Source organism: Dyella sp. EPa41 (assembly GCF_016586165.1).
In the GTDB taxonomy this organism is placed as follows: domain Bacteria; phylum Pseudomonadota; class Gammaproteobacteria; order Xanthomonadales; family Rhodanobacteraceae; genus Dyella.
This window is the reverse complement of record NZ_BCPR01000029.1, coordinates 1-55,773: the sequence shown is the minus strand read 5'-3', so window position 1 is coordinate 55,773 and position 55,773 is coordinate 1. Positions and strand designations below refer to the sequence as shown.

Annotated in this window: 47 protein-coding genes; 12 read left to right on the top strand and 35 right to left on the bottom strand. The window is 66.4% G+C overall.

The features are described from left to right. The 4 genes from JMF82_RS11325 to potE form a co-directional block, all read right to left on the bottom strand. The coding region (locus JMF82_RS11325; RefSeq protein ID WP_201314682.1) for an efflux RND transporter permease subunit at positions 1 to 2,729 on the bottom strand (2,729 nt) is incomplete at its 3' end. Further along, complete coding sequence (locus tag JMF82_RS11320) at positions 2,726 to 3,895, bottom strand: efflux RND transporter periplasmic adaptor subunit (RefSeq protein WP_201314681.1); 1,170 nt, start codon at positions 3,893 to 3,895, stop codon at positions 2,726 to 2,728. The genes JMF82_RS11320 and JMF82_RS11325, both read right to left, overlap by 4 nt. 164 nt (positions 3,896 to 4,059) lie before the next feature. After that, positions 4,060 to 4,974, bottom strand: coding sequence for an amino acid ABC transporter substrate-binding protein (locus tag JMF82_RS11315; RefSeq protein WP_201314680.1), 915 nt, complete (start codon positions 4,972 to 4,974; stop codon positions 4,060 to 4,062). A gap of 61 nt (positions 4,975 to 5,035) precedes the next feature. Then, entirely contained in the window at positions 5,036 to 6,307 is a 1,272-nt protein-coding gene (gene potE / locus JMF82_RS11310) for a putrescine-ornithine antiporter (protein WP_236585421.1), read from the bottom strand. Between potE and JMF82_RS22005 the strand changes: the two genes are divergently transcribed. Beyond that, a complete protein-coding gene (locus JMF82_RS22005) occupies positions 6,216 to 6,536 on the top strand; it encodes a hypothetical protein (protein WP_236585422.1) in 321 nt (106 codons plus the stop codon). The genes potE and JMF82_RS22005 overlap by 92 nt on opposite strands. Before the next feature lie 284 nt (positions 6,537 to 6,820). Here JMF82_RS22005 and JMF82_RS11300 read toward each other — a convergent pair whose 3' ends face one another. The 7 genes from JMF82_RS11300 to JMF82_RS11270 all read right to left on the bottom strand — a co-directional run bounded on the left by JMF82_RS11300 (position 6,821) and on the right by JMF82_RS11270 (position 15,928). Further along, the gene (locus JMF82_RS11300; RefSeq protein WP_201314677.1) at positions 6,821 to 7,258 is read right to left on the bottom strand and encodes a universal stress protein; all 438 of its coding nucleotides are present in this window, start codon (positions 7,256 to 7,258) and stop codon (positions 6,821 to 6,823) included. 294 nt (positions 7,259 to 7,552) lie between these two features. Beyond that, complete coding sequence (locus JMF82_RS11295) at positions 7,553 to 10,636, bottom strand: error-prone DNA polymerase (protein ID WP_201314676.1); 3,084 nt, start codon at positions 10,634 to 10,636, stop codon at positions 7,553 to 7,555. After that, on the bottom strand, positions 10,633 to 12,045 hold the full coding sequence (locus tag JMF82_RS11290) for a DNA polymerase Y family protein (RefSeq protein WP_201314675.1): 1,413 nt from the start codon (positions 12,043 to 12,045) through the stop codon (positions 10,633 to 10,635). Before JMF82_RS11290 ends, JMF82_RS11295 begins: the two co-directional genes overlap by 4 nt. A gap of 12 nt (positions 12,046 to 12,057) precedes the next feature. After that, on the bottom strand, positions 12,058 to 12,681 hold the full coding sequence (imuA, locus tag JMF82_RS11285; RefSeq protein WP_201314674.1) for a translesion DNA synthesis-associated protein ImuA: 624 nt from the start codon (positions 12,679 to 12,681) through the stop codon (positions 12,058 to 12,060). Between the two features lie 7 nt (positions 12,682 to 12,688). Next, entirely contained in the window at positions 12,689 to 13,258 is a 570-nt protein-coding gene (locus JMF82_RS11280) for a S24 family peptidase (RefSeq protein WP_236585420.1), read from the bottom strand. Between the two features lie 120 nt (positions 13,259 to 13,378). Beyond that, positions 13,379 to 14,311 (bottom strand): peptidoglycan-binding protein, encoded by a 933-nt coding sequence (locus JMF82_RS11275; RefSeq protein WP_201314673.1) that lies wholly within the window; start codon positions 14,309 to 14,311, stop codon positions 13,379 to 13,381. A gap of 48 nt (positions 14,312 to 14,359) precedes the next feature. Further along, the gene (locus JMF82_RS11270; protein ID WP_201314672.1) at positions 14,360 to 15,928 is read right to left on the bottom strand and encodes a hypothetical protein; all 1,569 of its coding nucleotides are present in this window, start codon (positions 15,926 to 15,928) and stop codon (positions 14,360 to 14,362) included. Positions 15,929 to 16,090: 162 nt separating this feature from the next. Here JMF82_RS11270 and JMF82_RS11265 point away from each other — a divergent pair, with 162 nt between their 5' ends. Further along, positions 16,091 to 16,795: an aspartate/glutamate racemase family protein gene (locus tag JMF82_RS11265; RefSeq protein ID WP_201314671.1), complete on the top strand. Its 705-nt coding sequence runs from the start codon at positions 16,091 to 16,093 to the stop codon at positions 16,793 to 16,795. Positions 16,796 to 17,023: 228 nt separating this feature from the next. Continuing rightward, positions 17,024 to 18,049 carry an aldo/keto reductase gene (locus tag JMF82_RS11260; RefSeq protein ID WP_201314670.1) on the top strand — a complete coding sequence of 342 codons (1,026 nt, stop codon included), beginning with the start codon at positions 17,024 to 17,026 and terminating at the stop codon, positions 18,047 to 18,049. Positions 18,050 to 18,170: 121 nt separating this feature from the next. Here the strand turns inward: JMF82_RS11260 and pgm are convergent, their stop codons facing one another. From pgm to JMF82_RS11245, 3 genes are all read right to left on the bottom strand, one after another. Further along, positions 18,171 to 19,823 carry a phosphoglucomutase (alpha-D-glucose-1,6-bisphosphate-dependent) gene (gene pgm / locus JMF82_RS11255; protein WP_201314669.1) on the bottom strand — a complete coding sequence of 551 codons (1,653 nt, stop codon included), beginning with the start codon at positions 19,821 to 19,823 and terminating at the stop codon, positions 18,171 to 18,173. A 126-nt stretch (positions 19,824 to 19,949) separates the two neighbouring features. Beyond that, positions 19,950 to 20,216 carry a DksA/TraR family C4-type zinc finger protein gene (locus JMF82_RS11250; RefSeq protein WP_201314668.1) on the bottom strand — a complete coding sequence of 89 codons (267 nt, stop codon included), beginning with the start codon at positions 20,214 to 20,216 and terminating at the stop codon, positions 19,950 to 19,952. Between the two features lie 164 nt (positions 20,217 to 20,380). After that, positions 20,381 to 21,862, bottom strand: a complete 1,482-nt coding sequence (locus JMF82_RS11245; RefSeq protein WP_201314667.1) for an efflux transporter outer membrane subunit — start codon at positions 21,860 to 21,862, stop codon at positions 20,381 to 20,383. A gap of 296 nt (positions 21,863 to 22,158) precedes the next feature. Between JMF82_RS11245 and JMF82_RS11240 the strand changes: the two genes are divergently transcribed. Both JMF82_RS11240 and JMF82_RS11235 read left to right on the top strand, forming a co-directional pair. After that, positions 22,159 to 22,575 (top strand): OsmC family protein, encoded by a 417-nt coding sequence (locus JMF82_RS11240; RefSeq protein ID WP_201314666.1) that lies wholly within the window; start codon positions 22,159 to 22,161, stop codon positions 22,573 to 22,575. A gap of 313 nt (positions 22,576 to 22,888) precedes the next feature. Further along, positions 22,889 to 24,535 carry an MASE1 domain-containing protein gene (locus JMF82_RS11235; RefSeq protein WP_201314665.1) on the top strand — a complete coding sequence of 549 codons (1,647 nt, stop codon included), beginning with the start codon at positions 22,889 to 22,891 and terminating at the stop codon, positions 24,533 to 24,535. A gap of 27 nt (positions 24,536 to 24,562) precedes the next feature. On the opposite strand, the gene JMF82_RS11230 is transcribed toward JMF82_RS11235, so the two are convergent. Then, positions 24,563 to 25,027, bottom strand: a complete 465-nt coding sequence (locus tag JMF82_RS11230) for a hypothetical protein (RefSeq protein WP_236585419.1) — start codon at positions 25,025 to 25,027, stop codon at positions 24,563 to 24,565. Between the two features lie 359 nt (positions 25,028 to 25,386). Further along, entirely contained in the window at positions 25,387 to 25,713 is a 327-nt protein-coding gene (locus tag JMF82_RS11225) for a hypothetical protein (RefSeq protein ID WP_201314664.1), read from the bottom strand. A 193-nt stretch (positions 25,714 to 25,906) separates the two neighbouring features. On the opposite strand from JMF82_RS11225, the gene JMF82_RS11220 reads away from it, so the two are divergent. Then, on the top strand, positions 25,907 to 26,914 hold the full coding sequence (locus tag JMF82_RS11220) for an NAD(P)H-quinone oxidoreductase (RefSeq protein WP_201314663.1): 1,008 nt from the start codon (positions 25,907 to 25,909) through the stop codon (positions 26,912 to 26,914). Here the strand turns inward: JMF82_RS11220 and JMF82_RS11215 are convergent. Then, the gene (locus tag JMF82_RS11215) at positions 26,911 to 27,141 is read right to left on the bottom strand and encodes a hypothetical protein (protein ID WP_201314662.1); all 231 of its coding nucleotides are present in this window, start codon (positions 27,139 to 27,141) and stop codon (positions 26,911 to 26,913) included. The two genes, JMF82_RS11220 and JMF82_RS11215, sit on opposite strands and share 4 nt — an antisense overlap. Positions 27,142 to 27,263: 122 nt before the next feature. Between JMF82_RS11215 and JMF82_RS11210 the strand changes: the two genes are divergently transcribed. Further along, a complete protein-coding gene (locus JMF82_RS11210; RefSeq protein ID WP_201314661.1) occupies positions 27,264 to 27,491 on the top strand; it encodes a hypothetical protein in 228 nt (75 codons plus the stop codon). A 61-nt stretch (positions 27,492 to 27,552) separates the two neighbouring features. Here the strand turns inward: JMF82_RS11210 and JMF82_RS11205 are convergent, their stop codons facing one another. Then, complete coding sequence (locus tag JMF82_RS11205; protein ID WP_201314660.1) at positions 27,553 to 27,987, bottom strand: universal stress protein; 435 nt, start codon at positions 27,985 to 27,987, stop codon at positions 27,553 to 27,555. A gap of 231 nt (positions 27,988 to 28,218) precedes the next feature. Between JMF82_RS11205 and JMF82_RS11200 the strand changes: the two genes are divergently transcribed. The 4 genes from JMF82_RS11200 to JMF82_RS11185 all read left to right on the top strand — a co-directional run bounded on the left by JMF82_RS11200 (position 28,219) and on the right by JMF82_RS11185 (position 31,664). Beyond that, positions 28,219 to 28,656: a universal stress protein gene (locus JMF82_RS11200; protein ID WP_201314659.1), complete on the top strand. Its 438-nt coding sequence runs from the start codon at positions 28,219 to 28,221 to the stop codon at positions 28,654 to 28,656. 90 nt (positions 28,657 to 28,746) lie between these two features. Beyond that, on the top strand, positions 28,747 to 29,343 hold the full coding sequence (locus JMF82_RS11195) for a GNAT family N-acetyltransferase (protein ID WP_236585418.1): 597 nt from the start codon (positions 28,747 to 28,749) through the stop codon (positions 29,341 to 29,343). Beyond that, the gene (locus JMF82_RS11190) at positions 29,340 to 30,188 is read left to right on the top strand and encodes a universal stress protein (protein ID WP_236585417.1); all 849 of its coding nucleotides are present in this window, start codon (positions 29,340 to 29,342) and stop codon (positions 30,186 to 30,188) included. Before JMF82_RS11195 ends, JMF82_RS11190 begins: the two co-directional genes overlap by 4 nt. Before the next feature lie 72 nt (positions 30,189 to 30,260). Further along, a complete protein-coding gene (locus JMF82_RS11185) occupies positions 30,261 to 31,664 on the top strand; it encodes an MBL fold metallo-hydrolase (RefSeq protein WP_236585416.1) in 1,404 nt (467 codons plus the stop codon). 75 nt (positions 31,665 to 31,739) lie between these two features. Here the strand turns inward: JMF82_RS11185 and JMF82_RS11180 are convergent, their stop codons facing one another. The 7 genes from JMF82_RS11180 to JMF82_RS11150 all read right to left on the bottom strand — a co-directional run bounded on the left by JMF82_RS11180 (position 31,740) and on the right by JMF82_RS11150 (position 44,809). After that, entirely contained in the window at positions 31,740 to 34,031 is a 2,292-nt protein-coding gene (locus JMF82_RS11180) for a TonB-dependent receptor (RefSeq protein ID WP_201314658.1), read from the bottom strand. A gap of 182 nt (positions 34,032 to 34,213) precedes the next feature. Then, complete coding sequence (locus JMF82_RS11175; protein WP_255560018.1) at positions 34,214 to 34,582, bottom strand: DUF2946 domain-containing protein; 369 nt, start codon at positions 34,580 to 34,582, stop codon at positions 34,214 to 34,216. Positions 34,583 to 34,701: 119 nt separating this feature from the next. Next, positions 34,702 to 36,282, bottom strand: a complete 1,581-nt coding sequence (locus JMF82_RS11170; protein WP_201314656.1) for a DUF6519 domain-containing protein — start codon at positions 36,280 to 36,282, stop codon at positions 34,702 to 34,704. A gap of 10 nt (positions 36,283 to 36,292) precedes the next feature. After that, positions 36,293 to 38,542, bottom strand: a complete 2,250-nt coding sequence (locus tag JMF82_RS11165; RefSeq protein WP_201314655.1) for a hypothetical protein — start codon at positions 38,540 to 38,542, stop codon at positions 36,293 to 36,295. Next, the gene (locus tag JMF82_RS11160) at positions 38,539 to 41,655 is read right to left on the bottom strand and encodes a baseplate J/gp47 family protein (RefSeq protein WP_201314654.1); all 3,117 of its coding nucleotides are present in this window, start codon (positions 41,653 to 41,655) and stop codon (positions 38,539 to 38,541) included. The genes JMF82_RS11165 and JMF82_RS11160 overlap by 4 nt, the downstream gene beginning before the upstream one ends. Next, positions 41,652 to 44,441 carry a putative baseplate assembly protein gene (locus JMF82_RS11155; protein ID WP_201314653.1) on the bottom strand — a complete coding sequence of 930 codons (2,790 nt, stop codon included), beginning with the start codon at positions 44,439 to 44,441 and terminating at the stop codon, positions 41,652 to 41,654. Before JMF82_RS11155 ends, JMF82_RS11160 begins: the two co-directional genes overlap by 4 nt. After that, positions 44,438 to 44,809 carry a GPW/gp25 family protein gene (locus tag JMF82_RS11150; RefSeq protein ID WP_236585415.1) on the bottom strand — a complete coding sequence of 124 codons (372 nt, stop codon included), beginning with the start codon at positions 44,807 to 44,809 and terminating at the stop codon, positions 44,438 to 44,440. Before JMF82_RS11150 ends, JMF82_RS11155 begins: the two co-directional genes overlap by 4 nt. 11 nt (positions 44,810 to 44,820) lie before the next feature. On the opposite strand from JMF82_RS11150, the gene JMF82_RS11145 reads away from it, so the two are divergent. After that, positions 44,821 to 45,123 carry a hypothetical protein gene (locus JMF82_RS11145; protein ID WP_201314652.1) on the top strand — a complete coding sequence of 101 codons (303 nt, stop codon included), beginning with the start codon at positions 44,821 to 44,823 and terminating at the stop codon, positions 45,121 to 45,123. A 28-nt stretch (positions 45,124 to 45,151) separates the two neighbouring features. On the opposite strand, the gene JMF82_RS11140 is transcribed toward JMF82_RS11145, so the two are convergent. The 10 genes from JMF82_RS11140 to JMF82_RS11095 all read right to left on the bottom strand — a co-directional run. Continuing rightward, the gene (locus JMF82_RS11140) at positions 45,152 to 45,658 is read right to left on the bottom strand and encodes a phage baseplate assembly protein V (protein WP_111982632.1); all 507 of its coding nucleotides are present in this window, start codon (positions 45,656 to 45,658) and stop codon (positions 45,152 to 45,154) included. Further along, on the bottom strand, positions 45,655 to 46,791 hold the full coding sequence (locus tag JMF82_RS11135) for a hypothetical protein (RefSeq protein WP_201314651.1): 1,137 nt from the start codon (positions 46,789 to 46,791) through the stop codon (positions 45,655 to 45,657). The genes JMF82_RS11140 and JMF82_RS11135 overlap by 4 nt, the downstream gene beginning before the upstream one ends. Then, positions 46,784 to 47,104 carry a LysM domain-containing protein gene (locus JMF82_RS11130; RefSeq protein ID WP_201314650.1) on the bottom strand — a complete coding sequence of 107 codons (321 nt, stop codon included), beginning with the start codon at positions 47,102 to 47,104 and terminating at the stop codon, positions 46,784 to 46,786. The genes JMF82_RS11135 and JMF82_RS11130 overlap by 8 nt, the downstream gene beginning before the upstream one ends. Further along, on the bottom strand, positions 47,104 to 47,760 hold the full coding sequence (locus tag JMF82_RS11125; RefSeq protein ID WP_201314649.1) for a hypothetical protein: 657 nt from the start codon (positions 47,758 to 47,760) through the stop codon (positions 47,104 to 47,106). Before JMF82_RS11125 ends, JMF82_RS11130 begins: the two co-directional genes overlap by 1 nt. Further along, a complete protein-coding gene (locus JMF82_RS11120; RefSeq protein WP_201314648.1) occupies positions 47,757 to 48,683 on the bottom strand; it encodes a hypothetical protein in 927 nt (308 codons plus the stop codon). Before JMF82_RS11120 ends, JMF82_RS11125 begins: the two co-directional genes overlap by 4 nt. 64 nt (positions 48,684 to 48,747) lie before the next feature. Then, a complete protein-coding gene (locus JMF82_RS11115; protein ID WP_201314647.1) occupies positions 48,748 to 50,865 on the bottom strand; it encodes a DUF4157 domain-containing protein in 2,118 nt (705 codons plus the stop codon). Between the two features lie 29 nt (positions 50,866 to 50,894). Then, on the bottom strand, positions 50,895 to 52,364 hold the full coding sequence (locus tag JMF82_RS11110; protein WP_201314646.1) for a DUF4157 domain-containing protein: 1,470 nt from the start codon (positions 52,362 to 52,364) through the stop codon (positions 50,895 to 50,897). After that, complete coding sequence (locus JMF82_RS11105; protein WP_201314645.1) at positions 52,357 to 52,665, bottom strand: hypothetical protein; 309 nt, start codon at positions 52,663 to 52,665, stop codon at positions 52,357 to 52,359. Before JMF82_RS11105 ends, JMF82_RS11110 begins: the two co-directional genes overlap by 8 nt. Continuing rightward, positions 52,662 to 54,845 carry an AAA family ATPase gene (locus tag JMF82_RS11100; protein ID WP_201314644.1) on the bottom strand — a complete coding sequence of 728 codons (2,184 nt, stop codon included), beginning with the start codon at positions 54,843 to 54,845 and terminating at the stop codon, positions 52,662 to 52,664. Before JMF82_RS11100 ends, JMF82_RS11105 begins: the two co-directional genes overlap by 4 nt. Further along, positions 54,842 to 55,773: DUF4255 domain-containing protein (locus JMF82_RS11095; RefSeq protein WP_201314643.1), on the bottom strand; the 932-nt coding region annotated here is incomplete at its 5' end. The genes JMF82_RS11100 and JMF82_RS11095, both read right to left, overlap by 4 nt.

Below are 55,773 nucleotides of genomic sequence, written 5' to 3'. Positions count from 1 at the left end.
CCGAACAAGGCAAACGGCACGGCCATGATCACGCCCACCGGCAGCGACCACTTCTCGTACTGCGCCGCCAGGATCAGGAACACCATGAGGATGGCGAAGCCGAACACCGCGGCGGCCGTCGAGCCGGCGGTCTTTTCCTCATACGCCTGGCCGCTCCAGCCGTAGCTGTAGCCCGAGCCCAGCACCTCCTGCGCGGTTTCCTCCATCGCGGCGAGCGCCTGGCCCGAGCTGTAGCCCTCGGCGGCATCGCCCGTGATCTTGGCGGCAGGAAAATTGTTGAAGCGGGTGACGATATCGGCGCCCGGCACGTAACGCGTGGTGATCATGGACTTGATGGGTACCATGTCACCCGCCTTGTTGCGCACGTACAGGTCCAGCAGGTCGTCGGGCTTCATGCGATTGGCCGGCTCGGCCTGCAGGATCACCTGGAACAGGCGGCTGCTCTTGGGGAACTGGCTGACATACAGCGAGCCGAACATCGTCTGCATTGCCGTATAGACGTCCTGCACGGCGACGCCCTGCGTTTCCGCGCGCTCCCGGTCCACCTCCACCAGCAACTGGCGCGATCGCGTGTTGATGGTGGTGTTGACGCCACGCAGCTCGGGGCGTTGCCGAGCCTTCGCCAAAAACTCGCGCACCTTGCCTTCCAGCTGCTGGTAGCTCGCGTTGCCCGTGCTCTGCAGCCAGAACTCGAAGCCGCCGGTGGTGCCCAGGCCCGGAATCGACGGCGGATTGATCGGCACCACCACGCCATCGGTATAGCCCCTGAAAGCGTTGCTGCCCTCGCGTATCAGGTCGGCGGCGGTCTGCCCCTTGCCGCGATCGGCGAAGCCCTTCAGCGTGACGAACAGCGTGCCGGCGTTGGTCTTGTTCTGGGAGTCGATGAGGCTATAGCCGACCGGCGCCGCCACCGACTTCACGCCCGGCTGCTTGAGGAACCAGTCTTCGGCGCGCTTGGACAGCACGCCGGTGCGATCCAGGCTCGCGGAGTCGGGCAGCACCACCGCGCCAAACAGGTAGCCCTGGTCTTCCACCGGAAGGAACGACGTGGGTATGGCCCTGAACAGCCCGATGGTGATCACGATCATGCCGAGTATCAACAGCAGCGATGCGGTCACCCGCTTGATCGTCAACTGGACGCCGCGCCCGTAGCCGTTGGTCAGCGCATCGAACTTGGTGTTGAACCAGGTGAAGAAGCGGTTCTTCTTGTGGCTACCGGGCTTCAGGATGATCGCGGCGAGCGCCGGCGACAGCGTCAGCGCCACGATGCCCGACAGCACCACCGAAATCGCGATGGTCACGGCAAACTGCTTGTACAGCTGGCCGGTGATGCCCGACAGGAAGGCCACGGGGATGAACACGGCGAGCAGCACCAGCACGATGGCCACCACCGGCCCGCTGACTTCGTCCATCGCCCGCTTGGCCGCCTCTTTCGGTGGCAGCCCGAACTCGGTCATGTTTCGCTCGACGTTCTCGATCACCACGATCGCGTCGTCCACCACGATGCCGATCGCGAGCACCATGCCGAACAGCGTGAGCATGTTGATGGAAAAACCGAACGCGCTCATGCCGATGAAGGCGCCGATGATGGAGACCGGCACGGCCAGCAAGGGCACCAGGGTCGCGCGCATGCTCTGCAGGAAGATGTACACCACGACGATGACGAGGACGACCGCCTCCAGCAGCGTATGCACGACTTCGTTGATCGACTCGTGCACGAACTCGGTCGTATCCAGCGCCACTTCGTATTCCAGCCCGGGCGGAAAGCTCTTCTTGAGCTCGGCAAGCGTCTTGTTCACCTGCGTCGCCACGTCCAGCGCATTGGCGCCGGGCTGCTGGTACACGGCCATGAGGGTGGCGGTCTTGCCGTTGAAGCGGCCGCGCAACGCATATTCCTTGGAGCCCAGCTCGGCGCGACCGACATCCTTGACGCGCACGAGGGCCGCCGCGTCGTTGGTGCCGCCGCGCAGGATGATGTTCTCGAACTCCGAAGGCTCGGTCATCCGGCCTTTCGTGGCGATCGGAAAGGTCTGCTGCACCGGCCCCGGCGTCGGCGCCGCGCCGATGCGGCCGGCGGAAAACTGCTGGTTCTGGCTGGCCACGGCCTGCTTGACGTCCTCCACGGTGATGCCGAGCTTGGCCATGCGGTCGGGCTTGAGCCAGATGCGCATCGCATAGTCCGCCGAGCCGAAGATGGACGCCTGGTTCGCGCCGGGAATGCGCTTGATCGCGTCGAGCACGTAGACGTTGGCGTAGTTCGCCACATAGGCCGGATCGAGCGAGTTGTCGGGCGAGTAGATGGCGATCACCATCATGAAAGCCGACGATCGTTTTTGCACCGACACGCCTTGCGACGTCACTTCGCTGGGCAGGAAAGGCAAGGCCAGGTTGACGCGGTTCTGCACGTCCACCTGGGCCAGCGACGGGTCCGTGCCGATGTTGAAGTACACGGTGAGCGTCATGTTGCCGGTCGACGAACTCGTCGAGTTCATGTACATCATGTTGTCCGCGCCGTTCACCTGCTGCTCGATGGGCGCGGCGACGTTCTGCGCGATGATGTCCGAACTGGCGCCCGGGTAAGTCGCCGACACCGTGATCTGCGGCGGCGCGATTTCCGGAAACTGGGCAATGGGCAGGTTCAACATCGCCACCCCGCCGGCCACGGTGATGATGATGGAGATGACCGAGGCGAAGATGGGACGGTCAATGAAGAACCGTGACATGCTCATTGCGCGCCTCCGTTGGCCGCCTTGGCGGGCGCAGCGGTGGGCGTGAATGGGTGTGGGTTCACCGGCATGTCCGGTGCCAGCTTGACGATGTTCTCCACGATGACGCGGTCACCGGGCCGCAGGCCCGAATTGATCACCCACTCGTTGCCATTCCAGCCGCCGGTTTCCACGGCGCGCTGCTTGGCCTTGCCTTGTTCGTCGACGGTCCACACGAAGGCGCCGCGATCGCCCTGCTGCACCGCGTCCTGCGGCACGGCCAGCGTGCTCGACAAGCTGGCGCCGCGCACCTTGACACGCACGAACTGACCCGGGCGCAGCACATCGTCGGGGTTGGCGAATTCGGCACGGACGAGGTAGGTGCCCGTCTCGTTGTTGAGCGCCGCATCCGAGAACGAGATGCGGCCGTGCTTGCCGTACTGGCTTCCATCGGCCAGCACGATGTCGATCTCCAGCCCGCCTTCCTTGGGCATCTTCAACTGGCCGGACTGCGACTGCGCGCGAAAATGCAGGAACTCGTTTTCCGACAGGCTGAAGTTCACCCACATCGGGTCCAGCTTCGCCACGTAGGTGAGCAGGCTGTTGCTGGCGTCGATGTACGAGCCATCCTGCTTCTTGGCGAAGCTGGAGAGGCCATCCACGGGGGAGGTGATCGTGGTGTAGCTGAGATTGAGTTCCGCGGTGGTCACGTCGGCACGCGCCTGCTCCACGGCGGCCGCCGCGGCCTGTTGCTGGCCCGTGGCGTCATCGAGGTCCTTCTGGCTCAACGCATTCTTGGCCGCCAGCGGCTTCACGCGATTCAAGTTGGACTGCGCCGTGTCCAGCCGGGCCTTCTGTTGACGATATTCGGCCTGCGCCGCATCCAGCGCCGCCTTGAAAGGCTTGGCGTCCATGCGGAACAACACGTCGCCCGCATGCACCATCGCGCCTTCCCGGTATACCCGGTGTTCGAGGAAGCCATTGACGCGCGCGCGGATCTCGACCTCCTGCGAACTCTGCGTCTGGCCCACGAACTCGAACACCACCGGCACGTCCGCCTTGCTGACGGTGATGACACCCACCGGCAACGCCGTTGCCGCGGCGGGCGCCGCCTTGTCGCCCTTGCACGCCGCCAGCACGCCCAGCGCCAGGACACAGCTGAAGCCAACACCCAAGTATCCCGCCTTCACGCTGCCCTCCTCCCATGCCGGGTTGGCTTGACAGTCGCGCTTGGGGTCCACGCTGCTCGCCGCATCGGTGGAAATGACTGCCCACCTGGCGTCGCGCCCCTTGCGCCATTGGAGGCGGGAAGCCCCGCCCCGCCGTTTGCACACGCAGCGCGCGCCCGGCTCCCCTACTGGGGCACGGCCGTCCTGCGGAACCAGTCCTGCGCCGCCTTGTCCGGCTTGCCGAGATACTGCTCGTAGATCGCGTTGACCTTGCCCGAGCGATACAGCTGGCTCAGGGTGCGATCGACCACTAGGCGAAAATCCGAGTCGTCGCGACTCAGCGCCAGCGCCAGCGGCTCGTAGTCGAAGACCCTATTGAGCACGACGAGGTTGCCGGACGTGTCGCGCTTGGCGAGATCGAGCAGCACGCTGCGCTCGGCGACGAACGCATCGGACTTGCCGTCCTGCAATTGCTTGAGGCCCGTGGCGAGGTCCGGCACCAGCGAGATCACGCTGTTGACGTTGAGCTCCTCGCGCCGGTTCTTGAGCAGCTGCTCCTGCAGCGAACCCGAAATCACCGAGAACGTGCGCTGCTGCAACGCGGTCAGCATCGGCGAGCCGCGCCAGATCGGATGGCCCGCCGTTTGCCCGGTTTCCAGCAATTCGCGAAAAGCGACCGGCGCATCCCTTCGCACCATCACGCCGGTGCCGCTGCCGAGGATGGGAATGGAAAAGCTCACCTCCGCGCGATTGCTCAAGGTGGGAACGGACGGCCCGCAAAGCAGGTCGATGCGGCCGTCCTTGACGGCATCGAAGCGCTCCGACGCATCGACGGCGACGAACTGCGTCGAAAGGTTCTGCAGCTTCAGCTCCTCCTGTATGGCGCTGGCGATGGCGCGGCACAGCGCGATCGCGTAGCCATCCGGGGTTCCCGACGATCCCTGGTAGGTGAACGGCTGCGCTTCGTTGTAGTAGCCCAGCGTCATCTTCCCGTTCGTGCGTATGCGATCGAGCGTGCCCGTCTGCGCTTGCGCCAGCGCGGCGGGCACGGACACGAGGAGCAACGCCAGGATCACCCAGCGAAGGAGGTGGTTTCGCATTGCGACATCCTTCATGCGTGACATGTCTTCTCTCCTGAGGCCAAGGCTTCGCCCGGGTGGTCTAACTGCGTACCGGCTGGGTAGCAACCACCGGCGAAGGGAACCGCGGAGCCAGGAAACCGTAGATCAGGATGGTGAGCGCCAGGACGATGGTGCCGCCCAGCACGGCCTCCATGCCCGAGGCGTAGATGGCGTAGGTGCTGTAGAGCATCGCCACCGTCGCCACGAACGTGTTGAGCTTGTAGGTGCCGTCGGGGACGCCTGCCCTGCGCATCATCACCATCAAGGCGGAGAGCGCGATGATGTAGGGGATGACATTGGTGACCACCGCAAGATTGACCAGCACCGCGAACTGTTCGCCCAGGCTAGGCGATGCCGTGGAAAACGCCAGCAGGGTCTGCACCACGCCCATGACGATCATGCCCACCACCGGCGCGGTCATCTTGTTGACCTTGGCGAAGAAGCGCGGGAACAGGTGGTCCTCGGCCGCTGTCTTCGCGGTCTGCGCGATGGTGAACTGCCATCCGAGCAATGAACCCAGGCAGGCCAGGATGGCCAGCGCGCGGATCACCGAGCCCACGGCGGGGTTGAACATCTGCGAGTAGGCCAAGGCAAACGGCCCGGTGGACTCGGCCAGCTCCTTGTTTGGCACGATGCCCTGGATCACGGTGGTGGACAGCACGTAGATCACCGCCGCGCCGAGCGTGCCGAGCATGCAGGCCATGGGCACATCGCGCTTGGGGTTTTCCACGGCGTCGGAGTTCTGCGCCGCCGACTCCATGCCAAGAAACGCCCACAAGGTGAGCGCAATGCTCGAATCCATGCCCTTCATCAGGCTCAAGCCCTGGGGATTCCAGGCTTCCGCGAAGGTGGAACTCTTGAACCAGAACCAGCCGATGAGCGACAGGCCAGCCACCGGAACGATCACGCCCCAGACGGTAATGGCGCCGATGCGGCCGGTGATGCGGGGACCGCCGAAGTTCGCCGCCGTAGTGAGCCAGATGAGCAGGATCACGCCGACGCATGTCGCCATCGGCGAGGACGACAGCCAGGGGAAAAACGCCGCGAGATAACCCACCGCCGAAATCGCGATGGCGACATTGCCGATCGCCAGCGACAGGAAATACAGGAAGAACGTGAGGAAGTAACCGCCCTTTCCGTACGCATCCTCGGCGTAGGCCGCCATGCCGCCGGTTCGCTGGTTGAGCAGGCCAGCCTGCGCGAACCCGTAGGCGATCGCCATGGAACCAAGCGCCGTCACGATCCATGAAAGGAGCGATATCGCGCCGACCTTTGCCATGTTCGCCGGCAGCATAATGATGCCCGACCCCATCATGTTGACCGCCACCAGCACGGTCAGCTGCATCATGCTCATCTTCTTCGTGCCGTCCATCAGTGCCTCCAGTGCATTGATCCGGAGCCTGAGCGGATGGCGGCGCGTGCATGCGCAACCAGCCGACCAAACGACTGACACTCATCATCAAGAAAAAGCTTTCGCCCCAACCCCAACGGGTATTGCACCCGAGGCAAAGAATGGTCGCGCCATGATCAAAGCGGCGTGAATCGTTTTTTGCGAAAAACACCGTAAATTTACGGTGTTTAGTGCACGCAACGAGCAGCCTTCCGAGTCGTTTCCGGCCCTTCTTTCCAGGGCTTTTCGCTCGAACTTTTAAAGGATTACCGGCGAGAAAAATACTTAAGTAATTTCACGGTAGACAGAACGAAGAAAGTCTTTCCGTTGCGCCGACGACCCATCAGGCGCCGCCTTGGCGAAGGCGCGTTTAGACGCCCATTTGACATGAGCGACGGGCGCGACGCGCCGCCTCGAGGCGGAGACGGCGAGCGCTCAGCGACAGATGAGCACGGGGACATCCGTGCTCACCAGCAGCTTGCTTGCCTGGCTTCCCAGTCGAAGCCTGTCCAGGCCGGTTCGCCCGTGCGACCCCATGACGATGAGATCGCATTGCTGCTTGCGGGCGGCGGCAACGATGGCCATGTAAGGCCGCAGGTCGAATTCGTAGGCGCTATGGCATTCCACCCGGGCTGCCTCGGCGCGCTGGCGCACCTCATCGAGATAGGAGGTGGCCTTGCGCGTGATCTTCAGGGTGCGCTCGTCTTCCGGAAGCACGAGCATGTCCGAAAGATGCTGCACGCCCGGAGGCGGCTTGATCACGTGGAGCGCAAACACGCTGGCGCCATGCCTGACGGCAATGCCGATTCCCATGTCCACGGCCCGCAGGGAGAGTTCGGAGCCGTCCGTAGGCAGCAGGATATGCTTGAACATGTCGCTCACCATAGGTCAGCAAGACATCGGTCCCCGGAAACCCGCCTGCCCGTCAAGGAAAGCCGAACCGCCGCGTGAACGGTCGCCAGGCAGCGGGTTGCGATCGCGGCTTCGTACGAATCGATCCGCCCCACTCCGCAGAATCGAACGTTCATGGCGCGCCGCACGCAGGATCATGCCAGTCCATTTGCGAAGATCATGCATGCAGCCAGGCATCGGCAATGATGTTTCAGGGTTGGCACACCGGCGGGCAACCCGCTGCCGGGACGGCCTGCCATCGGCAGGCCGCGCCATTCAGTGGAAGTCGCGGGAACGGCTGTCCAGCGAGCCAAGGAAGGGACTGAAGTCGATCAGGCGATGTGCAATGAGATGGCTGACGCCGTCCACCTGCTCCCAACGTCCATCCACGCCCATCAGGCGCGCCTCAAGATAGATCCGGCGCTGGCGCGCGGCCACATGGCTCCACACCACCACATTGATCGGTCCAAATTCGTCTTCGAGCGTGATGAAGGTGACGCCGCTGGCCGTCTGTGGGCGCTGGCGTTGCGTGACCAGGCCGGCTGCACGCACGCGACTGGCGTGCGGCCGGTTCTGCAGCGTGCGCGAATCCACGCAGCGTGCGGCGCTCAGCCGGGCGCGTATCTGCCGCATGGGATGCGGACCCAGGCTCAGCCCGGTGCGGGCATAGTCGGCCAGCGTGTTCTGCGCCTGGGTCGGCGGCGGCAGCGCGACGGCCTCTTCTTCGGGGCTGGCGTGGCCGAACAGCGGAAGTTGCGGCTCGACGCCGGCCATCGCCCAACGCGCGCGATGACGATGGCCCGCAAGGCCACGCAAGGCGCCCGCCTCGGCCAGCGCCTCCTGATGGCGCGAATCCAGTCCGGCACGCGCGCACAGGTCGGCCACATCGGCAAATGGCATCCGCTCGCGTGCCGACGCCAGGCGGAGAGCCACGTCTTCGCGGCAGCCGCGCACCTGGCGAAAACCCAGGCGTATCGCAAAGCCACCCGCGGAGGTGGCGTCGGGTTCCAGCCTGTTGTCCCAATGGCTGGACCGCACGTCGACCGGGCGGACGCGCACATGGTGGCGCTGCGCATCCTGCACCAGCTGCGACGGCGCATAGAAACCCATGGGCTGCGCATTGAGCAGTGCGCACAGGAAGGCGCCGGGGTAATGACACTTGAGCCAGCTGCTCACATAGGCGATCTGCGCGAAACTGGCCGCGTGGCTCTCGGGGAAGCCGTAGGAGCCGAAACCCTTGATCTGCTCGAAGATGCGCTCGGCGAACTCGCGCGTGTAATTTCTTTCCAGCATGCGGCCGATCAATTTGTCCCGATGCTTTTCCAGGCCGCCGTGCCGCTTCCACGCAGCCATGGCGCGGCGCAGTTCGTCGGCTTCGCCGCCGGTGTATTTCGCGGCCACCATGGCCAGCTTCATCACCTGTTCCTGGAACAACGGCACGCCCAGCGTGCGTTCGAAGACATCCTTCAGTTCATCGGAGGGATAAGTGACCTCTTCTTCTCCGCGCTTGCGCCGCAGATACGGATGCACCATGTCGCCCTGGATGGGCCCGGGTCGCACGATGGCCACCTGGATCACCAGGTCGTAGAACTTCTCCGGCCGGTGCCGCGGCAGCATGGCCATCTGCGCACGGCTTTCGATCTGGAACACGCCGATGGTGTCGGCGTTCCGGATCATCTCGTAGGTCTTCTCATCGTTGGCCTCGTCCTGGCCGATCTTCGCCATGCTGAGGTCGCGGCCATGGTGCGAGCGCAGCAGGTCCAGGCACTTGCGCACGCAAGTCAGCATGCCCAGCGCCAGGCAGTCGACCTTGAGCAGGTTCATGGTCTCCAGATCATCCTTGTCCCACTGGATGATGGTGCGATCGGGCATCGCCGCGTTCTCCACCGGCACCAGGCGCGACAAGGGCTGGTCGAAAATGACGAAGCCACCCACGTGCTGCGACAGGTGGCGCGGAAAATCCAGCAATTCGAAGGCGAGCCGGCAGATGCGCTGGATCAGCGGGTTGTCCGGATCGAGCCCATGCTCGCGCAGGTTGTCCTCCAGCACGTTCTCGCGATCCCAGCCAAACACCTTGGCCAGCAGGTCGACCTGGTCCATGGGCAGGCCGAGCGCACGAGCCACGTCGCGCACGGCGCTCTTGCCGCGGTAGCAGATCACGGTCGCGGCCAGCGCGGCGCGTTCGCGTCCGTACTTGCGGTAGATGTACTGGATGACTTCCTCGCGGCGCTCGTGCTCGAAATCGATGTCGATGTCGGGCGCCTCGTCGCGCTCGACGGAGATGAAGCGCTCCAGCAGCAGCTCGTGCGTATCCGGGCTGACCTCGGTGACGCCCAGCGCAAAGCAGACCGCCGAGTTCGCCGCCGAACCGCGACCCTGGCAGAGAATGCCCTGGCTGCGCGCGTAATCCACGATGTCCTTCACGGTGAGGAAGAAGGACTCGTACTTGCGGAATTCGATCAGCGCCAGTTCGCCGTCGATCAGCCGGCGCGCCTTCGGTGTCACGCCCTGCGGCCAGCGCCAGCGCACGCCTTCTTCCGTAAGGTGGCACAACCAGCTGAAAGCCGTATGCCCTTCCGGCACCAGCTCGGCCGGGTAGCGATACTTCAACTCGGTGAGCTGGAAGGTGCAGCGTTTGGCGATGCGCACGCTTTCTTCCATCAGCGCACGCGGATAGATCGCCGACAGCGTCTCGCGCCTGCGCAGGTGGCGCTCGCCATTGGGAAACAGCAGCGCACCCGCCTCGGCCACCGTGCAGCGATGGCGCGTGGCGGTAAGCACGTCCTGCAGGGCGCGGCGGCGGCGCACGTGCATGTGCACGTCGCCGGTGGCCACCAGCGGCAGGCCCAGCGACTGGCCGAGTTCCTCGAGGGCCTGCAGCCGTCGCGAGTCATCAGGGCCGCGATGCAGCTCCACGGCGATCCAGGCGCGGCCGGCGAACAACGAACGCACCCATGCGCCGTCCTCGTGCCGCGGTTCGTTGGCGGGTATCCACAAGGCCAGCGTGCCAGGCAGGCCGTCGGCGAAATCCTCGCGCGTCACGCGATACGAGCCTTTCTCGGCAACGCGGCGTCCGCGCGTGATGAGCGCGCACATCGACTGGTAGCCTTCCAGGTTCTCGCACAGCAGCACCAGCCTGGGGCCATCCTCGATCTGGAACTCGGCCCCGACGATCAACGGGACGCCGGTTTCACGCGATGCCTCCAGTGCGCGCACGATGCCCGCCAACGAACACTCGTCGGTGATCGCCAGCGCGCGATAGCCGCAATCCCTCGCCCGCTCGAACAACTCCAGCGCGCTCGATGCGCCGCGCTGGAAGGAGAAGTTCGACAGGCAATGCAGTTCGGCGTAGTCGTTCATGCGAACCACCCGTGCAGCATCCACGCGCCCTGCTCGCCCGGCGCGCCATAGATCCAGGCGTACTGGCCTTGCGCGGTGCGCGCCACGTAGTAATCGCGCCGGATCTCGCCGCCGTCCCACCAGCCGGTTTCGATACGCTCGGGCCCGGCCAGCAGCTCCGGTGGCGGGCCTCGCCATGGGCGTGGCGTACCCAGCAGCCAGGCGGGACGAGGCAAGCCTTCCCGCCGAGGCATTTCTTTCGTGCCAGGCTCCGCGGTCTGCGCACGCTCGGGGCGCGGGTCGACCGTGCGTCGCAGGTGCTGGATGGATTGCTCGCCCAGGCGCGAACGCAGGCGTTCGCGCAGCTGGTCGAGCGGCATCGCATTCGCGGGCCGTGCATCGAACAGGTCGCGGCCCGCCGGCACGAAAGGCGGCAGGTCCGGCGCGAGCAATTGCATCGCCACCACCGGCTGCGGCAACGCCACGCGCTCCAGCCGGCCCCGCGCGCAATCGAACAGCAGCGAGGCTTCGCGCGCCGCGGCCAGCATGCCCACGCTCACGCGCGTCGGCGGCACATCGCGATGTTCCAGCAGCAGCTCGAACCGTTGCACGCCGCCGTCGCGACCGGCGAGATAGGCAGACAGGTCGCCCGTGAGCCGGCGCAGCGGAAACACCAGCGCCTCGACGTGCTCGATCTCGTGCGTCCACTCCATGCGCTGGTCGAACGTGTCGGGTGGCCGATAGCTTTCCATCGGGGAGGGTTCGTCGCCGAGCAGGCGATCGATGTGTGCCACCAGGTCGCCGCCGAAGCGCCGTTGCAGGCCCGCGCGCGGCAAGGCCAGCATTTGTCCCAGCGTACGGATGCCCATCGACTGCAACGACGCCGCCGCGCCGTCGGGAAGCCGCGCACGCGCCACGTCGATGAACGACAACGCGCCCCGCAGCTTCGGCGCATCCAGCACCGCCATGCCGTCTTCCACGCCGGCCAGCACGTAGGCAGCCTGCGGCGTCGGCGCCAGCGCGATGCGATGGCGAAAACCCAGGCCGACGAGATCCTCGCGCAGCAGCGATTCGAAATGCGGCCATGGACCGAACAGGTTGAGGCTGCGGCTGACCTCCAGCACCACCGCATGCGGCAGCAACCCTACGTCGCCGCTATAGCGATACGCCCAGGCGGCGAGCAGGCGGTGCCAATGCATCTCGTCGCCTGCGCTGTGTTCGATCATGACGAATGACGGCAGCAGCGCCTGCGCCGCGGTCAGCCGCTGCCCGCGATAGAGACCCGCCGCACGCGCGGAGGCATTGGCCGCATGCACGATGCGCCCCTGCGCCGGGCCGCTCACCAGCACCAATGGCTCGTCCGATGGCGGGCGGCGGCGAAGGACACCATCCAGCGCCAGTTGCGGCAGCAATACGCAGGCCCACAGCATGCCGGCGCCTCGTCACGACCAGCCGGCGGCCAGCGCCACCGCCTGCGCCGGCGGATTGCCGCCACGGCATTTGCGCACGTGCACGCGCGGCGCCGGCTCGCTTTCCAGCTCCAGCCGCAGGGCGGCAGGCGAAGCGTGCGCGGCATGGCGACGATCGCGAAAAACGAAGGCCAGCGCCTTGCCCGTGTCGGCCGCCACCTGCAGGCGGCGCAGCGCACGATCGTCCGCCTGCATCGGCCAGGCCAGTACGGCGGCACAGCTGCCGGAGCGCAGGCATTGCTCGGCAGCCCACAGCACGTCGCGATCGGCCGCCTGCACGATATCCACCTGCGCCATCACCACGCCGCGCGCTTCCCATCCGGCGACACAGGGCACGTAGGGCGGCGCGACCACCATCACGTGCCGCTGCGCTTGCGTCATGCGTGCCAGCGTGGGCAACACCAGTTGCAGTTCGCCCACGCCGTCGGCGGGCAGGAGGATTTCGGTCATCGCATGCTCGGGCCAGCCGCCCGTGGGCAGGACCGCATCCAGCATCGGCCAGCCGGTCGGCTCGCTGCTGCCCGGCAAGGGCGCCGCCCGGCCATGCCAGACCTGGCGACTGTGGAACAGCGAATCGAGCGCGACGACCTGGCCCATGGCCGCCTCAGCGCAGGGTGCGCAGGCAACGGGTGACAACGCCCCAGACGCTCAGCGTCTCGCCTTCGCGGAACACGATGGGCTTGAAGTGCGCGTTCTCGGGCAACAGGGCCACATGCCCATCCAGCTTGCCCAGGCGTTTGATGGTCAACTCGTTGTTGACCGCGGCCACCACGATGTCGCCCTGGCGCGGGGCCAGGGCGCGGTCCACCAGCACTTCGTCGCCATCGAAAATGCCCGCGCCGATCATCGACCAGCCGGAGACGCGGATGATGAAGGTGCTGGGCTCATGCCCCGGCAACACCAGGTGCTCGTTGAGGTCGACCACCTCGTCGACATCGTCCTCCGCTAGCGAGGGCACGCCGGCGGGCACGCGGCTGAGGAAGGCGGTCAGCGCCACCGTCGAGGGCATCAGCGATAACGGCCGCGGCGCGTCCAGGGATGTCGGTTCGCGATAGGCATCCAGATAGGCCAGCACCGCAGGCACCTGGCTTTCAGGCACGCGTATGCGCTGGCTGGGCTCGCCAGCCGGACGACCGGCGCCTGGGCGGCGTCCACCATGTTCGGCAGGGGGCATAGCGCTATCTTGATTACCGGGACGATAATCAAGATAGCACGGAGCCACTCTCACCGCTTGAGATACGGAGCTCCGGGCGATGGAGCACCCCGCCGGAAACCGCGACCTCCAACCCTTTGGTCAGGCGATGAGCTTCGCGATCAGCGCGGTGTCCGCAACCCCTGTCGCCGGCAACTGGTTCCTGGCCTGGTACGCCTTGATGCCATCCGCCGTGCCCCTGCCGAAAATGCCATCCGCCTTGATGTCGGGCTGGTCGCGCGACAGGTTGAGCTGGACCAGCCGCACGTCCATGCCCCTCACCAAGGGCGTGGCGAGGCTCAGCGAACGGCTTCCGGACGCGGGCCCGTCGAAGCAGCCGGCCGGCGTGGCATTCATCGTGGCCACCGATATCTCGAACCCGCGAACGACCAGCGGCAGCTCCAGCCCCCACTGGCCCAGCTCGATCAGTCGCTTCAATGCGTCCATGCGGTAGACCGTGGGGCGAAGCGCCGAATTGGAATTGTTGGCCAGCCATGCCCGGCGTATGTCGACATAGGCGGAAATCCACGCCTTCTCGCCCAGGGCCTGGATATCGCCGGCCTGTTGCGTCGTGCTGTCGCGAAGCCTGGGCCAGGAGCCGTGCACCGTGCTGTCGTAGACCACGGCCATGCCCAGCGGCAACGCAATGCCCAGCTTGGCGGCGGCGCGCTGGGCCGGCGCCCAGTACACATCATCGAAGAACTGGTCCTGCGTATCGCGCATGACCGGGTCGTCCGCCGTTGCACGCAACACATTGTGCAGGTACTTGTCGTCGTCCAGGCCGACGTCGCAATCCACCAGTGGCTGGATGTAGGCATTCAATGCCGACGCGAAGCGGGCCGCCGCATTGGCGCAGTAGCGCTGGACCAGCGTCGCGAGATTGCCCGAACTCAACGTGGTCTGCGAACGCCCGAACGTCAAATGCCCGGTGTCTCCCGCGATAAGGGTGACATTGCTGTAGTCGCCGCGCACCGAGCCCGTTTCGAAGATGTTGACGATGGCTTCCGCGGCACGCTTTTGGGTGGCAGTGATCATGTTTCCCTCCGTCAGGTCCGCCCTGGCCTGGATGGGCGATGCAGCCACTCAGGCATTCCAGGCACTGATATCGAAGACCAGGTTTCCGCTGATGCCCGGCGCGCTGGCACTGGCGAAAGCCACGGTCAGCTTCGCCCTGTCGCCCGAGAATGGAATGGGCTGGTAATCGCCGGGCGTCGGCGCCGCCGCCTCGCTCTGCCAGCGGTAGCGCACTTTCCAGCCGTCGCCGCGCGCAGGCGGCAGGATTTCGACGATCAACGTGTCGCGAAACAGATAGGCGCCTTCGTAGTGCTGGTCGAACCACAGGATCTGGTCGACCTTGTAGTCGGGCACGCGCACGCCGAGCGTCAGGCTGTAGGAAAGCGAGGGGTCCTGCGGATTGACGCGCGATATGTCCGCCAGGAACACGCTCGAGAGATAGACCTTTCGGCGTGCGCTCGTCGACGGATCGGTCAACTCGTCATGGCTGCGGCAAGCCACGGAGTCCTCTTCCGAGGTTCGGCGCGTCAAGAACCACGGCTTGCCGCGCGGCGATGCCAATACCTCGAACTGGTAAAGCGCATCGACCTTCCTGTCCTTGATCGCCGGCGGAAGCGTGACGGCCGCCACCTCGACGGAAACGTCGATGCGGACGTCGCCGAACAGGAACCGCGTGAGGTTCTGGTAGGCCTCTTCGCTGTTGACGATGCCGAAGTATCCCGAATGGGAGCGATACGCGTAGGCCGTGGCGACCGGCACCTCGTTGCCGGCATCGTCGATGCTGCACAGCGCGGCGTTCTCGATGCGCACGAGCCCGTCGCTGCCATGGCCGGAAAAGGTCCGCGAAAGGCCCTGGGCGACTTCGTAGTCGCTGCGATTGGAACCGATCATGCAAAAGCAGCGGCGGATGTCGAGATCCTTGCCGGCACGCAGGTAATCCGACCTGCCCTTGCCGCACAGGTTGGCGTCATAGCCGAACAGGCCCGCGAGATAGCCGCGATTGAAATTGCTCATGTCGAAGAGGCTCAGCCACTTCGGCACGTTGACGCCCGCCATGTCGATGCCGTTGTGCGGCGTGGCGTAGGTAAAGAACTTGTCCACCGCGGCCCGCGCAACGGGATCGCCCAGCGCCGGGTTCTGCAGGAACGCCCGGCAGATCAGGCCGCCCATCGAGTGCGCCACCAGGTAGCAGCGAAAACCGTCGGGCGACATGCAGTTCGTGGCGTTGCCGCACACATGGTCGCGAACCCGGAGGATCAGGTCGGACAAGCCCCTGGCGAAACGCTCGATCGATGCATCCTGCTGGCCGCCCAGCAAGGGCGCGGTATCGTCGTAGTACCGATAGATGATGATGGACTGCGGCGACAGCAGCCCCTGGAAACCGGGGTCGGGAAGGTCCAGTCCATTGTCGTAGATGTTGCTGTATCCGAAGTCCTTCATCAGCCGCACCACGGGCGACTCGAACACGAAGCGCTGGGCAGGCTTGTTGCGGTCCGACACCGCCCGGTAGACGGTGGAGCCGGCATTGAACCCGCAGAAGGGGTCGGCAGCCGTCTCGTCCTTTTCGCTGCCCGTCATGGCATAGCCACGAACGTAGATGATGGGATAGCGCGCCTTGACCTTCGTTCCATCTGTCATGGTCCACCTCCCGGTGGCGGGCTGGTCGCCCACCGCATGCGCGGGCGCGACAACAGTGAGCGATTCAACGCCGCTCGACGCCACCGCTCAATACGACGGAAGCCATAAATGCTGGATATGCTGGTACGCCTATGCAATGACGACGACGCAAGAGAGCCGCGAATGAACATCCCGATGAAAGTGATCGGCCTCCTGGGAGGCATGAGCTGGGAAAGTTCCGCCGAGTACTACCGCATCATCAACGAGCGGGTTCGGGCGCGCCTGGGTGGCCTGCACTCCGCGCGCTGCCTGATGTGGTCGTTCGACTTCGCGCAGATCGAAGCCTTGCAACAGGCCGGTGACTGGACGAGCGCCACCGAACGCATGATCGAAGCCGCCCGGCGACTCGAACGCGGCGGGGCCGATTTCATGGCGATCTGCACCAACACGATGCACCGGATGGCCGATGAGATCCAGTCGGCCGTCGATCTTCCCTTGCTGCACATCGTGGACCCCACCGCGCAGCGCATCAGGGACGCCGGCTACCGGCGCATCGGCCTGCTCGGCACCGCCTTCACCATGGAACAGGCGTTCTACAAGGAGCGGCTGCGGCAGATGCACGGCCTGGAGGTACTGGTGCCCGGCGACCAGGATCGTGGCGCCATTCACCGCATCATCTACCAGGAGCTCGTACTGGGCCGGGTCGAACCGGCATCGCGCGATGTCTTCCGTGCCGCCATGCAGGATCTCGCCACGCGCGGCGCGGAGGCGATCATCCTGGGCTGCACCGAAATCATGCTGCTGGTGAGCAGCGAGGACTCGCCGCTTCCCCTGTTCGATACCACCACCATCCATGCCGAGGCCATTGCCGACATGGCGATGGCATGACACCCGGGCCGGCGTGCCCTCACCGTCACGCCATCCACATCGACGTGACGCGCGCCGGCGATAATCGGCGCAAGCGGCTCGCACCTGCAGCCTGTTTCCAAAGCATGACGGCGTGGCACGAACCGGCGTGCGGCAACGAGATGAAGAAAAATTCATCTGCAGCCGCACGTCCTTGGATTGCCCGTGCCCGTCCCCATCGACAGGTCACCACCACCAAGAGGTCATCCCATGGAATTTCGTCAACTAGGCGCATCGGGCTTCAAGGTCCCGGTGCTGAGCTTCGGCACGGGCACGTTCGGCGGCAAGGGCGAATTCTTCGGCGCCTGGGGCAACACGGATGTCGCTGAAGCGAAGCGTCTGGTGGACATCTGCCTCGATGCCGGGCTCACCATGTTCGACAGCGCCGACATCTATTCCGACGGCGCCGCCGAATCGGTGCTGGGCGGCGCCATCAAGGGTCGCCGCGATCGCGTGCTCATCTCCACCAAGGCGACGTTCCGTTCGGGCGAGGATCCGAACGACGTCGGCTCGTCGCGCTACCACCTGCTCAGGGCCTGCGACGCGGCGCTCAAGCGCCTGGGCACGGACTACATCGACCTGTTCCAGCTGCACGGGTTCGACGCCATGACGCCGGTGGAGGAAACCCTCTCGACGCTGGACGACCTGGTGCGCGCCGGCAAGATCCGCTACGTGGGCGTGTCCAACTTCTCCGGCTGGCATTTGATGAAGTCGCTCGCCGCCGCCGATCGCCACGGCTATCCACGCTACGTTGCCAACCAGACCTATTACTCGTTGATCGGCCGCGACTACGAGTGGGAACTGATGCCGCTGGGTCTGGACCAGGGCGTGGGCGCCGTGGTGTGGAGTCCGCTGGGCTGGGGGCGCCTTACCGGCAAGCTGCGTCGCGGTGCCGCCCTGCCCGCCGTCAGTCGCCTGCACAAGACGGGCGATGTCGGTCCGCAAGTGGACGACGAGTATCTGTATCGCGTGGTCGATGCACTGGACGAAGTGGCGGCCGAAACCGGCAAGAGCGTGCCGCAGATCGCCTTGAACTGGCTGCTGCAGCGCCCCACGGTGTCGACCGTGGTGATCGGCGCGCGCAACGAGGAACAGCTCAAGCAGAACCTCGGCGCCGTGGGCTGGAGCCTCACCAGGGAGCAAGTCGCCAAGCTCGATGCGGCGAGCGAACTGACGCCGGCCTATCCGTACTGGCATCAGCGCGGTTTCGCCGAGCGCAATCCGCCGCCGGTCTGAGGCTGCAAGGAGCGTCCGCTCGCCACTCTCCAAAGAGAATGGCGAGCGGAACGGTCACCTGCAAAGCGGAAAAACGCCGGCCGTCAGGGCCAGGCGCGAACAACAAAAAGCGCGGCGCGCATCAGCCCGCGCCCAACGCCCCATCGACCATGGCCTGCGCCTCTTCGAGCAAGCGCTGCAGGTGCGCCTCGTCCTTGAAGCTCTCGGCGTAGATCTTGTAGATGTCCTCGGTGCCCGACGGGCGCGCGGCGAACCAGCCATTGGCGGAGGTCACCTTGATGCCGCCGATCGAAGCGCCGTTGCCCGGCGCGCGATCCAGCACGTGCTCGATCTTCTCGCCCGCCAGGCTCGTGCTCTTCACCTGTTCGGGCGAAAGCCTGGAAAGCCGCGCCTTCTGCTCGACATTGGCCGGCGCATCCACGCGCTGCGACAGCGGCCGCCCCAGCTCCGCCGTCATCTGCGCATAAAGCTCGCCCGGATCGCGGTCGGCACGCGCCGCGATTTCAGCGGACATCAGCGCGGCAGCGATGCCGTCCTTGTCCGTGCTCCACACCGAGCCGTCGCGGCGCAGGAAGGAAGCGCCGGCGCTCTCTTCGCCACCGAAGCCGAGCGAGCCGTCGAACAGGCCGTCGACGAACCATTTGAAGCCGACCGGCACCTCATGGAGGCGACGACCAAGGCGCCTGGCCACACGATCGATCAGCGCCGTGCTCACCAGGGTCTTGCCCACGGCGGCATCGCCGCGCCATTCCGGCCGGTGGCGGAACAGGTAGTCGATCAGCACGGACAGATAGTGATTGGGCAGCAACAGGCCGCTGCTGCGGGTCACGATGCCGTGGCGGTCATGGTCGGTATCGCAGGCGAACGCCACGTCATAGCTGCCCCTCAGCTCGATCAGGCGTTGCATGGCGTACGAAGACGAAGGATCCATGCGGATCTTGCCGTCCCAATCCACGCTCATGAAGCGGAACGTCAGGTCGACGGCATCGCTGACCACGGTGAGGTCGATGCCGTAACGCTCGGCGATCGGCGCCCAGTAGTGCACGCCCGAACCGCCCAGCGGATCGACACCCAGGTGCACGCCGCTGCCACGGATCGCATCGAAATCGATCACGTTGCCGAGGTCACCCACGTAGGCGGCGATGAAATCGTGCTCGTGCGTGGTCGAGGCGTGCTTCGCCTGGTTGAACGGCACGCGGCGCACCTCGCGCAGGCCACCCTCGATCAAGGCATTCGCGCGCTTCTGCATCCAGCCAGTGACATCCGTATCGGCCGGACCGCCGTTGGGCGGGTTGTACTTGAAGCCGCCACCGTCGGGCGGGTTGTGCGAAGGCGTCACCACGATGCCGTCGGCAAGCCCGTGCGTGCGGCCGCGGTTGTAGGTGAGGATGGCATGCGAGATCGCCGGCGTGGGCGTGTATTCGCCGCCCTTGGCGATCATCGCCTGCACGCCATTGGCGGCGAGCACTTCGAGCGCGCTCTCGAACGCGGGCTGCGACAGCGCATGCGTATCGATGCCGATGTACAGCGGCCCGTCGATGCCTTTTTCCTTGCGGTACTCGCAGATCGCCTGGGTGATCGCCAGCACGTGCCACTCGTTGAAGCTGCGGTCGAACGAGGTGCCACGATGGCCCGAGGTGCCGAAGGCCACGCGCTGCGACGGCACGGCGGGATCGGGGCGCAGATCCACATACGCATCGCGCAGCCGCTCGATATCCACCAGCAGGGTTTCCGGCGCCGGCTTTCCGGCCAGCGGGCTCAGGCGGCCGCTCATGGCTGCACCCGAAGGGTCATCGAAGCAGGCACCGGCGCGGCGCGGAACGACATCATCATGTGATCGGACACTCTCGAGTACGCGTAAGTCCCGTATTGACCAACGCCGCACGCGGCAGTGTCAAGCTCAGCGCAACTGGCTGTCCTTGCTGCCGCGGCGGTTGTAGCCGCTGAATGCGGCCTCGTCGCGGTCATGGGCTTCCTGGCAGGCCACGCACAGGCGAACGCCAGGCACGGCAATGCGCCGTGCTTCCGGAATCGGTGCATCGCATTCCTCGCAGCGCGCCAGGCCGGGGCCTTTCTGCATGCGGCTGCGCGCGCGCTTCACCGCGTCTTCCACGGTCGCGTCGATCTGATCCTGTACGGCGCCGTCGCCGGCCCAGCCAGTCGCCATGGGGTCGCCTCCCGAAGTGCAGTGGCGATGCGCCCGCCACGGCGCAACGAACGCCACGCCATGTGCATATCGGCGTGGCGGCATCGTTCCAATATAGGGATGCCGGGCGCGATTTTCACGCGCGGTGCCCGCGTGCGTTCAGCAAGCGCCCGCGGCAAGGCCCTTCAACGGGTCGTCGACGCCTGCCGGGCCTTGGCCGCATCGATATCCGCCACTTCCGCCGTGCCGTCGAAACCACCGCCCAGCGCTTCGACCAGGCGAACCGAGATGTCGACCTGCTCGCTCTCCAGCGCAGCGAGACGCTGCTGTGCGGCCAGCAACTGCTGGCGGCTGGTGAGCGGCGTGAGCGGTCCCTTGAGGCCGCCCTTGTACGCGGTCATGGCATCGTCCCAGCTCTTCTGCGCGTCATCGACGGCGCGTTTTTCCAGCGTGATCTGCTGGCGCACCGAGGCCAACGCGGAAACCTGGTCGGAGACATCGTTCAGCGCACTGACCACCAGTCCGTTGTAGCGAGCCACCATCGCGTCGTATTCCGCGTCCGCCACGGCAAGACGCGCCCGGCGATGGCCGCCGTCGAAGATCGGCAGGCTCAGCGCAGGACCGAATGCGTACTGGCGCGCCGGCAGCTGCAGCACATTGGTGCTGCCGCCGACCGCGATGAAGCCGGCCAGGGCGCTGAGGCTGATATTGGGCAGGAACTCCGCCTTGGCCGCCTTGATGTCCTTGTTGGCCGCCTCGATCTCCCAGCGCGCCGCCACGAGGTCGGCGCGACGGCCGACCAGATCCACCGGCAGCTTGTCGGGCAACACCGCCGGACCGCGGTCCAGCATGTGCGGGCGCTCGATGGCGAGGCCACGATCCGGCCCCTGCCCCAGCAGTACCGAAAGGCTGCTGCGCGCGGCATCGATGGCGCGATCGGCCGCCACCTTCTGCTGCTCGGCGCTGGCCAGCTGCGAATCGGCCAGGTGCTCCTGCTGCGGTGTATCCAGGCCACCTGCCACGAGCTTGCGCGTGACATCGAGCGATTGGCTGGCGCGCTTCAGTTCGGCCTCGGCCACGTCCTGCTGCGCAAAGGCATAACCCAGCCGCACGTAGGCGCGAGCCACGTTCACCGATAATTCGATGCGCGCGGCATAGGCGTCGATCTGCGCGGCACGACCATGGCCAAGCGCAGCCTCCCACTCCGCCCGCTTGCCGCCCCACAGGTCCAGATCCCACGAGAACTCGCCAAGGATGGACTTGCTCCACGCGAACGTGCCCAGCACGTACGGCGGATAGATCGGGTTTTTCTTGGACAGGTACGCGCCGGTGATCGAGGCATCGAGCTTGGCCTGCGGCATGCGCCCCGCGTTGGCATTGTCGGCCACCGCCTGCGCCTGCCGGGCGCGCGCCTGCGCCTGCTCCAGGCTTGGATTGGTCTTGAGCGCTTCTTCGATCAGCGACGAGAGTTGCGGGTCTCCATAGGCAACCCACCAGTCCTGCGACGGCCATGCCGTAGGGCTGAGCTGCACCTCGGCCAGGCTGCGCTCGGCGGCCAGCTTGCCGGCACCGGTCATGGTGCCGGTGGTATGCAGGCCGCGACTGGTGACGCAGCCCGTCATGGCGAGACAGAGCGCAATGGCGGCGGGAAGTGCGAAGGAACGCATGGCGAAGATCATCCTGAAGCGGTGGGTGCCGCGAAGCGCCTGTCACGGCGCGATGGCGGTCCGTGTGCGGAGGGCCCGGCAAGGCCAGGCCCGGCCCGGCCGGCGGCATATGCACATGCAGCAAATTATATCGTCGCGACAACGCCATCGCATCGCCACCCGGGCCTGCGAAGCGGGAAAACGCCTACTACCATGGTCCAATGGCCATCGGGATGGGCGCCACGGCGTCGCTTGGCGCATGCGTCCGTCCCGGCCAACTTCAAACACGCGCAGCCATCCACCAGGAAACCCAGACCATGTCACGCGTTTCGTCCGCCACCATCGTGTCCACCGACAGCAACTACCTGCATCACATTCAGGCTGGTCATTACGCCATGAATACGGATGAACCACTCAAGCTCGGTGGCCAGGGTGCTGCACCCGCGCCTTTCGACTATTACCTCGCGTCGCTTGCCGCGTGCACCGCGATCACGTTGCGCATGTACGCGCAGCGCAAGGGGTGGGACCTGGGAGAGTTTCGTGCGGAACTGGACATGCAGCGAGACGATGACGGCACGCTGCACGTACGCCGCACGCTTCACGCCAGCGGCGCCTTGAGCGACGAGCAATGGCAGCGCCTGCTCGAGATCGTGGCCAACACGCCGGTCACCAAGGCCATGCGTGAAGGCGTCGATATCACCAGCGTGAGAGGCCATGCCAACGCAACGGATTGATCCCGAAGGAACGTTGGCAATGTGATCGACTGCACAAGCACAGCCACGCATGGCGTGATGACACTGCTGCGGTACGTAGTTTCACCGTAACGTCACTCTTGGGCATGGCAAAGTGCGCTGTGGAAAGTTCTGTGTGCCGCCCTGGCGATCGCAAGATGTGACGAAATCCGCTTTGGCATCATGCGCCGTCGGTTGAGCACGGCGGCGCGAGGGGCAGCGCTCCAATGCAAGACCGGCTTCGGCACAGGCCCGGCCGATCACAAGACCGACGGTCCATCGAACCGGCGGACAGCGGTAGACATGGGAGGAAGTCATGGGGGAATCGAGTGTGCCGCGGGAGTGGGGTCGCCATCTGGCGGTCTGCGCAGGATATGCACTCAGTTACGTGCTGCTCCGCGACATCTCCGTTTCGCACTGGAATCTTCCCGCCGGGTTGCGTGTTGCCTGCCTGCTCTTGCTCCCTTATCGCTACTGGCCGGCACTGTTCATCGGCGAGTTGCTGCCGGTGGGATATCACGCCTGGGATTGCCGCGGCCAGTTCGGCTCGCACTGGGCCGCCCTCGCCGCCATTCCGCCGATCCTCCCGCTATCGGTCGCCGTTGCGTGGGCGAAGCGTCATGCGCGCCTGATGCTGGGCACTCGCCAGGTCAACATGGCGATGCTGCTGGGCGTCATACTCGCCGGCGCGATACTGACGACCCTGGGCAATGCGCTTACGCTCGCCGCCACGCAACTGCCGTCGGGTGATACCCCGCCAACCATCACCAGCCAGATCCTCTTCGGCTACTTCCTCGGCAACTATCTCGGGGCCATCGCCATCGTGCCCAGCATCCTCGCGATGCGGCTCGCGCTCTCGCGAGGCGCGCGCCTCACGCAAAGCGCCTCGCGTTGGTATGGCCATCTCACCCGCGATTGCCTGATCGGCGTGCTGCTTCCGCTGTTCGTGCTGGTCGGCCTGGTATTCAGCAGCCAGGGCGACAGCATGCAGGTGTTCCGTATCGCCATGTTCCTGCCCGTGGCATGGCTCACGTCGCGCTACGGCTGGCAGGGCGCCGCGATCGGCGGCACGCTCGCCGGTTTCGCCGTGACGATGACCTCGACCATGGTGCGCGACCCCGGCGTGATCCAGGCGCAGGCCTTGATCGCGTTTGCCGTCACCACCCTGCTGCTGCTCGGGTCGCGCATCGCGCACCAGACGCATGCCACCCACGAAGAGCGGCTCGACACCTTGCGCGGCTTCCAGCTCGCCCAGCAAGGCCTGTACCTGGAAGAACTGCGCATGCGCCAGGCGGCCGATGCACTGGAGCACATCGGCCAGAGCATCCGCGAGAACCACAATCGCCTGCTCGATCGCCTGCGGCACGTGCTGCCGGCCAACGAAGAGCACATCTACTCCCGCCACGTGGTGCTTGCGCAGCATGAGATGCATCGGCTGGCCAATGCGCTGCATCCGCGCGGCTGGCGCGAGCGTGGCGTGCCGGCCACCCTGCGTGAAGGCCCGTTTGCCCAGGCCATCCACCTGACCGGCGCCACCTACCAGTGCGACCTGTCGGGGCGCGGCCTGAGCCAACTGGCCCCCGATGTACACCTCACGCTGTATCGCCTTGCCTGCGAAGTGCTGGTCTACGTGCTTTCGCGCGCGCCGATGCAGCACGTGCACCTGCAGCTTCGCGGTGGCTACACCAGCGGCAGGCGATGGGTGGTCATGCGCCTCGTGGGTCATTTGGCGGCCCCCGTCGACACCGGCGATGGCAACCCATCGAGACCCGGGAACGACTCATGGAAGCAGGCCATGACCCTGCTCGGGGCCAGCGGGCTTGGCATGAACACGATCCGCGATCGCGCCCATATCTATGGTGGCGTGGTCCACGTGCGCGAGTCGCAGCGCGGACTCGGCATAACGCTGTTGCTGCACGATTCGTTGCGCTCGATGCCGATCCACCAGGGCGCCTCCGCCTGAAGGCGCCCTGGCGCGGCTACGGCGGCGTCACTGCCCGCGGGAACTGCACTCGATCGGATCCTTGCAATCGCCATCGGCGGCGTAGACACGCGCCGTGCCGTCCGGCTGCGGCGACACCAGCACCGTGGTGGTCGCGTCCCGATAGACGATTTCGCCCGCCTGCGTGGTCGCCGCCAATGGTTCCTGCGGCGTCGCCAGCCGCTGGGCATCCACGCCCACCGGCAACGCAAGGAAACTTCCGTTCGACCTGGCGAAGGCTGCGCGCACCTTTCCGCCCAGATCGTTGATCTGCACATAGCGGATGCCGTCGCGCTCGAAAACGTAGACATGCCAACGCGGACTCGCACTGACGTCGATGGCATTGGGCCACGCCTGGCCCAGCCCGCTGGTGGATGCGCCCTGCTGCGCCATGGCACTGGTCGACGCCAGCGCGAACAGCGCCAATCCTGCGGCGGCGAGACTTGCAAAACGACGGTTGCGTGCATGCTGCATGTGTATTCCCTCCTTAGCCAAATCGAGATTCCGAGACACGTTGGGCCGAACCAGAGCCGGGGCTTGCGGCAAGCCGTCGGCCGTCCCGGGACTGTGCCCTACCCGAAAGCACGCGCGTAAGCCCTCCGCGAACGCTGCACGTAGCCAACATTCAGATTCGCTACGCGCGACGCATGGGCACTCACAACACCTTCACGACATGGCGGCCATCGCGCCATGTGCTTCACATGATCGTCACGAGCGCGTGGCGTGATTCCGCATCGGCTTTTTTGCCGGCGACGGCTACGGGTCAACGTGACTGCCGACTTCGTGCCCGGGCTCGCTCCACTGTTCGAAGAACGGCAGCCGATGCTCCATGGTTATTTCCTGAAGCACACCGCGTGCGCGTGGAACACCCGGGACCCGACGCAGGAGTGGTATCTGCGGCGACTGCGCACCGGGTGAAGGCATGGCCGCACACGCAGGATGCATGGTCGCTTGCGAACCGCGCAGTCGGCCATCAGCTCATCGCGGACCTCGACGCCGGGCAACTGGCCAGCGTGCATCGCGATGGCTCGGATCTTGTCGACCATCACCGACATCGGACGAAGCACGGCGTGGTCGCCGAACGACATCCGTTTCAGGCGCGCCACGGTGGCGGAGGTGGCGCGCCAGTTCAACGCCTGCAGCGGCCTGGCGTTGCGCATCGATGATGCATCCATTGCCGCGCGGCTTGGTCCGCAAGGCGCCAGCCGGGATGCACCGCCAACACAGTCGAGCCGGCCCGCCGCGCCGCGTTGAATCACGCGGAGTCGACGTGCTCCTGCTTCATGATGGTGATGCAGTAGGCATGTCGAGGCCTTCGCACGACATGCCGACATCACCGCCCGGCACCGCACGATGAATACCGCATCGCTTCCAGCCACCATGATCGAGGTCGCCATTGCCGGACATGGTGGCCCGGAAGTGCTGCAGCCACGCACGGTGCCGCTGCCCACGCCGGCACCGGGTGAACTTCTGCTGCGCGTGATGGCGGCAGGCGTCAATCGGCCCGATGTCCTGCAACGCGCAGGACACTATCCGCCACCGCCTGGCGCCAATCCGGTGCCCGGGCTGGAAGTGGCCGGCACCGTGGTTGCGCTCGGCGAAGGCGTTTCCAGCGCCATCGTTGGCGACACGGTCTGCGCGCTGACCAATGGCGGCGGCTATGCGCAGTACTGCGTGGTTCCCGCCGGACAAGCGCTGCCTGTTCCTCGCGGCCTGTCCATGATCCAGGCGGCGGCGGTTCCGGAAACGTTCTTCACGGTATGGGCCAATCTGTTCGAGATCGGCCACGCGCGCCGCGGCGACATCGCGCTCATCCATGGCGGCACCAGCGGCATCGGCACCACCGCCCTGATGCTCTGCCGGGAGTTCGGCATCTGCGCGTTCGCCACGGCCGGCGGGGCCGAAAAGTGCGCGGTGATCCGCGAACTGGGCGGCGAACCCATCAATTACCGCCAGGAGGCATTCGCCGAAGTGGTGCTGGCGAAGACCGAGCATCACGGCGCCGACATCATCCTGGACATCATGGGCGCCAGCTATTTCGACGACAACCTCGCGACGCTGGCGCGCGATGGCCGCTTGCTGCTGATCGGCTTCCTGGGCGGCCCGGTCGCCGAGCGCGTCAACCTGCAGAAGATCGCCGTGAAACGCGCCATCGTGACCGGCTCCACCCTGCGCACCCGGACCACGCAGGAAAAAGCCTCCATCGCGGAGGCTCTACGCAAACATGTCTGGCCTGTGCTAGCCGAAGGGCGCTGCCTGCCCGTCATCCACGCCATCTATCCGCTGGAGCGCGCGGCGGACGCGCATCGCGAGCTGGAATCGCGCCAGCACATCGGAAAGATCGTGCTGGAAGTGGCCTAGTAGGCGCCCGCTTCCAACGTGGCCATCGACGGGAATGGCGTGCAACCCCGCGTAGCCTCGGTGAGTTCTTCCATCTGACGACGTGCTTCGCGGATCTGCAACTCCCCGGCGGGATGCCGGCGCAGCTGGGCGCACAGCAGTTCGATCTCCTGTTGCAGCAAGGCATTCTGCTCGAGCAGTTCATCGCACGCTCGGGAGAGGAGGTCGTTTTCGCGGTCCTGTTCCATACACGCACCGCATGGTCGCCAGAGGGGATATTTAAGCTGCCTGCGCGGCCGTTAAGCGACCGTGACCCTTTGGATAAGGCTTTCGCGCCTCATTCATGGGCTCTGGGTGTAGGCTCGGACGCATGGCCAAATCACGCGCGGAACTCGACGAGATGCTCGACGCGCTGGACAGCTTCGTGCCCGGCCTGGAGAGCAGCAAGCCGCATGCCGCCGACTTCTGGGACGCCTTCAACAAGCTGGCCCAGGCGATCCAGGAAAACGCCGGGCCGGACGATCACGGATGGGTCTGCGAACGGCTGGACGCCATCCAGGTGAAGCACCACTTGGTACCCCCGGCCGACCAGATCTGATCGCCGGTTCATTGCGGCGCAGCATGGATCCGCGGCGGGCGACGCGGGCCCGGTCCTGCCGTCAGTGGCACACCAGCACGGGCACGTCGCAGCTGATCATCACCTTGTGCGTCACGCTGCCCAGCAATACCCGCTCGAACCCGTGGTGCCCGCGCGACGCCATCACGATCAGGTCGCAGTGATGCTTGGCCGCCGCGGCAACGATCGCAACGTAGGGGCGCAGGTCGAACACGAATTCCGTTTCGCACGGCACGCCGGCCGCGGCAGCGCGCCGGCAGATGTCGTCCAGGCAGCTCTTGGCGCGATCCTTGGCGAGATCCGTGTAGGAATCGCGTGACTGGATCAATTCGGCCACGTAGGAAATGGCCGGCAACGGAGGCACCACATGGATGCCGTACACCTTTGCCTGCAGCCGCTTCGCCAGCTCAATGCCCGTATCCACCGCCTTGAGGGCGCGTTCGGACCCATCGACGGGTAAAAGGATGCTCTGGTACATGGCCTTACCCCCTTCCTTGGTTCCCAGTGTAATCAGCGATTGTTTGCGCGGCGTGCAGGGCTGGCGGGCGATCATGCGGGAATCGTGCGGCAGATTGACGCCAGGCCGCTCCGCCGACTTGCCACCGGTCTACGCTGACAACAGGCATCGTCACAACCGGCGTTGCGTAGGGTATAAGCGACGTCAGATGTCACCCCTTTTGCCGCTTGCGCGGCTTGCAGCGAGGCATCCATGTTCAAGCACATCCTTATCCCGATCGACGGTTCCGAGCTCTCCAGGCGCGCGGCGGCGAAAGGCATCGAGCTGGCCAAATTGTGCCAGGGCAAAATCACCGTCCTGCACGTCATTCCGCCGTTCCAGACCATTGCCTACATGGGCGCCCTGCTCGCCGCCACCGAGTTCGCCTATAACGAACAGGCCAAGACCGATGGAGAGCAGTACCTGGCGGAGATCCGCGCGATGGCCGAAGCCGCGGGCGTTGCGTTCGAGGGCGAGGCCGGCTTTGGCGAACAACCCAACGAAACCATTCTCGCCGTGGCGAAGGCCAGGCAATGCGACCTGATCGTGATGGGTTCGCATGGCCGCCGCGGCATGACTCGCCTGCTGCTGGGCAGCGAAACGCAAAAGGTCCTGCTGGGCAGCAACATCCCGGTGCTGGTGTGCAACTGATTGCCCCGGGCGGGATGTACCGGCAGCCCCAGTCATCATCGCCGGGACAGGGAAGCCGCCCCGGCGGGTCCAGACCCTCAAGGAGGTTTTATGTCAGCCGTCACTCAAACCACCCACGCCGGCCCGCCTTCGCGACATGACATGCCAGGCCAGGTCGATCCGGGCATGGAGCACCACGAGACCCTGGCCGACGGTACGGCCGTGCTGATCCGCTCGCTGCGCGCGGACGATCGCCAGCTGGAAACCGACTTCATCCGCCAGCTTTCGCCCCATTCGCGCCGCCAGCGCTTCCTGTGCGACTTCAAGCAGCCCAGCGACGCGTTGATCGACCAGATGATGGATGTCGACCATGACCGGCGCGAGGCGCTTATCGCCGTGGCGCTGGTCGAAGGCACGCCCAGGGAAGTCGGCGTGGCTCGCTATTGCGCCACCGGGGATGACGACACCTGCGAATGCGCGGTCACCGTCGCCGATGCGTGGCAACATTGCGGCCTGGGCACCCTGTTGATGCGACGCCTGATGGACGGAGCGCGTTCGCACGGTTTCGGGCGGATGATCTCCATCGATGCGGCGAACAACCATGCCATGGGCGGATTGGCACGGTCACTGGGCTTCCAGCGCCGGCTCGACCCGGACGACCCGTCGCAGGTCATCCACAGCATCGACCTCCCGGCCTGGCCATCATGAACATGCCTTCCACCCCACCCCTCGGCGCACCAACGGACGTGCTGGCCCTGGTGACCGCCACGTCCCCATGGAGCCCCGCCGCCATCGCCGGCGCGTCACTCGCCGCCGCCTTCGATGCCCGGCTGACAGGCTGCTATATCGATCCCGGCCTGCGCATGCTGCATGGCGGGGAGCCGGATCCGTCGGTGTTGGCGTTGTTGATCGACCCGCCGCACGAGCAGCCCGAAGACCGCGTGGCGTTCGTCACCATGGCGAGGGAATCGGGCGTGCACCGCGCCTCGTGGATGGTGACCCGTGCCGGCATCGCGCAGACGACACGACAACTCGGGGCCTGGCACGACCTGATCGTGATCGAGCGCGACATGGTCGACGAAACCATCGCCTTCGACGTGCTCGGCGAAGCCCTGCTCACCTGCCGCACGCCTTGCCTGCTGCTTCCTCCGTCCTGGCATGGCCCGGTGCGAGCCGAGCGCGTGGCGCTGGCATGGAACGGCAGCATCGAATCGGTTCGTGCCATCCATGCCGCCCTGCCGTTCGCGCGCAACGCGAACGAGGTGCTGCTGCTCGATGGCGAAGCGCCTGCGTATGACGACGACCAGCAACGCGCGCCTCGCTTCGATCCCGCCAGCTACCTTGCCAACCACGACATCAAGACACGCGTGCGGCGCGTGCATGCCACGTCCGCCGAAGCCGGTGCCGCATTGCTGCGGGAAATCGAAGGGGCCAGGTCGGACCTGCTGGTCATGGGCGCGTATGGCCATTCGCGCGTGCGCGAGCGAGTGCTCGGGGGCGCCACGAGGCATATCCTGCAGCACGTCAACGTACCGATCCTGATGCAGCATTGACCGGCAACATGCGGCGGCGTCAAGCACCGATGAACAACCCGCGCCATCCCTATTCCACCAGGAACACGACGCATGCATCCGGCCATGTTCTACAGCTGCCACGGCGCCGCCAAACAGGTCACGGGCTCGTGCCACCTGGTGCGTTGCGGTGACGTCCAGGTATTGATCGACTGCGGCATGTTCCAGGGCTCCCGCGAAGAGGAGCAGGCGAACGCCGCCCCCTTCGGTTTCGATCCCCGCCAGATCGATGCCTTGCTGCTCACCCATGCGCACCTGGACCATGCCGGGCGCATTCCCCGCCTGGTACGCGAAGGATTCCGCGGCCGCATCCTTGCCACTTCCGCCACCCGCGACCTGGCGCGTATCGTCCTACTGGACGCCGCACGCCTGCAGGAAGAGGATGCCGCGCGGGCCGAACGCAGCAGTCGGCGGCGCGATGAACCTGTCCAACCGCCACTCTTCACGCTGGACGACGCCTTCAACGCGCTCGAGCGCTTTTCGGATCCGGTGGGCTATGGCGAAACCGTTACGGTCGCAGCAGGCGTCCAGGCCACGTTCCTTGATGCCGGCCACATCCTTGGTTCGGCCAGCATCCTCTTGAACCTCGAGAACGGCGGCCAGACGCGCAGCATCCTGTTTTCCGGCGACCTGGGCAGCCCCGGCCGTCCCATCCTGCGCGACCCCGTACCGGCCCCGCCCGCCGATTTCGTGGTGATGGAAAGCACCTACGGTGACCGCGATCACCGCGCCCTGCCCGACTCCGTGGACGAACTCTACGAAGCGGTGAATTCCACGCTGACTCGTGGCGGCAACGTCGTCATCCCCACCTTCGCGCTGGAACGTGCGCAGGAGGTGCTGTACTACCTGCACCAGGGCATGCGCCGGCAACGCATTCCACCGCGCGCACCCGTCTTCCTGGATTCGCCGATGGCGATCTCCGCCACGGAAATCTTCCGCCGCCATCCGGAGTGCTTCGACGACGAGTTCATGACCGTGCTGCGCAGCGAAGATCCGTTTGCGATGCCGAATCTTCGTTTCTCGCATGACAGCACCGACTCAATGGCGATCAATCGCATCGAAGGCGGCGCGATCATCATGGCCGGCTCCGGCATGTGCAATGGCGGACGCATCCGCCACCACCTGCGCCACAACCTGTGGCGTGAAAAGAGCAGCATCGTCTTCGTCGGCTACGCCGCGGAAGGAACGCTCGCGCGGCGCATCGTCAACGGCGCGCGGCGCGTGCAGATCTTCGGCGAGGACATTGCCGTCAACGCGAAGATCTGGACCATCAACGGGTTTTCCGCACACGCCGGCCGTGACGAGCTGGTGGGGTGGCTGGGCCAGCACCCTCGCCGCGGCGTATTCCTCGTCCATGGCGAATACGAGCGCGGCATGCAGGCATTGGAAACCTGCCTCGCCGGAAAGGGCTTCCCGGTACGCCTGCCCGGCAAACACGAGCCCATCCTGCTCGACTGACACCCGGCCGCGCCGATGCGAGGGCACGCCCGGTGCGTGGCCACCACGCGGCCACGCACCGGGCAGGCATGCAGCTCAAAGACTCAACTTCAGATCGGCCACATACGTCCGCTGCGGAAACGGGTGGTACAGGAAGTATTTCTCGTTGGTGAAGTTGTCCACGCCGAACGAAGCCGCCAGATGGCCGTTGACCTGGTAGTGCGCACGCAGGTCGAATACCCGGAAACTGTCGAACGCACCGAACACGTGCGAGGTGTTGTCCGTGTTGTCGAGCGTGGAGTACTGCTTGCCGCTGTAGCGCCCGGCCAGGGTGAACGCCCAGGCCTCATCGGGCCGGTAGGTTGCCACCACCGTGGTGCGCCAACGCGGCACGTACGGTGCGTGCTTGCCCTGCGAGGTCGTGCCCGCGCTGCTGACGAAGCTGTCGTTGGACAGGATGGTGGAGTCGACGAAGGTGATGCTGCCGGACAGATCCAGCCCGCGCACAAGCACGTTGTCCTTCTGCGCCACCAGCTCCACGCCACGATTGCGCAGCTCGCCCACGTTCATCACGTAGGTCACCGGCACGGCCACGTTCGGCAGCGTCGATGTCTGCGAGATCAACGCCTTCCGCGTGTTCTCCTGGAACAGCGACAGCCGCAGCAGGCCCTGGTCGATGCCATGCTCGATCGCGAGCTCGCCGCTGCGCATGGTTTCCGGCTTCAGGTCGGGGTTGGGCACGCTGTAGGTCGACCCCGTGGATACCAATTGATACAGCTCGCCCACGGTTGGAAAACGCACCGCCCTGGCCAGCGAACCCGTCACGCGCCACCCCGGGTTCACGCTCCATTGCAGGGTGGCCTTCGGCGAGAACGCGTCGGCCTTCTCCACCGGCTGGTTCACGGCGGTCTTGCCGCTGTCGTTGTAGCCGTCGCTGGCCTTCCACCATTCGTAGCGCCCGCCGAGCGTCAGCAGCCACGAGGGAGAAAGCTGCCATGCATCCTGTATCCAGAGCGCCTCGGTCCGGGTCTTGCCTCGACCCGCCGAGTACAGCGTGGTGGTGCTGGAAGGATCCTGCCAGTCGGCAAGATTGCTGGTCGGGTTGTTGAGCTCGTAGCGATCGCCGTGCACACCCACGGATACCTCATGCGCGCCGCCGTAACCCTGCGGGCGCCAGAAGCCGGTGGCGTCGACCGTCGTCCATTGCGTGCCGCCATAGCTTGCCAGCCTGCCGTTGCCGGTGACATCCGTGCCGGCGGTGACGCCGGCCGGCGACCACTGGTTGTCCTTCAGGAAGTCGTAGTGGGTGATGACGAACGAGCCGTCGTAGCTACCCCTGGTGTCGGACTTGAACGACAGCGCCTGCATCAGGTGATGCGCGCTCAGGTGATAGGTGTTGCTCGCGAAGCCGGCCATCCTGCCGTGGGTCGTTTCGCCCGCCGCATTGGCCAGATAGCTGTCCACGTCCGACTGGCCATGATGGCTCCAGTAGCCGACCAGGTAGGTCGCGCGCCACTGCGGGGTGATGTCGTAGATGAGCTTGCCGTTGAGATCGAGCATGCGCGTGTGCAGCAGCCCGCCCGCGCCGTACACGTTCGCCGCCTGCCCCTGCTTGTTCAGCGCGGGGATGGTGCCGCTGGTGCCCGCCGGCGTGGAAGGTCCCGTGATGAGGGACAGCGGCTGGCTGAAGCTGTTGGCGGCATTGGCTCCGAAGAACCAGCCGAGATCGCCTTGGCGGCCGCCCGCGGTGAGCGTGGTCTGGCTGGTGCTGTAGTTGCCGTGCGTGCCGTAGAGATCGAACGACTGCACCGCCTCGGTCTGTTTTACGGTGACCTCGGTCTTTTCCGGCATGCGGGTGACGATGCGCATCACGCCGCCCATCGAGTTGCCCGCGTACGCCGCCGAAAAAGGCCCGTACAGCATGTCGATATGATCGATGGCATCGGGTGACGTCATGCCCCAGCGCGGCGCGCCGATGGTGGTGTTGTTGGCGACCAGTGCCGAGATCGGGATGTCGTCGACATAGACCAGCGTGCGGGCGCTGGAATTCACGCCCCAGGTGCGCGTCGCCAGCACCGGCTGCGTATCGCCGTAGTTGCGCTTGCGGATGAAGATGCTGGGCAGGTACTTGGCCGCATCTTCCACGTCGACGGCGTTGATGGTGGCTTCCACCCGTTCGATCGGCACCGTGACCAGGCTCGCCGGGAAGCCGGGAGCGGCAAGCGTCGGCATGTCGGCGGTCACCCGGACCGCACCCAGGCTAGTCACCTGGCCGTCGACCGCGTCGGGAGTGTCTGCGCCGGGCCCACCCTGGGCCAGCGCCATGGAGGACGCGAGCACGCTCAGCGGCAAGCCGAGCAGCGCACTGCGCAAAAAAGAGGAACGCATGACAGGACATCCTTGGTTCACCGGCCTCGCCTCGCGTGGCCGGGATGACTGCAAGCCGTCATGGACGCACGGCAGCAAGCGGCGCGCTGCTTGCGCGGCGCCTGCCATCGTTCACGAACGGCCTTCCGATGCGGGACCGACCTTGCGCACTGGGCGCGTCATCCCGCGTTGGCGACAGGCAGTCAGGCCTGGGGCGGCCCGCGGGGACTCGCGCTCAGCAGCGGCAGCGGATGCCCATGCCAGGCGGCTTCATGGATCGGTGCGATGGCCGGCAGCATGGCGGCCGCCGGCGCGGCCGTGGCAAGTCCCGTCAGCGCCGGGCTATGACCGAGCAGCGCGCAGTATCCGCATTCATCGGTATGCAGTACCGGTGCATCCGGGGCCCCAGGGTGGTGCTGCTCGAGCCCATGCCCCGTGCACCAGGCACCAAGCTCCGGCCAGGCGCCGGTGGCAGCCAGCGAACGGGATACCGTAGGTGCAGCCACCAGCAGCCACACGGCGGCGATTGCCAGCCATGCGACCCATCGATGTGCCGTCCTTCTACGAATCACCGCGTCCCCGACCGAACAAGCCTTGAGTAGGCTCAAGACATCTTCTCACGTCCGGCCCGTGCCTGACAGCGAGCCAGGCCTGTGGCAGGACGTCACGTAGTCTCACGCTGAGCCGAACGTCAGCCGTGCTTCTTCCGGGTGGTCTTCTTTACCGCCGGTGTCGCCTTGGCGACGGCGGCGTTCTTCGCCACGGCGCCCGTCGCGGTATCCAGCGGCTTGCGGGTCGCGCTGTTGCGAAGCAGCGTGCAGAGCGAGTCGAAGCGGCAGCAGCATTCCACATAGCCCGCTGCCGCCGTGTACGTGCCCAGCACCGCTGCATGATGCATGCCACGCGATGGCAGCGGTGCGGGCGTGCCGGCCACCTGCGGCCATTCGATCATGCCCTGCCCCGAAACGCGCGCGGGAATCAGCCAGTAGTCACCGGTGGCATACAGGCCTCCCGGCTCGAAGCGCACCTGGATGCCATTCTCGAGCGTGACCGGTTCACCTTCCACCAGCACCACGTCGCCGCCCACCGCCACGCCGTCATGCTGATCCCAGCGGCGCAGCAAAGGATGCTTTCGCGCGTCGTTGCTCAGCTGATAGGGCGTCGCTCCCGCCGCCAAGGCCAGTTGCACGGTGCGTCGCATGACGTCGACCGCCTTCACCTGCAGCAGCGGATAAGCCAGCTGCGCCAGGGTGTAGTCGTCATCCACCAATTCGACCCAGTCGCCCGTCGCCAGGCCCAATCGCTGGTCGCGCCCCAGGCTTGCCAGCGTGACGGTCATGATAGCGCTGCCGTCGTCCGCCTGGCCGATCACGTTGCTCGCTGCAGGAAACACCACCGATCCGTTCTCGCGCGACCACTTGAAGCTGGTGGTGGTCGGCGCCGCATCCGTGCTGGCCAGTCCACCGCGATGGATCTCGACGCGGTACAGCTGGTTTTCGCAACCCCGGTAACGCGCATCGGCCGCGATCACGCACGGGTCGCTGTCGGTGTCGACGGGGCCCAGCTGCGCGCGCATCCGCGGCCACGCGTAGGTGGCGCGCACGCCGACCAGCTGGCGCAGCGCGTCGCAGCGCGTGGTGTTTGCCGCTCCCTGCCCGTTCAACGCATTCGCCAGGGCATCGAGATTGGCCAGGTCCTGCTTGAGCGTCGCCGCATCCAGGTCTTTGCGCAATCCCAGCGCCGCGCGCACATTGGCCAGCGAAGCCGTCGATCGCTCGGGATCGAGGTCAAGCATGCGCGCCTGCCAGATCACCTGCGCACGTGACGCCGTGTCGATGCCGTTGAGCGCCGTATCGGCGATGGCCGGTGCTTCCACCGCGCACAGGTGCCGCTCCCATACGTCGAGCCACAACGCAAAGCTCGCCGGCTGGCCCGACGAACCGTCGTTGCCGGTGATCGTGTCGGGCGTCGGCAGGTTGGGCTGCGTCCCGAACGTGCAGGCGCTTTCATTGATGCAGAGGATGCCGTCGACATAGAAATGCCCGGGCGTCAGCGACCCATCGGGCAACCTGGGCGCGGCCGTGAACAGGAAGCCGCTGCCGGCGGCCCAGCACGGACCCACCAGGTCACTGGCCAGCGCGCGCAGGAGGTTCAGCTGGATGCTGACCTGCTCGTTCCAGTCGGCCTCCAGCGTGACGCGCCCCTGCTGCTGGAAGACCTGGCTGTAGTGCAGCGTCGAGTCGAAGGTGACACGCGCAAAGTCGCCTTTCATGATCGATCTCCTAACTCGCGAAGAACATGCCGGGAGCAGCTCCCGCCGGCACGTATGCTTCGAGACGCAACGCGAGATTCGCCTGCCGCTGCGGCTCGTACAGGTCGTGGTACACGCCCATCGAAGACTCGTCCGAGGCGCCGCCGCGAATCTCTTCGCAACAGGCATCGGCCAACCTCATGTAGTGCGGCGATCCGTAGCGACGACTGCGGAACAACGGCACGACACGCAGCCGTACCTGCGCCGCATCGGCACTGTCCACGGCGGCCACGGCAAGATCCGGCTGGCAGTGGAAGCGCTGGGGCGTGCGCGATCCCGACGGCACGAAACAGAAGCGCACGCATCCCGCCTGTCGGCGCAACACGCGCAGCGGGCTGGCGAATATCGAATTCTCGGCCAGTGGCACGCCATGCACCTGCACTTGGCCGACCACCGTGCAGCGGACGAAGCTGGCATTGGCATAGGCCACCGCCTCGTCCGGCGACGCGATGGCCAGCCGTTGCGGTCCGGTAGCGTCCAGCACGCTGTCGCGCAGCGTGATCGATGGCGGCTCGCCACGCCTGGCCGGCGATACCACGCTGATGCCTCCGAGGATGCTGCATTCCACGCGCAATGACGCCCGCGTGCCGTCGAGGGTGATGCTCGGCTCGCCCGGGCGCCTGGGATCGCAATCGCATTGCAGCGACCATCCCGGCACCAGCGTGCAGTGCCGTATCACCAGTTCGCACAGGTCCTCGGCGGGCAACGCCGTGGCATCACCGTCATCCTGCGGTCCGTGCACCTCGATGCCGCGTCCCGAGACGAGCAGGCCGTCCATGACGAAACGGCTGCCCGGTCCACCACCCACGGACAGCGCATCGGGCTGGCTGGCGCGCACATCGAGCAGGCGAAGCACCGGGCGCGTGCGATCGGCCGCACGGATCTGGATGGCTTCGCCGGGATCCAGCTGCACATCGATGCCGCCCTCGTAGACGCCGCTTTCCGCGAGTTCGATGATCAGCGCACGCAAGGCGGGCGCGGCCGCTTTCGCCTTCGCCCATGCCTCCAATGCCGCCGCGATGCTGGCGAAATGACGATCGGGCAAGGCGGTCTTGGCCGGATCGCTGTCGGGCCGGGCCGCGTGCACGGTGTAGCGCGTCGCGTTCTCCAGCTCCGGCGTCACCCGCGCGTATTCGCCGCCGCCGATATCCGCCGCAAAGCCGTACTGGTAGTTCACCCACACGCCACGCTTGGGGCGCTGCCCCGCGGGAAACAACAGGCGGCCGCGCTCCGGATCGATGGCCACGCGCCCGCGGGGCACCTGGTATTTCCAGTCGTCGAGGTCGGCCGGCATCAGCAGCTCGATGGGCACCGGCAAACCCTGGCCTTTCGCCGGCCAGTCGGGCGCAAAGATCTGCACGCTCTTGCCTTCGCCGTAGAGGCTGGCCGAAACCGTCGCGTAATCCGCGGCGGCGCCACGCTCGGCGAAGCGATAACGCCGCAACGGTACCGGGAGGTTTTCTTCCTGTGCGATATGCGTGGGCGCGGCTTCGGCGACCGGTCGCTGGAACAACGGCGTGTCCTGGCCGAGCACGCTGAAGCTGTAGCACTGCGCGCCTTGCTCTTCCACGCAATAAGCCGGCGTGCACGTCACGGGATAGCTGCGCAGGCGAAACACGAACAGGCCCACGTTAGGGATGGCGAAACGTCCGCGGCGATGCGCGCTGTCGATGCGGCGGATGTCCACGCTGTGCGCCAGGCGATCGAATGCACCGTCCTCCCACGCCAGGCATTCGAGCCGACCGGGTTGTCGAAGGTCGGCCGCACCACCCCGCCAGGCGTGCTGGTGATCGAGATGCTGCGTCCAGCCCAGCAACGGATAGAACTCCACCGCCCGGGCCGGCCAGTCCGCCGCATCGCGCGCGAGATCTTCCAGCAACGACAGCGTGCCCTTGCGGCGACGCGCGTCGATCAGGTTGGCCACGTCGGCACGCGGCGCAAGCACGCGACCCAGCCCGGCAGACGCGCAGCCATCGGCGGACAAGGTGGCCGCTTCGGGCAACAGCGTGTACCCGAGCAGGTCGCCGATGTACGGCACGACCCAGTCGTCGCAGGTCTCGATGAACCAGTTGTCATAGAGCCGCGTGATGTCCTGCTCCAGCACGTCCGCCTGCGCCGAGAGCACGCGCAGGAAGTCACGCAACGGATAACCCTGGTCCGCGTCCCGCATGCGGTAGACCACCGGCATCAGGGCGTAGAGACGATCCGGCTGGCTGTTCATGGCGTGGCCTGCTGCAGCAAGAGGGTGTCCGGAACCGCCGGGAGGAAATACGCGATCTGCGCCGGGAGTGGGTTGCCCTGGCTGTCCAGGCGCGCATCAAGCACGGTGATCCGCTGCGGTGTGGCGGGGTCCGCCGCCTGTGCTGGGCCCCGCGCCAGCACCGCGCCATCGTCGCCGCCACCGTTGCTTCCGACGCCAAAGCCGAGCAGCAGCGCGGCCTCGTCGAGGCTGCCGAAGGCATCCACGTCGACCCAGGCCACGCCGCGCACGGCCTGGATGCAGGACACGACACCGCTCAGGTAGACCGGCTTCGCCAGCCCCGCGTTCTCGAAGCCGTAACGGTCCAGCAACGCGGCGCGTATCACCGGCTCCACGGTTTCCCATGTGACATCCGGCGCCAGGCCGACCCTGGCGCTCAAGGTCAGCGCAACGAGCTGGCGCACCATCAGCGTGACCGGCAGCGATGGATCGCCGAACTGCTGCAGCGACTGCAGCAGGTTGCCATAGAGGTCGGAGGTGTCGTCGATGGGCGCATCGCCGGCGCCGGCGATGGTCACCAGTACCTGTGAACCCAGCTTGATCGCGCAAGCCTTGCCCACGCCGCCATAGGTGCGCGAGAAGTCGGCGTAGTCGGTGATGGACACGAGACGATCCAGCGCGAGCACGGCCAGCGGCACGTTGACGCGCGCCTGATCGCGCGTTTCGGGGTCGGCGCCGCCCGAGGCGCGCAAGGGGTTGACCACCTGCTTGACGCCGAGTGGGCGCGTGGCCGCGAGGCTGATCTGCCCTGCCTGCACATTGCCGGGCGTGCCAATGCCTTGCCGATAGACCGCGGTGATGTTCTCGATGCCGGTAGGTACGCGGGCGCCATGCACGCCATTGCCGAACAGCACGCTCACCTTGCCGCTGTCGTCGATCGACGTCGCGTAGCTGCGGCTCGTCACGCCGACAAACGCGAGGTTGCGCGCCTCATGCCACTGCATGCCGTTGACGGACACCACCAGCGTGCTCTGCACGCCATCCACCGTGGGCGCGGAAACGTAGGTGAGCGGCGACTGCTTCAGCGCGTACGTGGGCATGGCCGTCGCGCCATTGCCGTTTCCCAGTACCTCGTTGCGCGTCTCGCCGTGGGTGGCGCGCACGACGTTGGCATAGACCGACACGCTGCCGCGAACGTACGCGTACGCCAGCCCCTTGCCGGCGAAGACCAGCGTGCTGTGGATGGTGTCCCCGGGCAGGCTCGATGCCGCCTGTTCGACAGCCAGCAGCATGACCGCCTCCGAGGCGTTCACGGCATCGGTGCCGGGTACGTCGGCCCGTTGCCCCTGCACCACCACCCAGCGCCCTGGCTTGAGCCCATCGACCGGCTGATCAAGCGTCATGCGCGTGGCACCGTCCTGTGCCACACCCGCGCTGCTCACCGTGGCATTGCCCGCCTGGTCGAGGATATGGGTGGCAGCCAGGGTCAGTGGCTCGCTCTGTGCGTACACCTGCGTGCCACGCACGTCCGATTCGCCGCCGATGCTCCAGCTGTGATCACCCTGGTTCGGATCGATATCCAGGCGCGTGCTCTTGCCGCTCATCGTGTACATCGAGTGCGGCGCGGTGGTGGCATGCGACAGGCGCACCGTGACGGGATGGTTCCCTGGCGGCCATATCACCGCGTAGCTGCCGTCCTCCACATCGTCATAGGCGTTATCGAGCCAGACGGTTCCGGCCACTTCGTTGCTGGTGTCCAGCGAGCCAGGCACCATGGTCGACACCCATTGCGAGCCATCCCATTTCTGGTTGACCGTCATGGGCGCCGGCGCGTTGTAGCCGAACAGCGGCGCTTTCACGCGCAGTGCGAACACCCCCAGCAGGTCCGGCGAGGGGTTGCCGTGCGCAATGGCCGTCCATGCGCGGTAGAAGGTATCGAGCAGCGGCGTGGCAAAGTTGAGCAGCAGCTGCGGTCGCGCGTCGCTCGCCGGCGCGAGCACGGTGGCGATCCCGCGCTGGAGCCGCAAGCTGTTCGCGGGTTGCAGCGTACGCGGCAGGATCAACGCGTCGAACAAGGCGCCAAAGCCCGCCGCCGGCGGCGGTGCCGCGGGCGGGCCGCCAAAGGCCTCGTCGACGGCCTTCATGAAGTCCTGCACTGGCGCCGGCCCGCTTTGCCAACCTTCCAGGTAGCGCATGAACACCGTCGAAAACATCTTGGCGGAACCGCCGTCGTCGACGCCCAGCAGCAATTGCTGGCGCACGCCCAGCAATGCGTTGAACCAGCGCGCATCGCCCGACGCCAGGGCAGCAACCGCACGATTGGCTGCCGCCACAATCGCCACCGTCACCGCGCCCAGCGCTTGCAGGCGGACGCGGCTGCTCTGATCGGCAGGCTGCAGCATGGCGCCGGTGGCGGGATCGGTCTGCTGGACATCCACCGACTCCACCCTGCGCAACACGCTGGTGCCGGTCGCCAGTTCGCCGAACTGGAACAGCAGCCTGTCGCCGTGCCTGAGCTGCGTGCTGCCACCCGCCAGCCACACCTCCTGCAGCGATGCGATCGTATCCAGCGTGATGTTCTGCGGTTGCGTCTGCCGCGGACGCAAGGTGTTCCATTCGTGGCGCGCATCCAGCGGCTCGGCCGTCTCGAAGGTCTGCATCTGTTCGCCCGGCGCGGGCACCGATTGGGCCTTGGCGCCCGCCGGTATCGTCACCGGCGGCGAGTTGTCGTCGATCGTGTAGGCCAGGTAGACGCTCGCGGCGACGCCGGGACGAAGACGATAGTCGACCAACCGCCCCAGCTGCAGCACCGAGCAGCGCTCGGTCGCCGTGCGCAGGTAGCCTTCGTTGGCGATGCGCTCCTGGTAGAAACTCAACACGTCGGCGCCGATGGCCCATGCATCGACCAGCGCCATGGATGGGTCGTCGAGTTCACGCGTGCGCAGCCCGGTCAGGGCCGGCAGCGCGGACGAGCTCAGGTCCATCTGCATGGTGGCGAAGAATTCCGCGTAGGTGCCCACGCGATACGCGAGGCTGGACAACCCCGGCCGGTTGGCGAGAGGAAGCGGCGTACGCTCGCTGGCGCCGCATCCGCAGGCGCAGGCGTGCTGGCCACAGGCGCTGCAGCAGCTCATCGGCCACCTCCCATGACGAACGTGATGGAGCCGCGATCGGGATGATCGGGGCTGCTGTCGACCTGCGCGATCTCCACCGATGCCAGATGCAGCACGCCATCCGCGGGCACGTCACCCGGCACGGCACCCTCGGCGCGGGCAAGCGTAAGCAGCTCGACATGCGCCACGCCGGCCACGGCCTGGGCCTCGGCGATCACCGCGCTGGCATGGACCGGCGAGCCGAGCAGCAGGCGATCCGGATGGAAGAAGCCCGGTTGGCCATCGCTGCGCAAGCCGGCGGTGAAACGATCCACCAAACCGGATCTGACATGCGCCACAAGGAAGTCCGGCAGCACGCAGACGCGCAGCTCGATGAGCAACGGCACGTAACACGCGGCCAGCACGGCCAGGTCGTGACCCATGCGCCGATAAGGCCACAAGTCGTGCTTCACCTTGGCGGCCAACGCCGGGGCGAGGCTCTCCGCACCGCGCGGATCGACCACGACGTCGGCCTCATACCAGCTGCCGGTCCATGCGAGCCGGCACGACGCGCCCTGCAAGGCCGCTTCGCGGGCGGCGAACATGGCGTAGTCGTCCGCGGTGATCGCACGCAACGCATTCGCGCGAAATGCGCCGGGCGCATACCGCTTCACCTCGGCCAGGCTCTCCGCATCGGTACCACCGGTGGCCGCCATCGGATTGCGCGGCACGATGCCGTCCGGCGGCACGCCGGCCCTTGCGGCCAGCCACACGATGCTGTCGCAGCCCACGTTGCCCGCGCTGCCGTTGCCGATGCGCGGCAGGGCACGGAAGAAGTCGCCCGCCTGCGGCTGCTGGCCGAGGACACCGTCACCGAAACGCAGATGGGCAACGCCGTCATCATCCACTTCCACCACGAAATGACGATCGTTCGGGCCGCTTTCCAGCAGGTCGTACTGCGCGGTCCACTGGCAGCCTGCATGGGGCGTGCCGTTGACCAATACCTCATCCAGGCGGCCGCCGTAGACGTCGAGTTGCGGTCGCGCCAGCCGTGGATCGCGCGACAACAGCTGGCACACCGGCACGCCGGAAGCGGCCGGCAGCGGTTCGGCCCATGTGAGTGGCGAACCCGTCAACGCATGACCGGCGTCTCCCGCGGGACGGGTCACGTCCTGCACGGCGCCATCGCACACGCAGCATGCGTACTGCGCCTGGCCCGGCACCAGCCAGCACTCCTCCTTCAGCAACCCGCAACGCATGCAGGCATCCGGCACGGACGCCATGGCGCTGGAGAGACCGGGATAGTCGGCATCGTCGATCGCCTCCGGCGGCACGCATAGCGCATCGCACTGGCACTGCCCCGGCGGATGATCCCCATGATCGACCAGCAGCACGTTTCCCCGCGCGAGGCTCACGTCATCGATCCAGCGGCAGTCCGGCGACGACAGGCGCACCGACAGGCACAGGTCGAACGGCAGCGCATCGCACGCATCCCAGCTCACCCGCAGCAGCAGGCTGCCGTCCAGCGGGTCGACCAGTTCCTGCACATCCGTGAGCCGGACCGCGTGACGATGCGACGGATCCGCATCCGCGGGGTTGCCCGTGGACACGCCCAGCACTTCCTCGAAGATCAGGAAGTCGCCCGGCTTCAGCTTCAACGCACGCTGCGGCGCAGCCACGGCAGCCGACTTCAGCTGCGGAGCAGGCGTGCTGCCACCGTCGCCATTGGGCGGCGCGGTCTCTGTTGGAGGCGGCACCGGCAGTGGCTCATCCAGCAGTACGGCCTGCGTGCTGCCGCGTGGCAGGCAGCACCGCTCGTTGCCCCAGGTATAGATGCGGATGGCGCTCTGCGCGGCGACCACAGTGATGGTGTCCACGCCATCCGGCATCATGGGCTCGAAGATCAGCGCGCCCTGCGTGCGCGCCATGTCGAGCGCCTTTGCATCGATCGCGCCCGGCGTCACCGGCGTCTGTCCCGGCGGGGGAACCAGCAACAGCAGCTGGTCGAGCGGCAGCGCCTGCTCGCCCGCGGCGAGGGCCAACGTGACGAACGCGCGTGCGTTGCAGCCTTCGTGCATGCGGTAGTCCACCAGCCTTGCATGCCGCCGCACGGAGATTCGACGCCTGGCCGTGGCGAGATAGGCTTCGGTGGCCACCGCATCCTGGTAGTAGCTCAGGTGGTCGGCGACATAAGCCATCACTTCAACCAGCGCCACCCCGATATCCGGCACGTGGCGCTCCTGCCATCCGGGCACGGTGATCGCCAGGCGGTCGAAGAACAGCTGCCGGAAGCTCGTGTAGTCCTTGGCGAGATAGTTGATGTCCGGCAGGGCCGGCGCCGGCTTCACGCATGGCGCGGTCGCCGCGCAGTCGACATCCTTGGCGCAATCGAGCCGAAACCGGATCGGCGCGCACGCATACCGCGGATCGAACCCGGGATACGCCCGCCAGGCGGCAGGATCGTCGCCCGATGACGCATCGACCAGGCACAGGCAATACGCGGAATGATCGCCTTCGCGATCCAGCACGACGCGCAGGCAGACGTCGTCGTGCATGTCCGGCTCGCTCTCCTCGCTGACACCCAGCGCGCGCAGGCCGGTGATGCGATCGCCACCGCTGATGCGCACGTTGGCTGGCGCGATGTCCGGGGGCACGTCGCCGAACAGGTGAACGCACAACGTGATGCCGTCGTCTCCCACTTCGACGAAATCGATGCCATTGAGCCTGCCCTCCAGGCGCACCTTTTCGCGCCGCATGTCATCGCTGCAGGCAGGCAGAAGCTGGCAGCTGATGCCGATCGGGCCAGGCGCAGCATCCAAGGTGCTCATGGCGCGCTCCGGCTGAAGCTGTCCGTGCGCGCCTCGCCCGTGGCGAGCACCACGTAGCTCAGGTCCACGGCCAGCGTGGAATCGACGGCGGTGACCTCCAGCGCGTTGACGCCGATGACATCGCCCAGGTAGCGCTGGAGCGCCGCCTGCAAGGTGAATTGAAGGGCGGCCGCGACCTCCGGGCTATTCGGCGCAAACACCATCTGCAGGAGGCCGCTGCCAAAATCGGGGCGGTTCACCCGCTCGCCGGGGCTGGTGAACAGCAACTGCTCGATCAGGTCACGCACATGGTCGTCATCGCCCGGCGATGCCGTGCGACCGGAGTGATCGAAGTGATAGGGAAAGTCGATGTTGATCGCGGGGTCCATGGCATCCTCACATGGCGCTGGCGCGCATCTGGCTGGCGACGATGAGCAGCGGCGTGCCGGTGGGCACGCAGGTGGCCTGGCTGTCGAAACAGAGCAACGGCTGTCCGTTCGACGTGACCCTCGTGGCCGCGGTCACGAACTGCGCAGTCACGCAGGGCCCGTTCGCCGCTGGTGGTGGTGGCAGTGCGCACCCGGCCACGACCCAGGGCCCGGCGATGGTGACCGTGGGTTGCCCGCTTACCATCACCCGTGGATTGGGCGTCATCGCCTGGGCCTGCCCCGCGTGGGAGCACAGGACCGTCGCGCCGACATGAAGAAGGAATCCAGGCATCGGCGATCTCCCTAGGTCACGACCAGCGCGCCGTTGTTGATGGTCACGGTGGGGCCGGCCAGCACGATGGTGGCGCCCTTGCCGTTGGAGATGGTGATGCCAACGTCGTTCACGACGATCATCGCGCCCGTGGTGCTCTTGATCATGATGCCGCCCGTGGGGCCCGGCACGTCGCTGATGCACAGCGTGTTCTGCAGGATGGAACCGAGCACGATGCTCGGGCTTGCCGGATTGCCCGCCAGCGCGAGCGCCGGCACTTCCGCCGCCACGCCCCAGTAGCCGCCACTCCAGATCGGGTAGTCCGGATCGCCCTGCTCGAACTCGATCCACACGCCGGCGCCGATCTGCGGCACCACGTAGACGCCGCTCTGCTTGCCGGCGATGGGCACGCAGGGCATTGCCCAGCTCGACGGCAACAGGCCGGACACATCGGGCACCATCGCCTGGATGCGTCCCAGCTGCTCCGGGTCCACGTTCTGGATCACCGTGCCGCGGTATTTGCCGTAGTACTTGCTCATGGCGGCACCAGCGGCAAGGTGGAGACGAGCCCTTTGCGCGAAAGGCTGAAGCTTTGCTTGTACTCGCCGCGCTTGATGGAATGGCGCACTTCCGTCACGTAATGCAATCCATCGAAGGCCGGGCCGACGCCACGCACGCCGACGAGCTGCCGCGACTTCAGTATCCGGCCATAGCGCGTGACATCGAGGCTGCCCTGCCCTGTCACCGTATCCGCCGATTTCGCCGCTTCGGCCATGCCAAGCAACATCGCGCGTGTCGGGGAGTACTTTGCCGTCTCGGGCAATGGCCGCAGGCGTTGTGGCGGCGGATCGACCAGCCCGAGCGGCGGATTGAGCGGGCCGATGTCCGGAATCGGCAGCGGCAGCGGCACCTTCGTCTGCTGGTTCTGGATGTAGACCAGCGGCAGGCTGCGTGCGTCGCCGTTGTAGTTGAAGCTGAGGCTTTCCACGTTGCTGCCCGCGTCCATGTCGGCATTGAGCGCCGGTTGCGGCACGCCCACCTTGATCTTCGGCCCCCAGTACGCCGTGCTCATGCCGGGCGCGGGGCCAGGATCGATGTAGAACACATAACCCACGCGCTCGGCGAGCATGCGGATGTACTCGAGGTCGCTGCCCTGCTGCGTGGGTATGCGATCCGTGGGAATCGGCACATCGATGGCGATGCTGGGAATAACCAGCGGCACCACGCCCAGAAACGCGTACTTGGCCAGCAGCAACGCGACGATCGCCTCGGCCGGCATGGCCGGATACGGCGTGCCCGGCAGGCCGGAGAATTCCAGCTTCTGCATCACCGTGGTGAGGTCATCGCCCATCACGTGCAGGCTCGTGTGCCGCTGGTCGGCCCCGGGCGCCACCGTGGTCTTGTTGACCACGCCGTCGATCAGCACCTGCGGCATGCCGTTGATCGTGGCGATCAGGATCACGCGCAACAGCGGCACCACGCCACCGCCGCTCAGCAGGAACAGCGTATGCAATGGCGACTGCACGCTCAGCGTGAACTGCAGCGTGAATGCGCCGGCCGCCTCGTCGGGCTGCACCACCTCCACCTGCGTGAGCGCATCGAGCACGATCTGCGGCACCGGGATCGGCACCACCGGCCCGACCATCAGCGTCAGGTGCACGCCCTTAAGCATGCGGCACCCCCGGAATGCCTTCGGGCAAGGTGATGGCGATGCGCCGCCCTATCGTCTCGGTGAGCTCCTCCGGGCGCAGCGCGCGATTGGCGTCGCACAACCGCCAGAACTGTTCCGGATCGCCGAGATACTTCGCCGTGACGTTGTCCAGTCGCTCGCCCTGCACGACACGGTGCCATTGCAGCAGCGCGAAATTCTCCGGCGGCGGCACCATGCGCCGCCGGAGGTAGGTGATGGGCGTGCCATCCGCGCGCACGTAGGTGCAGGTCGGCGTCAACGCGTAGCGGCTGGCGGGAGGAAAATTCGTGGCCATCACGGCACTCCTGTCAGGCCCAGCGCGGACAGCGGCATGGCCGGCGCGGTCTTCGCCAGCTGTTCCTTGCGCTGCAGGTAACTCATGAACAGGCTCGCGGCCTTATGGCCGGTGGGCACGTCGTCCACCGAGAGCACGCGCAACCCGAGGCTCACCTTGGCGCGTATCGGGTTGAGCGCGGTATCGAATGCTTCCTCGGTGATGCTCAGCTCGGTCACGCGCACCGGGAGAATGCGGGTCTGGCTCCATACGAACAACGCCAGCGGCGTTTCCATCGGGATGATTTCGAGCGTGCCTATCTGCGCCAGCGCGTCGTTCGCGCCCAGTTGCGAACTGGTGGGATAGATCATCGTCTCCAGCGCGGCGAGCTGCGCGAACACGCCCGATTGCGTCGTCACGGGATTGCGCTCGGGAAACTCCAGCTGGTCGGCTGCATCGATCTCCGCCTCCAGCTTGATCGTCTCCACCGGCGGCCCTTTCAGCCGCAGCACTTCCGAACGATCGCCACCCGCACCCATGGCCTGCACCTGCAGCGAGCGCGTGATGGAATCGGGGTTGTACTGCAGCGCGATCACGCGCAGCACCGCTGAACTGTCCGGATCGATCAGCACGATGCCGCCCTTGAGGATGCGCGGTGAGCCCGGGAAGCCGCTCATGGTTTTCCCCCGCTGCCCGACGGCGGCGATCCGCTGCCACTGCCGCCTCCGGGTTTGCCTTGCTGCGGGTTGCCGCCGGCAGCCGCGGGGGCGAGGTCGGTCTTGGTCACATCGATGATGGTGACGTCGTGGTTGTTGATCTTCCCCTTGCGGAACTGGCGCCGGATGCTGTGCGAACCGATCACCACGCCGTCGTAGGAGTAGTCCTGCCGGCACACCGATTCGCACGAATCGATGCCCTTGGGGTTGCGCGTGGCGTCGTGGAGGAAGCTCACGTCCTCCGATTGCGACGTGTGGATGTCGTAGAAGCGACTGCTCATCGCTGGCAGCTCCGGCCGCACGCCACGCGCGCGCAGCTTCGCACCGATCGGGAAGTGCGAATGACCATTGCACGGCCCCGGCCGCGTGAGCGTATCCGGGCACGTCGAAGACACCTGCTGCAGCGACTCGACGACTTCGTTGCCATCCCATGTCGTGCTGTCGGGCAGCACCTGCATCCGCGCCACGATGCCCATGCCCGAGAGATACCCCGCCTGCAGCGCGGCCTGCGTGTAGCTGGTGGTCGTATCCACCTTGGTGCCGGTGGGGCGCGGACGCGGCGGCGCGGGTTGCGCGTTGCTGCCGGAGCCGACGGGTGACGGACCATCGACCGATTCCGCGCCCTCGTCGTCGCCCTGCCCGTTGAGGGCTTCGCGCGCACCGAACAGGGGCAGCCGGCTGAAATCATGCGGGGGCGCCCCATGGGCAGCGCCGGGCCATGGCTGTCCTGCCCACCGTGCGGCAGGCGCATCCTTGCCCCCGCGACAGCGGGGGCAAGCGCCCGCATGCTTGCCGCAGCTGCACGACCCCCGCTTATCGGAAGCGCGGGCCGATGCCGGCGGCGCCCATGGCCGGTATGGCCGGTTATGCACGTACGCGCTCATGGCCGGCTCCGCCGTGCATCGCCATGGGGATGATTTCGCCCATGCGAAACGGGAACATCGTGGCTCAGTCGTAATGGCATTGTTTGTCCGTCTGGGGTTGGTTGGCGGGCTCGCTCGGACAGTCGACGTCCTTGTCGGGCTCGCGCTCGGCGGGGCCAAAGCTCATTGCCGCCTCCGCCTTGCTCGCGTAGGGCTTGCACGCGGCTTCGGCCATCGGCGTCAATGAACCCGTCGTGCGGTGGTGTTCCGTCCCCGGCTCCTTGCGGGTGGTGCTGAGCTCCACCGTCGCGTAGCGCAGGAAGCCGAAGATGCCCTCCCACGGCCTGCGCCCTCGCCCGCGGTTCTTGCGGAACAGCTCGATGGCGGCCAGCAGTTTTGGCGCCGCCGGTGAATCAGTGCTCACGCCGAAGAGCTTCAGCCTGTCGGCAGGCTCGGTGACACGATCGAGCAACCCCAGGAACTGGTCGGCCAGCTTGGGATTGGGGATATCGCTGCCAACGAGGAATTGCGTGACGTCTTCCGGATCACCGAAGCCTGCGTCGAGCATGGCCTGGGCCAGGCTGCTGCCTGGCGCGATCGTGGGCGCACGGCCCAGCAGTTCGCCACCGGCAGCGGGGGCAGGAAGCGAAGCGCCGGCGCCGAGGCGGGCACCGAGCAGATCGTGCAGGCGCCGCGCACGGTCCATGGACAGCTTCTGGTTCGGCTCGGGCTTCTCGCGGTTGTCCTCCGGCGAGGCATAGCCCGTGATCGATCGAATCTTGGCCCCCGCCGCCACCTGTTTCGCCACGTCGTCCAGCGTCCTGGTCGATTCGCCCTTGAGCGTCGGATCCGTGGTGTCGTCGGCCTTGTCGAGGCTGAAGTAATAGCGGAGCCGGCCGCGCTGCTCGACGTCGTATGTGGTCGGCGTGTCGTAATCGCGCGGCACGATGTCTTCGTAGCATTGATACGAGAGCGGGCAATAACACTCGCGGCAGGTCTTGTTGCTGACGTTCTGGCCGCCGAGAGGTATATTGACGCCGCCCGTGACGACGACAGGCCCTCCTTGTTGAGCCGAGACCTGTCCACCGTAGGTCGTGCCATCAGGCGTTTGATAGCCAATACCGCCCTGGCCACCCAATCGGCCTGACTGCGTGCCTTTCAGTACACCGCCACTCGCCCCTATCTGCCCTCCGTTTGGCAGTTTGACCCGCAAGTCCCCTCCGCCGCCTACCTGCGGTTCATTACCCGTGTTCTGAATCTGCGCATGGGCACCGACATTCGCCTTGCCAGCAACGTTGACGTCCACGCCCAGCGTCGCCGTGCCAGTTGTCGCACTGCTGGGCACGATGTCTCCCGTCACTCGGGCAGTCACTTGCCCGTTGCAGATTTCCAGCGTCACGCCGGGATTGGGCTGGAGCCGGGCCGATGCACTGGTGCGGGTGACATTGCGCCCCCTGCAGGCGCACAGGTAACGGATGATGCGGATCTTGACCTCATCCTCGCCACGCTTGCCGGCATCGACCGATGCCGCCCGTCCTTGCGCACCGCGCTTCTGCGGCAGGCTGAAATCAGGCTCGGGCTTGGTATCGGCGTCGCCACCACCATCGGGAAGCGGCTGGCGCTGCAGCAACGGCATGGCGCCTGCGCCAATGGCCGGGATCTTTCTGCCCGCCATCACGTGGTCAGCCACGCGATCGGCCTCGACCTCTTCCGCGGCGTCGCTTGCCCCGATGCTCAACCGTGGACTCAGCGATGCAGGCGCCGTGCGTTGCTGGATGGTATGGGTCAGCTCATGGGCGAGAAGGTGTTGGCCCGCGCCCGACTGCGGCGCAAATCGCCCTTCGCCGAACACGATGTGCTGCCCTACGGTATACGCAAGAGCGCCCACTGCCTGGGCGGAGCGCGCGGCCTGCGCGTCGGCGTGTATGCGCACGCCACTGAAGTCGTGGCCAAAGCGCTGCTCCATCCATCCACGGGTGGTTCCGTCGAGCGCCCGGCCGGCACCCGCCAGCACATCGCCCACGATGCCCGGCGCCACGGCGGGCGCCGCTGCGCCGTCACCCTTGCGCTGCACCCGCTTCTTGCACTGCTCGCACTCGCCGCCGCCCGGCGCATGGTTTCCGCACGCGCACTTGCGCCGCAGCACGTGGCCGGCGGTCGGCGGCGCGACAGGCATCAGGTTGCGGGCGGTCTGCTTTTGCACGATTCCTCACATGGCATTCGTGGCCGGTTTCATGGCTTTTGGCGCGCGGCAACGCAGGTGGCGACATCCAGGCCCGCTACGCGGCATGCGTCGTCGTTCAGCGGGTGCTGTCCTTCACCCATCAGGGACGCGGGGTTGTCGAACCCGGCCGGCTTGCTCAGCTGCATGGCGAACCAATGGACGCGCTCTTTCACCAGCATCGACGCGTTTCGCGCATGGGACTGGATGTAGTCGTAGCGATCGAGCTCATAGGCGAACATGTGCAGCAGCTCGTGGGCGAATCCGGTCGGGTCGCCGCCGGACCAGTTCGTCGCAACCTCCCACCTCGATGGATCCACCTCGGCGGTGAACGTGTCGGCGTCGGGTGCATTGACGAAGCTGATGTCCACGATGAACCCGGGACGCGACGCGGCCTTTTCGATTGCGTCCTCCATCGAGGTGATGTTGGCCACGTCGGCCGCCGTGCCGCTCCCGGTCGCCTTCAGGAATACCTTGGCCCGGACGACGATGTTCTTCGGGTCGCGGTTGTCGACCTCATACGTTCCGCCACCGAACTTGCCCTTGATCTTCACGTACTTCCGCAAGGGATCGCCCGAGGCCTTTTCTTCCACGTTGAGGTTCTTGGCTTCCGCCGGCTTGGCGACGCGCGCCTTTTCCGTGCTCGCGGCCGCCACGGTAGCCGCCTGCGTTTCCTTGGCAATCTGCGCGGGCGGCTTGTCCTTGGTGGTGAACAGCGCAAACAGCTCGCCGATGTAGTACAGGCAACCCGCCTTCTTCTTCGCATCCGTGATGATGCCGTCGGCCTCGGCCTTGTCCGGCGGATCCAACGCCTTGTAGTCAGCCGTGTTCCGGATGGAGTTGGCGACCGAGTCGTAGATGGGGTCGTTCTTCTTGGGGTTGATGCAACGCCGGATGACATTGGCCGCCGATTGCTGCACAACGTGGGTCAACTCGTGCGCCAACAGCAGGCGGCCCGACGGCGTCTGCAATGAGGGCGCGCCCGAACCCAGCACGATGTGGCTGCCTGCGGTATAGGCACTGGCATCGATGTCGCGGGCCGACCGCGCCGCCGCTCCCCCGGTATGCAGGCGCACGCCGCTGAAGTCGTGCCTGAAACGCGATTCCATGTCGCGGCGCAAATCGGGCTGCAAGGGGGCGCCCGGGGAAGAAAGCGCCTCGTCGACGCTGCCGGGCGCATCCGGGCCGGCGCCGCCATCACCGCCGGCACGCTGGATTCGCGGTCCGGCTGCCCCGATCCCCATCGGCGGCGCCCCTGTCATCACCTGGTCGGCCACGCGATCCGCCTCCGCCTCGAGCGGGTCATGGCTCGCGCCGATGGCCAGCTTGCGTTGCAGGCCACCCCGCTTCCCTGCGCACTCGCCGCATTCCGCATGGCCATGACTGTGGGTGCCGCAACGGCACCTGCGCTGCAGCATCCTGGCCGCCGTCACGAGGGGCGACCGGGCGGCACGCTCGAAGCTCGCCGTGCGCTCAGCCATGACGCCCTCTCGGCCGTGTGGCGCCACCGCGCATCGGTTCCACAGGCCCCATGCCGAGCCCTTCCCCAACCGCGGCAGCGATGCGCCCGCCAAGACCGGCGCGCGAATGTTTCGCATCAGGCATTGCGCATGCAGGCAGGGACATCACTGCGCCGATACCCGACAACGCACGGATGGCGTCGGGATGCGCCAGCGCCAGCGCAAGTTCGCGCTCCAACGCCATGCGCACGCTGCTTGCCCGATCGCCGCCCAATACCGCCTCGTCGATCACCAGCCGTTCGATGCGCAGCACGATGCTCACGACTTCCCTCCCGCCGTTTCCAGCCAACGGAAGTCAGCCTCGTTGACGGGCTTGTCCAGCTTGCGAAACTCCGCGCGTGCCGCGTCGAGAATCAACGGCATGGTGATCTGCACGCCCGCCTTGGCAGCCAGGAAGGCGGCGTTCAGCGCGATGCCCTGGATGCTGCCGCCGGTAAGCGCGAGCTTGGCGAGCAGGGCGACATCCAGCGGACCGATCGCCGCCTTCGCGGGAAACACCGAGCTCCAGATGGCTTCGCGTTCGGCGAAACCGGGAAACGGGAAATTCACCACGAAACGGATGCGCCGCAGGAAGGCGCTGTCGAGCGCGTTCTTCATGTTGGTGGCGAGGATCGCCAGGCCGTGGAAGTTCTCCAGGCGCTGCAGCAGGTAGTTCACTTCGATGTTGGCGTAGCGGTCGTGGCTGTCCTTTACTTCGCTGCGACGGCCGAACAGCGCGTCGGCCTCGTCGAAGAACAGGATGCAGCCGCCCTCTTCCGCTGCATCGAACAGCTTGCGCAGGTTCTTCTCCGTTTCGCCGATGTACTTGCTGACCACCGCCGACAGATCGATGCGGTACAGCGACAGGCCAAGCGCATTGGCGATGACCTCAGCCGCCATGGTCTTGCCCGTGCCGCTTTCGCCGGCGAACAACGCCGTGATCGACAACCCCCGGTTCATGCGCTCCCGAAAGCCCCAGTCGTCGTAGACCGTGCCGCGTTGCGATACCTGGTCGGCGATCTGGTGCAGCAGGTTCTTTTCGACCTCGGGCAGCTTGAGGTCGTCCCAGCTCGCCTTGGGCACGATGCGCTGGGCCAGTTGATCGAGGGATGGGCGCGTGCGCGCCAACGCGCCATGCCAGAGCGTGTCGCCCAGCGCCGTCGCATCCTTTTCCGTGGCGGCAAGCGCCGCATGCGCCACCTGCCCGATCTTGCCGAGATTGAAATCGAAATGCCCCGCCAGCTGCTGCGCATGCTGCTCGGACCCTTCGCCCAGCAGGCGCTGCCATATCGAGCGCTGTTCCATCGGCGTTGGCTTGGCGATGTCGGCGCTGACCATCGGCGCGGCGTTGCTGCTCCACGGCTCGCGCGTATCGATGAAAGTGAGCCCGCCCGCACGCGCCATGAACCGTTTCACCGCGGCCGAGCCCGCATCGGCGTGGTCGATGTCGGCGGCATCGACATACAGCGCCACCGGCATCAGCCGGCACTCGCGCTGCCACAGTCGTATCAGGTTTTCCTGCTCGGCCAGCGCCGTGGGCAAGAGCTCGGCCGACAACCGGAAGGCTTGCGCGCCGAACGCCATGGACACCACCTGCGCAATGGCCTGCTTGCTCGCACTGTCGGCGCCAACCAGTTGCACCACGGGCAACACGTCGCCTGGCGGGACATGGCGCAGGCCATCGATGATGCGATCGGCCACCGCCTGTTGCGATGGCGGCAGTGACATCGGAGCCAGCGGCGTGAGCAAGGGTGCCAGGCGATCGTCCAGGTAGTTCATGCCCTTGACGAAATTGACGATGCGCTCGTCCGCGCTCAAGGCCGCGCCGATCAGTGGCTGCGGCCCCGGCTGGTGGATGTCGAGCAGGCGCCAGTAGCGCAACGGCCGCTCGGGAGACAACGCGTCCCAGCTCGGCTGGTCGAGCACGGCAAACGCCAGCGCAAAGGTGGGCCACGGCTTGTTCGCATCGTGCTGGGCCTGCGCGCACAAGTCCGGCATCCGCGTGTCCAGCTCCATGCCGATGCAAAGCAGCAGCACGCTGCGTTCAAAGTCGGACAGGCCCAGTTGCTGCGCCAATACCTGCAGCGCGGAGATCGGCTGATTCGGCAATGGCGATGCCGCAGGCGCCGCGTCGGGTGCCGGGGTCTCCTCGGGCACCTCGAACGACATGGACGACTGCTCGGGTGGCCCGTCCTGCGCCGCCGACGCCGGTATGGGCGCGGGCGCAACCGCTTCCGGCACATGCTCCCCGAACACGCGCGACAACCAGCCCGCATGCCGAGTGGCGGCGGGCGCAGCCACCGGCGGCGACATGGCCACCGGCGCCGAGGCGTCCACGCTGCGCGCCTCCGACGGCGACGCTTTCTGCGATGCGGCCGCACGTTGCAGCCGCTGCCGTATCTCGGCCAGCGCGGTGGCGAGGTATTGGTCGTTCGCGCTCAGCCACCCGGCGTAGTCGCTCATGACACCACCACCTGCTGGTTGGCGTCGAACGCCGGCACGCCGCTGCTGAAGTCGACCGGGATGCTGTCCGCGCCATCCACGCGAAGGCGCACGGTGTACGTGCCCTTGGCGACGCCGGTCACCTTGAAGGCAAGCGAGGTGGGCTGATGCAGGTCACCCGGCTGGGTGATGGTCGCCGGCACCACCAACTGGTCGCCGAACACGAGAAACACGCGCTGCCCATCGCGCAACCGCGGCATGCACGTCACCGTGAGATCGACCGTGCCCACGGCCGCCGTCAACGGGCTCACCGTGATGACGGGCGCCAGGGCCAGCGGCACCTCGTTGCTGATCAGCGCGGGCAGGTCCGGCGACTGCACCAGCAGCGAAAGCGTGTAGATGCCTGGCGCCCAGCGCGTGGGGGCGTCGGCATCCTGCGTCGGATCGGCAAGATGCACCCGCAGCGTGCCGGCCGCATCGCCCGTTACCGGCGCCACGTCGACCGGCGCGTCCAGCCGCAGGCTTTCAAAGCGGACCACCGCGTTAACGGCGGTGAGCTGGCTGCCGCCCAGCACCAGGTCATCACCCAGCCGCGCCGCGGACTGCTGGTGCGGCAGCGCGAGCGAGGACAAGGTGGGTGCCGTGGACGGCACATCGATGACACCGCGGCCCTGCGCGCCGCGCTTGAGCACCGGCAGGCTGGCCCGCGCCGGCGCCTGGCTGTCGATCAACACCACCGTCGCCTCGTAGGCCGACGACACGCGGTAGTTGGTCTGGAACGCCGTCCACAGTTTGGAGATATCGTCCACGCTCTGCGGCAACGGCGTGAAACGCACCCGCTCGATCTGATCGGCGAGATCGTTGTCGGGCAAGGCATTGCGGATGTCATTGCCATCGAGCACGGCGCGGTCATGCAGTGTGCTCATCGCCGCGGCCAGCACGCGGTGGC

Excerpts from the sequence above, each read along its gene's own strand:
- JMF82_RS11180 (WP_201314658.1), bottom strand. The coding sequence starts at position 34,031 with ATGCGTTCCTCTTTTTTGCGCAGTGCGCTGCTCGGCTTGCCGCTGAGC.
- pgm (WP_201314669.1), bottom strand. The coding sequence starts at position 19,823 with ATGAGCGGCCGCCTGAGCCCGCTGGCCGGAAAGCCGGCGCCGGAAACC.
- JMF82_RS11290 (WP_201314675.1), bottom strand. The coding sequence starts at position 12,045 with ATGCTGTGGGCCTGCGTATTGCTGCCGCAACTGGCGCTGGATGGTGTC.
- JMF82_RS11205 (WP_201314660.1), bottom strand. The coding sequence starts at position 27,987 with ATGTACCAGAGCATCCTTTTACCCGTCGATGGGTCCGAACGCGCCCTC.
- JMF82_RS11200 (WP_201314659.1), top strand. The coding sequence starts at position 28,219 with ATGTTCAAGCACATCCTTATCCCGATCGACGGTTCCGAGCTCTCCAGG.
- JMF82_RS11100 (WP_201314644.1), bottom strand. The coding sequence starts at position 54,845 with ATGAGCGACTACGCCGGGTGGCTGAGCGCGAACGACCAATACCTCGCC.
- JMF82_RS11120 (WP_201314648.1), bottom strand. The coding sequence starts at position 48,683 with ATGAGCGCGTACGTGCATAACCGGCCATACCGGCCATGGGCGCCGCCG.
- potE (WP_236585421.1), bottom strand. The coding sequence starts at position 6,307 with ATGGGGTCGGGCATCATTATGCTGCCGGCGAACATGGCAAAGGTCGGC.
- JMF82_RS11245 (WP_201314667.1), bottom strand. The coding sequence starts at position 21,862 with ATGCGTTCCTTCGCACTTCCCGCCGCCATTGCGCTCTGTCTCGCCATG.
- JMF82_RS11160 (WP_201314654.1), bottom strand. The coding sequence starts at position 41,655 with ATGAGCTGCTGCAGCGCCTGTGGCCAGCACGCCTGCGCCTGCGGATGC.
- JMF82_RS11130 (WP_201314650.1), bottom strand. The coding sequence starts at position 47,104 with ATGGCCACGAATTTTCCTCCCGCCAGCCGCTACGCGTTGACGCCGACC.
- JMF82_RS11215 (WP_201314662.1), bottom strand. The coding sequence starts at position 27,141 with ATGGAACAGGACCGCGAAAACGACCTCCTCTCCCGAGCGTGCGATGAA.
- JMF82_RS11235 (WP_201314665.1), top strand. The coding sequence starts at position 22,889 with ATGGGGGAATCGAGTGTGCCGCGGGAGTGGGGTCGCCATCTGGCGGTC.
- imuA (WP_201314674.1), bottom strand. The coding sequence starts at position 12,681 with ATGGGCCAGGTCGTCGCGCTCGATTCGCTGTTCCACAGTCGCCAGGTC.
- JMF82_RS11185 (WP_236585416.1), top strand. The coding sequence starts at position 30,261 with ATGCATCCGGCCATGTTCTACAGCTGCCACGGCGCCGCCAAACAGGTC.
- JMF82_RS11250 (WP_201314668.1), bottom strand. The coding sequence starts at position 20,216 with ATGGCGACTGGCTGGGCCGGCGACGGCGCCGTACAGGATCAGATCGAC.
- JMF82_RS11225 (WP_201314664.1), bottom strand. The coding sequence starts at position 25,713 with ATGCGCAACGCCAGGCCGCTGCAGGCGTTGAACTGGCGCGCCACCTCC.
- JMF82_RS11265 (WP_201314671.1), top strand. The coding sequence starts at position 16,091 with ATGAACATCCCGATGAAAGTGATCGGCCTCCTGGGAGGCATGAGCTGG.
- JMF82_RS11315 (WP_201314680.1), bottom strand. The coding sequence starts at position 4,974 with ATGCGAAACCACCTCCTTCGCTGGGTGATCCTGGCGTTGCTCCTCGTG.
- JMF82_RS11260 (WP_201314670.1), top strand. The coding sequence starts at position 17,024 with ATGGAATTTCGTCAACTAGGCGCATCGGGCTTCAAGGTCCCGGTGCTG.
- JMF82_RS11280 (WP_236585420.1), bottom strand. The coding sequence starts at position 13,258 with ATGCCCCCTGCCGAACATGGTGGACGCCGCCCAGGCGCCGGTCGTCCG.
- JMF82_RS11300 (WP_201314677.1), bottom strand. The coding sequence starts at position 7,258 with ATGTTCAAGCATATCCTGCTGCCTACGGACGGCTCCGAACTCTCCCTG.
- JMF82_RS11295 (WP_201314676.1), bottom strand. The coding sequence starts at position 10,636 with ATGAACGACTACGCCGAACTGCATTGCCTGTCGAACTTCTCCTTCCAG.
- JMF82_RS22005 (WP_236585422.1), top strand. The coding sequence starts at position 6,216 with ATGGAACCAAGCGCCGTCACGATCCATGAAAGGAGCGATATCGCGCCG.
- JMF82_RS11170 (WP_201314656.1), bottom strand. The coding sequence starts at position 36,282 with ATGAAAGGCGACTTTGCGCGTGTCACCTTCGACTCGACGCTGCACTAC.
- JMF82_RS11230 (WP_236585419.1), bottom strand. The coding sequence starts at position 25,027 with ATGCAGCATGCACGCAACCGTCGTTTTGCAAGTCTCGCCGCCGCAGGA.
- JMF82_RS11220 (WP_201314663.1), top strand. The coding sequence starts at position 25,907 with ATGAATACCGCATCGCTTCCAGCCACCATGATCGAGGTCGCCATTGCC.
- JMF82_RS11150 (WP_236585415.1), bottom strand. The coding sequence starts at position 44,809 with ATGGACCCCGCGATCAACATCGACTTTCCCTATCACTTCGATCACTCC.
- JMF82_RS11155 (WP_201314653.1), bottom strand. The coding sequence starts at position 44,441 with ATGAGCACCTTGGATGCTGCGCCTGGCCCGATCGGCATCAGCTGCCAG.
- JMF82_RS11145 (WP_201314652.1), top strand. The coding sequence starts at position 44,821 with ATGGCGCTGGCGCGCATCTGGCTGGCGACGATGAGCAGCGGCGTGCCG.
- JMF82_RS11165 (WP_201314655.1), bottom strand. The coding sequence starts at position 38,542 with ATGAACAGCCAGCCGGATCGTCTCTACGCCCTGATGCCGGTGGTCTAC.
- JMF82_RS11135 (WP_201314651.1), bottom strand. The coding sequence starts at position 46,791 with ATGCTTAAGGGCGTGCACCTGACGCTGATGGTCGGGCCGGTGGTGCCG.
- JMF82_RS11270 (WP_201314672.1), bottom strand. The coding sequence starts at position 15,928 with ATGACAGATGGAACGAAGGTCAAGGCGCGCTATCCCATCATCTACGTT.
- JMF82_RS11190 (WP_236585417.1), top strand. The coding sequence starts at position 29,340 with ATGAACATGCCTTCCACCCCACCCCTCGGCGCACCAACGGACGTGCTG.
- JMF82_RS11110 (WP_201314646.1), bottom strand. The coding sequence starts at position 52,364 with ATGGCTGAGCGCACGGCGAGCTTCGAGCGTGCCGCCCGGTCGCCCCTC.
- JMF82_RS11210 (WP_201314661.1), top strand. The coding sequence starts at position 27,264 with ATGGCCAAATCACGCGCGGAACTCGACGAGATGCTCGACGCGCTGGAC.
- JMF82_RS11125 (WP_201314649.1), bottom strand. The coding sequence starts at position 47,760 with ATGAGCGGCTTCCCGGGCTCACCGCGCATCCTCAAGGGCGGCATCGTG.
- JMF82_RS11240 (WP_201314666.1), top strand. The coding sequence starts at position 22,159 with ATGTCACGCGTTTCGTCCGCCACCATCGTGTCCACCGACAGCAACTAC.
- JMF82_RS11275 (WP_201314673.1), bottom strand. The coding sequence starts at position 14,311 with ATGATCACTGCCACCCAAAAGCGTGCCGCGGAAGCCATCGTCAACATC.
- JMF82_RS11195 (WP_236585418.1), top strand. The coding sequence starts at position 28,747 with ATGTCAGCCGTCACTCAAACCACCCACGCCGGCCCGCCTTCGCGACAT.
- JMF82_RS11140 (WP_111982632.1), bottom strand. The coding sequence starts at position 45,658 with ATGAGCAAGTACTACGGCAAATACCGCGGCACGGTGATCCAGAACGTG.